Below are 57671 nucleotides of genomic sequence, written 5' to 3'. Positions count from 1 at the left end.
GATTGGTTTCAAACAAACCCGTGGCAGTGGCAACAACTTGTATATTGACGACATTAATATTGTCGGGTATGTGGTCGGGATTGATGAACCTCAAGTTCTGTCTGACTCTCAACCTGAAAATGCTTTTAACTTGTTTCCCAATCCGTCAAACGGCTTGATTCAATTTCAGTACAACCCTAAGTCTGAGGTTGGGACTCCTGCTCAAATTACCGTTACTGACAAAGCAGGACGTTTGATTTTGAAACAACAAATGATGTTGGATGGTAATCCTTCGCAGGAAATAGATCTGACGCATCTTCCTGCCGGGCTTTATTTTGTAACATTAACGGAAGGGACAATTTCTTATACCGAAAAGCTGCTTTTAGTTCGGTAATCATTTTATCAAATATTTAACGGGCAATCCGGTACGATTCGGGCTGCCCGTTTTTTTATTTTCAAACCAGGCTTATATTTTATACGGATTGCAAATTCATTTTAGTCTAATCCAATTGTTCTTTACACCCCAAAATCTGGCGTTTGGGATAAATGCAATGCCGTAGGTATATAATATAGGTAACGCTAATTCCTTATCAGCCCCAAGTTTCATTCCTGCAGAATGATGGCTGCAAGTTGCTTTTCGATACTACTATCTATATTTTATCGCAGGTTTCGCTGCTATCTGCAGATTGATTCTGCGTTAATTTGCGTCATCTGCGGGAGAAAATATATCGCCCGCAGATTTCGCAGATATCCGCAGATTATTTCTGCAATAATTTGCGCCATCCGTGTGAGGTCTATTTTATCCTTACAGTATATGGAGAACAAGGCCGTTTCTGTTCCATAAAATATCAACTGCCATTGTCTTGAATGGACTATTTTAATTTTACAATCCGTATTATGTGTGCTTTGGCAAGCGGTTTAGGTTTGAAAAGAAGCAAACTTAACCCGAAACAGCTCCTTTTGTTTTAAGCACTAAGTTTTGGCTTGAAATGGGTTAATTTGCATTAACCTCCGGAAAAATTATAGTGCCCTGAGATTAAAAAACGGGTTGGCCATTTTATTTCAGCCTGTATTTTTCTTGATTTTGTTTTTTTTCAACGAGTAGTGTGAAGTTTTCAGGATAGAATTTTTATCATAGTTAGTATCATCCAAAGGGCAGTTTGATTAAAATCAGATTGCCCTTATTTTGCTTACCCTGAAATTGAAGACGGATTGCTTGTTTTTTTTCAACAGCATAGGATATGCTGCTGAAATTTGCCTTCAACAACTCAATATCGGAGGTCAGCGGCTTGAGGTTTGCTTTCTAAAGTTCGGAACAGCGTAATTTTGGGTTCACCGCCGGCGGTTATTAAAACGGAGCATGGAATTTTTTCAGCATTATACAAGCCATAGAAAAAGACTGCCCTGTAATTGCGCGAAGAATTACCGGTTTTGTTATGAACCCACCAAATATTGCTTGCTTTTGCCTGTACCGGCAGTTGGGATGCCTCTATTTATTCCGTTTGTACCTGTGCGACTAAAATTTTTCCTTTAACATTGGTCAGATTTACGGCAATAAACAGGCGCAATGGGTTTCCGTCAGACAATTCGGAGCCGGTAAAGTTTTGTTTTTTACCGGATTGGACAATAGTGAGGTCGTCGGGCGTGGGGGCAGTTTCGGTTTCGGTAATAAAAAAGCCGATGGGAGTTTGACCTGTATTTTCGATTTCAAAAGTATCGGTTTCTAAATAAACGCTTTCTTCCAAAACTTGCAAACGGCTATTTGCAGGAATTTCAATAGGCTTAGGTGCATCTGCCGGCGGCTTGGGTGCTTTCAGATACTGCAATTCATAATAAGATTCGATGATGGCCGGCGTGTCGGAATATAAGAAAATAAGCATTCCGAAGATACGGTGCATCACCACTGCCAATCTTTCGCGTGATTCTTCCAAAGCAACGCGAAACTGCGTGTCTTTTAGCTCGCATACCTGCTGGGCGGTACGTGCAGTATTAAATTGTAGCGCAAAAGCCTGAACATCGGTCAAAATAGTTGCCAGCGATGGGAAGCCGCCGAGGGAAGATGCCAAAGTACTAAGCGCCGAGTATCTTTGTTCATACGTTCCCGACTGGAAAGGCTTGCGTCCGTTGGGCAAAAGTAAGGTATATTCAGCGGTATCGTCTGCATAGACATTCTGAATTTGAATGTCCCAGGTTTTGATTTTCTTGTTTAAATCAGATATGATACCTTCAAACGTTTTGGTAGCGCTTTTGTAAGCCCCGAAATTTGAGTTTACCGCAACAAATTTATTCGAGAAATCAATATAAGCCGGATTCATCAGCAAATAAAGGTTGTTGATGTCGGGATTAGTTGCCGAATTTGCAAACAATTTATCATTGTGATCACGGCTAAGAGACTGCATCCGCTTAAAATTACTATCGGTAACATTGTCAAAAACATTGCGCAGATAAGACCAGTCAGGAAGTGGTAATGCCATTATTCAGGAGTTTAAAATGATATAATCAGATACTGAATTACTAAACAATCTTTAAAGGTAATAAAAAGTTTAAGCGATCAACTTTTTTTTTGATTTTTTTGACCATTTTTTTTTAAGAAAGCGGTTTTTTTTAGTGGAATCTATAAGTTTTTCAAATCCTTAAAGGTTTGTCTTTATCAAGAGACAGGTCTGTAACGGTTACGGAGGCAAGTTTGTATAAAAAGACAGGTCTGTAACGGTTACGGAGACAGATATTTGTACAGACATTTGTCTGTAATGGTTACGGAGGCAAGTTTGTATAAACAGACAGGTCTATAACGGTTACGGAGATAAATTTTTGTACAGACATTTGTCTGTAACAGTTACGGAGGCAAGTTTGTATAAAGAGACAGGTCTGTAACGGTTACGATAACGGTTATACCAATTGGACATTCTGTTTAGTCCAAACCAATTGTGCTGTGCACCCCAAATTCTGTCGTTTTGTGATAAGCGCAATGCCGTAGGCATATAATATTGGTAGAATTGCCCAACCAAGGAATCTCAATGCCGTAGGCATATAATATTGGTAGAATTGCCCAACCAAGGAATCTCAATGCCGTAGGCATGTAATTTACATAGAACAACTTCTTTTACAACCTTTGTTACATTCCTACGGAATGATGATGACAGGTTTTTTTTCGCAGCTACCAATATATTATCCCTACGGGATAAGGATAACAAGATTGTTTAAGTTCCAAAAAATATCAACTGCCATTATCTTGATTGGACTATTTTAATATTACAATCCGTATTATTGGTCAAACCTGTAAGGTTTGGCAAATTATATGGGTTTTAAACCAAGAAATAAACCATTTTACCGCAAAACAGCAAACCGCACCACCAAAGATTGACCATCGTCAAACCACAGCCGGAGGAAATACAAACCATCCGGCAAATTTTCGACTGAAAAGCAGTTTGTGTTTACCGGTGCAGTTTCCAAAACACAGTTACCGGAGGCAACCGGGAAGACTTGAGCCTTAACAACAGAAGCAGTAGGGGGTAAATTCAGACACACAAGGTGACGGGCAGGATTGGGATAGGGGGTAAAAGTGTGGGAAGCAGGAAAATTGACCGAAGTGATATTGTCATTTACCAGGACCAAGCCGCCCGTATTTGTTCCCAACCAGAGATTGACACCGGCAGAGGCGGCTTCTGAAGCGGCGATGGCGGTGATGTGCAGGTCAGGCAGGCCGGTGGTTAAGTTGTTCCAGGTGTTGGCAGGGGGGTGGTAGATACTAAGTCCGGCGTTGGTTGTACCTATATATATAGCCTCGTTTTGAGGTACGGCAACAATATCGGTTACCAAATTTGAGGCTAAACCGGAGTTAGACGTGTTAAAGGTTTGCCAAAGGGTGCCGTCATAGCGCCCGATGCCGTCAGTGGGGGTGGTCATCCATTTCACGTTGTCTGTTCCGGAGGTAATAGCGAGCAGGGTATTGTCGGGCACGCCCGAATTGGCAAGGTTAAAGGCAATCAACATGTCGTTTTTACCCATCGAAACCAACCCGCCGTTTACGGTACAGACCCAAATGTTTTTGGACAGGTCAAAGATGACATCGTTCACGTTGTTGAGCAGCACTTCGGCACCGGTAGCGGTAAAGAGTTGCCATTGGGTGCCGTCAAAACTTGCCAGCCCGCCCGAAAGCCCGAGCCAAAGACGCTGATCGGGGTCAAAGGCGATGCTTTTCACGTAGTTGTCGGGCAAGCCTGAATTGGCGGTGGTGTAGGTGGTCCAGTCGCCGCTGTCATACAGGGCTAATCCGCCGTTGAATGTGCCCACCCAAATCCGGTTTTGGTCATCCACGCCCAGACTGCGGATGCGGTGGTCGGTCAGAGGGCTGTTTGCAGTGGTAAATACCTCCCAGTTGTTGCCGTTAAAGGAAGCCAGCCCGCTTTCGGTGCCTATCCATACAATTCCACTTTGGTCGAGGGCGATACAGTTAATCTCGTTGCCGGGAAGGGGCGAGTTTCCGGTATTCCAGATTTCTGTAACCGTCTGACCATTCAGTGTTTGAAACAACAACCCTCCAGACAGGAGAAAGCCATACATCAGACTGAAACATAGAACAACAAACCGGTGCATAGGATATGGGATAAGTAAAAGGAAGCTATTTTGCAGGTATAAAAATGGATTGTATTTACAAACAGACTGAGTTATTTCAAACCGGCGGCGGCGGTAATTTCATCCACCACCCCCGGATCGAGCAGGGTGGAGGTGTCGCCAAGATTGGAAACATCACCTTCGGCAATTTTTCGCAGAATGCGGCGCATGATTTTACCGCTTCGTGTTTTGGGCAACCCGCTCACGACCAATATTTTATCAGGTTTGGCAATGGGGCTGATGGCTTTGCTCACGGTTTGGCGAACTTCTTCTTTCAGGGCTTCTTCGTTTTGCACTAAAGCATTGCTGATGATATACGCATAAATGCCCTGCCCTTTGATGTCGTGTGGAAAGCCCACCACCGCAGATTCGACCACCAAAGGATGCAGGTTGATGGCGTTTTCTATTTCGGCCGTACCGAGCCGGTGTCCCGAAACATTGATAACATCATCCACCCGGCCGATGATTCGGTATTGCCCGTCAAAATCCCTCCGGCATCCGTCTCCGGTAAAATATTTTCCTTTAAACGCCGCAAAATAGGTCAAACGGCAGCGTTCATGATCGCCATAAGTTGTGCGTATCATTCCCGGCCATGGAAATTTGATGCAAAGCAAGCCTTCCTGACCGTTTTCATCAATTTCGTGGCCGTCAGGACTGACTAAACACGGCTGAACACCGGGCAAAGGAAACGAAGCGAAGGTAGGTTTTAGAGGGGTAATGCCCGCCAGTGCCGAAATCATCATGCCTCCGGTTTCGGTTTGCCACCATGTGTCCACCACCGGGCAGCGTTTTTTTCCGATAAACCGGTGATACCAGTGCCACGCTTCCTCGTTGATAGGCTCGCCCACAGTGCCCAGCACCCGAAGGCTGTCCAAACGGTGGGCAGCCACAAATTCCAGACCGGCAGCCATCAGCGAGCGGATGGCAGTAGGGGCGGTATAAAAAATACTGACGCGGTATTTGTCGCAGATTTCCCAGAACCTACCGGCATCCGGCCAGGTCGGTATGCCTTCATACATCAGCACCGTTGCCCCGTTCAGCAAAGGCCCGTAAACAATATACGAATGTCCGGTTATCCACCCGATATCAGCCGTACACCAGTAAATATCGGTTTCGCGGTATTGAAAAACATTGAGAAATGTGTAAGCCGCATAGACCATATATCCGCCGGTGGTATGCACCACGCCCTTCGGTTTTCCGGTACTTCCGGAGGTGTAGAGGATAAACAGCATATCTTCGGCATCTACCGGCACAGGGGGGCAGTGTTTATCAACGCCGGCGGTTGCTTCGTGCCACCACACATCGCGCTGCGGCTGAAAATGGGTAAACATTCCGGTGCGCTGCAAAACAATGACCCGTTCGATACATGGTGCTGCGGCGAGCGCTTCGTCTGCAATATCTTTGAGCGCAACCATTTTCGACCCCCGCATAAAACCATCCGCAGTAATCAGCAGCTTGCAGGACGAGTCATTAATCCGGTCTGAAAGCGACTGTGCCGAAAAACCGGCAAACACTACGGAATGTACCGCCCCGATGCGCGCGCAAGCCAGGACTGCTACGGTCAGCTCGGGAACCATAGGCAGGTAAATACAAATGCGATCGCCTTTTAAAACGCCATAGTTTTTGAGCACGTTGGCAAACTCGCAGACCTTTTCGTAGAGTTGCCGGTATGTCCAGCTAACCCCGACTTCGTTCGGGTCGTTAGGCTCCCATAACAGGGCTGTTTTTTCGGAACGGGTCGCCAGGTGCCGGTCAAGACAATTTTCGGTGATGTTCAGTTTTCCGCCCTGAAACCAGCGGACATCCGCTTTTTCAAAGCCGCCTTCCAGCACTTTGTCCCATGTTTTGTGCCACACAAAACTACCGGCAATTTCTGCCCAAAAGGCTTCGGGTTCTGCCACACTGCGGGCATATACTTCGAGATATTGCTCAAAACTGTGGATTTGAAAAGACATGCGATATGTTTATGAATAGGTAAAGCAATGTTTTTGACTGCGAATGTAGTAAAACCTAAGAATTTTGGAGATAAAGTTTGGAGGTATTGGGGTAAATATAGCTCAGTTTTAAACCAAAAGTAGCAATCAAAAAAAGGATAAAGCCCCGTTTTCAGGCAAAAAAGCCACAACACCGGTCAATAAAAAGCCAATGAGACCATTACCTGAAATACTAACCCGGAACCAATAAATTTTTGATAAAAAATCGGTTGACCTACATCACCGGCAAAAACAATCCCAACCGGTAAAACTCTGACGAGAAGCCTTCGTTGCGGGTAAAATTTGCCCCCGCCGAAAACCGGAAATAATAGCCCTTTGGCAGGGTAAATTTGATGTATGGTCCTAACCAGCGGTAAAGGTTTTTAGCCTCTGCATGGGTCATTCGGGTAATATCGAATTGTTCATAGTGCACACCAGCCGATACATACTGATGCAACACTGCACCGGCAAAAATCCATCCCAGAAAATAGTCGGTCGTTACGGGGCCTTCTTTACGCAGGGCTTTGTAATAGGCGGCATACAGCTCGCTTTCCAATCGCCCTTTGTTGTAAAAAAGAGCAAGGTTCGGAACCATCCCATCCGCAATAACCCCTTCCGCACCGCCCGAAAGCAGTTTGCCATGGGTAAACCCAATTGAGGGATTGACCAATAATCCCTCGGCAGGCAGGAAACTGACCCCGGCACCGGCTTCCAAAAACCAGTCCGTTCCGGCAGGAAAAGCATTGGCAAACCCCGGATTAGTCCAGAAGATGCCATAAAAGGTAAAACTGAGGTTTGGTTTTAACCCAAAGCTGCCCGTAACGATGGGGTAAAATCCGAAAGACGGGTCATGGGGAATGGTAAAGGCAAGGGTAGGGGCAGGCACGTCATTTTGGGCAAAGGCAGGTCGAACGGCAGGTAAAATCAAAATCTGAAGCAGCAACAGGTAAAGGAGTAATCTTTTCATAACCCGAAAATTAAGGAGTTTGGTAAAATAATTGCTCCCCAAAAGTAGCAAATTATTTCAACGTCAGAGATTTACCCCATTTCAGTTCAGCCGTTTCATAAATTAGTTGTTAATTTGCGCAAACATCATCAATCCGCAACCCGCATCAACTCAATATGCTCGTAGTAGGAATTGCCGGAGGTACCGGTTCGGGAAAAACAACCGTTGTCAGAAAAATAGTGGACTTGTTGCCCGAAAACCGCGTCATTGTCCTGCCGCAAGACAATTATTACCGCGACAACAGCCATTTGCCTTTGGCAGAAAGACACCTGCTCAACTTCGACCATCCCGCTTCCATCGAATTTGAACTATTGGTCGAGCATGTAACCCTCCTGAAAAGCGGGCAACCCATCCACATGCCCTTCTATTCCTACCTTACCTGCACGCGGCAGCACGAAACCCTCCTCATCCAGCCCAACGATGTGTTAATTGTAGAGGGAATTTTAATCATGACCGATGAAAACCTGCGAAATTGCATGGACATCAAGGTCTATGTAGATGCCGATGCAGACGACAGGCTCATCCGGTGTATCAGCCGCGATATTTTGGAACGGGGGCGAAGCATCAAACAGGTGTTAGACCGGTATGAGAAAACGGTAAAGCCCATGCACCAGCAGTTTATAGAGCCTACCAAACGTTTTGCAGACATTATCGTGCCGCAGGGCGGAAATAACGATGTAGCAATCAATGTTATCTCCTCAATGATACGCCTTCACCTGCACAACAGGGATTAGGTTTTTAAGTGTGAATGGATAATGGATAATGGATAATGGATAATGGATAATGGATAATGGATAATGGATAATGGATAATGGAGAATGGAGAATGGATAATGGTTTTTTTGGGCTTCTTTTCCTTTTTATAAAACCAACATTAAAAAAAGGCACAAATTGTCAATTGTCAATTGCCAATTGCCAATTGCCAATTGCCAATTGCTAATTGCCAATTAAAACGTGTTTTTCCACATCATACTTTCCACAGGTTTAAGCGTCCGTTTCGTATATTTGGCGTTCATCTTTTTGTGATAAAGGTTGTTGATTTCCCCTTCAATGGTAAAATAAATCAACTGCCCGACCGGCATCCCGGCATACACCTTTACCGGTTGAACACACGATATTTCCAGCGTCCACGTATTGCAGAAGCCCACATCCCCCTTGCCCGCAGTGGCATGAATATCAATTCCCAACCTCCCGATGCTCGATTTGCCTTCCAGAAACGGAACATGCTCATGCGTTTCGGTATATTCTTCGGTAACGCCCAGATACAACGTGCCCGGTTGCAAAATCAAACCTTCGGGAGGAATAATCATCTCCTCAATTTCATTGTGTTTCCTCGCATCCAGCACGCGGTTTTTATAGACCGCAAGATACCGGCTCAGATGCACATCATAAGAGTTCGTCCCTAAACATTCGTGTCTGAAAGGTTCAATAACTATAGAGCCTTTCCGGATATGCTCCATAATCATTTTGTCTGATAGTATCATGTCGCGTTGAGGTTAAAATTTGAGGGGGCAAAAATATAAGTAAAGATTAAAAAGTCGGGCATCACAAGTGCATCTGCTTCAATTTTTTAAGGTAAAAACAAAAGTAATCAACATTGCAGGTTAAAAACAAAAGTCAGGCTACATTTTTTATGGAATTTTTTCCTTCAAATCAGGTCGAAATCTGCCAGACCAACAAAGTCCGGTCGTCCCCGCCCGAAACCAAAGCCTGAACATCGGGCAACCACAGCAAACAGTTCACCGAGTTTTTATGAGTGTTCCGGTTGTCAGATTTCAAAGGGTCAATCACTTTAAGCAATTCAAAAGTTTCGGCATCCCAGAGCTTAATCGTTTTGTCGCGCGAGGCAGAAGCAAACAAAGAAAAGGGTGGGAGATAAGTCAGGCTGTTGATGGTAAACAAATGCGCAGGGATGGTGTGCAATAAAACGGAGGATTTCCCCGGGTTCATCTCCCAAACCGACAAATATGCATCCCGTGAACCGCAAAGCAAATAACGCCCATCGGGTGAAAACCTGACCGAGAAAACGGAGCTTTGGTGAAAAGATAGCACTTCGGAAATCTCAAACGTTTCCAGATTGACTAAATAAACCAAGTTATCACTGCAACCTAAAGCCAGAACAGGTAAAACGGGGTGAATATGAATACTGCGGATACTGCTTAGGCAAATCTGAAGTTGGCGGGAAATGGCAAGCGTAGCAATGTCTGTTTCAAAAAGCTGACCCGTTCCCGAACCAAAATACATCACGCTTTGGTTAGTCTCCACACAAAACACGGGTTTGCCGGTCTGTATAGACGAATCCAACAAAGTTTTCTGGTGATAATCAATAAAATAAAGCGTTCCCTGCATAGTTCCAACCGCCAAAAGCCGGGGAATGGGTAAAAGCTTCAACGAAAACACATTGGAAGGAGCCTGCGCAACGGCTGTTCCTAAATCTTTCTCCCTCAAATCCCATTTCACCACCCAGCCGTTGCCATCTGCGCTATAAAAACAGGAAGGTTCTTCTGCCGCTGAAAGGGCAAAAACAGCAGCAGTATGTCCGGTTAGTTGATGTGTTTGAACAATTGACAACATGTATTAAGCAATCAGATGAGCTCAGGGCTGCAAGGTACAGAATTTAACCAAAGTAAACAGAAAAGAAAAGAAACAGGGTTAAACAGTCCATCTATCGGCGCTGTTGTTAAAGGTGTCGGCTATGTCAAACCAAATCTAAACACCAACTTTCCGAACTTAACCCCTATCTTTGCAATTCTTCAAAAAAACAAATAAATTCATGTCAGTACCTTACCGAACCGAAAAAGATACCATGGGCATTGTATTAGTGCCCGCAAACAGATATTGGGGAGCACAAACCCAACGGTCATCTCAGAACTTCACCATTGGCGGTCAAAAGATGCCGGTAGAAATAATCCGGGCTTACGCCATCCTTAAAAAGGCGGCTGCATTTGCAAACGTCATCTGCGATGAGTTCAGCGCCGAAAAAGCAAACCTGATTGCCACGGTTTGCGACGAAATATCAGCCGGTAAATTAGACGATGAGTTCCCTTTGGTAGTATGGCAAACCGGTTCCGGCACACAAACCAACATGAATGTAAATGAGGTAATCGCCAACCGTGCCCACGTCTTGTCAGGAGGACTTTTGACCGATGAAAAAAAAATCCTCCACCCAAACGACGATGTCAATAAATCCCAGTCTTCAAACGATACCTTCCCGACTGCCATGCACATCGCTGCATACAGTTTAATCGTAGAACACACCATCCCTAACATCGAAGAACTCCGAAACGTGTTGAAACAAAAAAGCGAGGAGTTTATGAAAGTGGTTAAAATAGGTCGCACCCATTTTATGGATGCAACCCCGTTAACGCTTGGGCAGGAATTTTCCGGGTATGTATCCCAGTTAGACCATTCCCTTCGGACAATACGTCATACCCTCCATCATTTGTCTGAGCTCGCATTGGGAGGCTCGGCAGTAGGCACCGGAATCAACGTTCCCAAAGGGTATGCCGAAGAAGTAGCCGGTCAAATAGCACAATTGACCGGTCATCCCTTCATCACCGCCGAAAACAAGTTTGAAGCCCTCGCCGCCCACGATGCAGTAGTCGCAGCTTCAGGCGCATTAAAAACAATGGCAGTAAGCCTGATGAAAATTGCAAACGATATCCGCATCTTAGCATCAGGACCAAGAAGCGGAATCGGCGAAATCACCATCCCCGAAAACGAACCGGGTTCTTCCATCATGCCCGGAAAGGTAAATCCAACCCAATCGGAAGCCATGACCATGGTTTGCGCACAGGTAATGGGCAACGATGTTGCGATCAACGTGGGTGGCTGTTCCGGACATTTTGAACTCAATGTTTTTAAACCCATGATGATTTACAACCTGCTTCAATCAGCCAGACTTTTAGGCGATGCTGCCGGTTCTTTCTCCAAACACTGTGCCGTAGGAATTCAGCCAAACTATGCAGCAATAAAAAAACACCTTCAAAATTCATTGATGCTCGTAACAGCCCTGAACACTAAAATAGGCTACGACAATGCAGCAAAAATTGCAAAAACAGCACACGCTGAGGGAAAAACACTCAAAGAAGTAGCCATGCAACTCGGATTGCTCACCTCAGAACAATTCGACGAATGGGTAGTTCCGGAAAACATGGTAGGTCCGGTGTAATGTAATTATCCCAAGTCCATTTTTTGCCCGTTTTTTTATCGGAAGGCATCTGAATACAAGAACCTGAATTTTTGCCAATCATCTTATCGAACTGACCATGACTTTTACCGTAACCATTCTTGGTTCTAATTCGGCAATGCCGGTGTATGACCGGCACCCCTCCGCACAGTTGGTCAATGTAAACGAAAACCTGTTCTTGATAGATTGTGGTGAAGGCACGCAAATGCAGTTGCAGAAGTACGGGATCAGATACCATAAAATCAACCATATTTTTATCTCTCATTTACATGGCGATCATTTTCACGGCCTACTCCCGCTGCTCGACACTTTCATGTTAACCGACCGGAAATCACCCCTTTACTTGTTTGCCCCTCCCGATTTCTTGAAAGTATTGGAATTGCATCAGATGGTTTCATCCAAAGGCTACAAACCTGAGTATCCGATTATCTTTCAACCGGTTGATGCCGGTAAAACAGGGGTAATTTTTGAAAACAAACACCTTAGTATCAGCACGCTGCCTATGATTCACGGGTTACCCTGTACCGGTTTTTTGTTAAAACAAAAAATAGTTGACCGTAAAATGAAAGCCGGTAAAATTCAGGAATATCAAATCCCCTTTTCCCTGATTGACGGCATCAAAAAGGGGGATAATTTCATCACCCCATCAGGCAGAGTAATCTCAAATCAGGAGCTAACCGAGGACCCTCCGGTTCCCCGTTCTTACGCCTATTGTTCCGACACATCTTTTAATGAAAACTTAATTCCGTTGTTAAAGGGAGTAGATGTATTGTACCATGAAAGCACTTATCTTGAGGATATGCAGGAATTTGCTGCCGCGCGGGGACATTCAACAGCAACCGATGCCGCAAAAATAGCAAGTGCCGCCAAGGTACAGCGGTTATATTTAGGGCATTTCTCATCCCGATACGAAAAAACGGATCGTTTTCTGAAAGAAGCGCGCAAAGTATTTAAAGAAACCTGCCTTGCTTTGGAAGGTTCGGTCATCAATGTTTTGGAATAAAGGTTTTTAATCTTATTCAGATATCTGAAACAATTCCAGCACTTCCTCTAATTTATGCAGTAGCCTGACATTTTTTGGAGGCAGCTCTTTATACCCTTCTAACCTCATACCGGAAACAAAAACAGGTGAATTGTCAAAAGAAGAGGATAATTTTCCCAAATAAGCCCCAAGCTCATCATCAGTTGGCAATGAAGTGAAAATCGTGTAAATACCATCGGGTTGTTTCAGCTTGAACACCTCCACAACATCAGCCAAAGGCACACTCATGCCGAGGTAAGTGATTTTGTGGTTTTTGCATTTTAGGAGGTAGTATAAAAAAAGCAAACTGATTTCATGCAATTCTCCTTCCGGCAAAAACAACAGATAATGTTTTGAATCTTTGTCTGCTTTTGTAACTTGCCCGTCAATGGCCACAATGATTTTTTGACGAATCAGGTTGGTAATAAAATGTTCCTGTGCCGGAGTGATAATGCTTGTCAGCCACATCATACCGATTTTTTCTAAAAATGGATAAACAACCCTCAGCATTGTTTTGAACAAACCAAGTTGAGAAATAGAGGCAGAAATAATATTTTCAAATCTGTCCTCGTCCACATCAATCATCGCTTCTGTAAGTTCATTGATCAGCGTATCGTACTTTAACTCAGACTTACTCAGATGGGTTATGCTTTTCTTAATATCATCCGAACTCATCCTGGCAATCTTTCCTATCCGATACCCCATTTTGCTGAGCAGCACAACGTTTAAAATGAGTTTTAACTCGTTGTCGGTATAAAAACGAATATTAGTATCTGTCCTGTAAGGTTTAAAAAGATTGTAGCGCTGTTCCCAAATCCTAAGTGTATGCGCTTTGATACCCGATAAATTCTCAATGTCTTTAATTGAATATAGTGCCATTTACAGGACTCTTTGTTGAGGTTCAGTTAATTTTTCTTCAACAAACAAAGATGGAAAATGTTTACCCGCACATTGTATAAAAGACAGAAGCCGATCTTGGTCTTAGACAAGTTCCCCACCTAAAAAAATCTGATTGTCAGGCTTGTTCAATTAAAGCGCCAAATTGGGTGTCGTGCAATTTGCGGTATTGCCCGTTGAGTTCTAACAAAGATTCATGATTCCCCATTTCAACGATTTTACCTTTGTCCAAAACAATAATTTGGTGGGCATGTTGGATGGTTGACAGACGGTGGGCAATGATGATGGCAGTTCTGTTTTGCACCAATTTATCCATCGCATACTGCACCATCTGTTCGGTTTCGGTATCAATAGATGAAGTTGCTTCATCTAAAATGAGAATTCTCGGATTGAAAACCAAAGCCCTGATAAAGGAAATCATTTGACGTTGACCCATAGAAAGGGTTGCCCCCCGTTCCATAACCTGATAATCATAACCACCCGGAAGCTTTTCTATAAATTCATCGGCTCCCATCATTTTAGCAGCATGAATGACCTGTTCGCGGTTGATGTCGGGATTTCTCAAAGTAATATTTTCTAAAACAGAACCTGAAAACAGGAATACATCCTGTAAAACCAAACCAATATTACTTCGAAGAGAATCTAAAGTATAATCCTTAATATCTGTACCATCAATGGTAATTGTTCCTTGTTGTATATCATAAAAACGGTTCAGAATATTAATGATAGATGATTTACCGGCCCCTGTAGCTCCAACAATGGCGAGCGTTTGCCCTTTTTGAACTTCAAAATTTACATCTCTGAGTACCCAATCTTTGTCGTTGTATGAAAACCATACATGACTGAACCCGATGTTTCCTTCGAAACTTGCGGTAAGTTTACCGGTATCTGCAATCTTTTCATCGCGGTCAAGAACCGAAAAAACCCGTTCGGATGCAACCATCCCCATTTGCAGGGTATTAAACTTATCGGCCAACATCCGCATTGGGTAAAACAACATATTCAGGTATAAAATAAAAGCTATCAAAACCCCTAAAGTTGTATAATTACTGATGACAGAATGTGCGCCATACCAGACCAATAATCCCAATGCGGTGGCTATGATGATTTCAACTGCAGGAAAAAAAACAGAATAATACCAGATTGAATGGATGTTAGCATCTGTTTGCCGTTGATTTATTTCTTTGAACTTGTCCATTTCCTGTTGCTCGGCTGCAAAAATCTGAACAACACCCATACCTGAAATATGCTCCTGTAAAAAGGCATTCATTCTCGCTACTTGTGTTCTGACCTCCTGAAAAGTTTTTTTAATTCCTTCTTTAAACAGATAAGTGGCATAAACTAACAGCGGAAAGGTGGTCATACAAACAAAAGTCAACCTCCAATCAGTATAAAACATAATTGAAAGCACCATAATAATGGTAAACAAATCGGCAATGATGGTTATCATACCTTCAGAAAAAACATCATTTACCGCTTCTACATCGTTGATTGCCCTTGTCGTGGAAGTTCCGATAGGAGTCGTATCAAAATAACGCAGTCTGAAATTAAGGATATGGGTAAATACACTGACCCGAAGATTTTTAATGACCGACTGACCTAACCAGGACGTTAAATAACCAAACTGATACCGGCACACACTTTCGAGTGCTAACATAAATACCAGCAACATGGTCATCCGGCTTAAACCCTTTCCATCTCCAACCAGGATATAATTGTCAACAGTCAACTGAACCAGATAAGGACGTAAGGGGCTAAGTCCTGCCAACAACAAAGCCAAAAAAGTAGCAATTATAAATTGTACTTTAAAGGGTTTTGCCAAAGCAACAACGCGCTTAAATAATTGCCAGTCTAAAACATTTCCGCTTTTGTTTTGATTCTTTGTGCTTTCGGACTGACTCATAAGATAGCGTTTGTATGTGGTATCAGGCTTCTAAAATTAGACATAAATGGAAATTAAACTCAGTAATTCCTGCTTTTGTTCATAAGAAAATCAGGTTACTTTTTTTACTGCTTTCAATAAATCACCTCACAAGTTGGATGGAGCGATTGAAATCTTTCAATTTCTGAAGGAGTGATTGAGGTGTTTTTGCAATACAGTTTTTCCAGATTTTTCAAATTGGCGAGCGGTTCTAAAGAGGTTACTTTTGTGCCGCTGATGTTAAGAATGCGCAACAATCCTAATTTGGTTAAATACTGCAAATCACTGACCGGTGTGTTAATACACGAAAGGGTTTCCAATGCGCCTATATTTCGTATGGGTTCTAAGGAAGATACTTTAGTATGGGATATATCTAAGTGGATTAATAAATGTAATCCATAAATAGGCCCGATATCATTAATTTTAGTGGATGAGGCATCTAAATATCTTAACGATATCAACTCTTTAACCGGTTCTAAAGATGAAATTGGGGTAAATGAACAACGCAAATCCTGCAACTTGGTCATTTTTGCAACAGGTTCCAAAGATTCTACCGGAGTATTTTCAAATCTAAGCGAGAGCATTTTGGTATGTTCTGACAGGGGTTCAAGAGAAGAGACTTTTGTACCCGTAAGAATTAACACCTGCATTTTTTTCAAAGGACGAAGCGGTTCAATGTCGGCAATGTCTTTTTGTGGCATTGTAATCATCAACCTGTTTTCAAACAAATAAGTAACTTGCTTTTGATCGGCTTCTCCTGTGATATAATCTCCTTCACCTTCAATATAGTCCGAATCAGGGTTTAAAATGTCCTGCCATTCTTTATCGAGACCGTTCCACCATTCAACTGTCGGAGGCTCCGGTTTCGGCTCAGGTTCTATATTCGGAAGGGCTTTAATTTTTTCATCAATTTCTGCGAGTTTTTCATCTGCATATTGCTTCAGTACTTCTGAAGCAGCAATGCGTTTCACTTCTCTGAAATGCTCCTTTGCCTTTGTGTATTCCATTTGTATTAAATAGCTTTCGGCTGTTTTTAATACAAAATTGACAGTATCTGCTTCCTTTTGAATAGCAGCCTTTACTTCTTCCAAATTTACTTTCTCTTTTTCTTTGCCTGATTTTTTACATCCGTTTTGAAAAACAAGAAAACTCGCTAAAAACATCAATAACAAAAACAAGCAAAAGCTATAAAATCTCATGATAAAACGGAGTTTAGTGACTTAGTAAACCAAAACAGTTCCCGAAAATTGACCTAAAACCAAATCAAAAACTGAACACTGCATGTTTTTGGTTTATTTTGAGTGCATGAAAACGAACTAAATAAAAATTGGTGTAAATGTAGAGTTTTGATAGCTAATTTACCACATACAGAAGAAAACAAACTTAATCAGCAGCTTTGAAAGGGAGGTAAATTTATTTTTCCAATAAAACAAGCTGACGGTTTAAACAAATCAAAACATTAAGTAAGAAAAACCAATTGTTTGAGCAGGAAAATTTATGGTTCAAAAGTCCGCACTAATGTTAATCTGCCTATCTTGCTGCCTGTTATAAACCAAAGCTGTAAACAATTTATTAATTGAACTGCATGTTTCCGGAACGCGAATTATACAGATAAATGCCAAATACATTCCACTTTTTCAAAGATTTTTTTGGCGAAATTTCGGGAAAGGCAGCCCTGATTTTTTGTGTTGCTTTTTTACTGTTCTCCAACACAATAGGCCATAATTATGCATGGGATGACTATGCTGTCATTGTCAACAACCAACATACTCAAAAAGGTTGGAAGGCATTGCCTGAGATTTTTACACAGAAAGTTTATCTGCCCGAACGTCAAATTTATCGTCCGGTTGTACAATCGTCTTTTGCTTTAGAGGTTGCTGTATTTGGGAACAATCCGCATGTTGCCCATTTTTTCAATGTACTTATCTATGCTTGTGTTTGTGTTGCGCTGTTTTTTTTGTTGCATTTGCTTTTTGGAGCCAAATTCCCTTGGCTTTCTTTTTATACGGTCTTACTATATACTGTAATGCCTGTTCATTCTGAGTCCGTTGCCAATATTAAAAGCCGTGATGAACTGCTGATGCTGTTTTTTGGATTGTGTATGTTAATCTGTATTGTAAAAGCAGTTTCTACCTTTCATTGGCGATATATCGCAGGAGCATTATTTGCTTTTACCCTTTCTTTTCTATGTAAAGAAAATGGCATATTGTTATTGTTTATTGCCCCGTTATTGCCATTTATATACAACCAAAACCAATGGTTTGGGTAAGTTTTCAATGGAAAACAAACAGACTTGTTTTTACCACAGTATCCATTTTAATTCTGGCTATCCTGGCACTGTCCTTAAGTTTGCAGTTTAAAGTTTTAGCCTTATTCAATATATTATTACTGTTGACCGGTTATCTGATATGGTCAGTTAAAAAAGCCAAAACTACTTTTAAAAAATTACTTCCTTTAACGGTTGTTTTGTTTTTAGCAGTTGTACTGTACTCCATGTTAGTGCAAACCAATTCTGATAATCAAGAGGAAAAAGAATTATTGAAAGAGGAACAAGTGACAACACTTCCTCCGCCTCCACCACAACCAAACAGGTTGGTTGAACCTTTGAACAATGTATTGGTTGGTGCTACCGGAAATAGCCAAAAAGTGTCAACTATTGCTTTAATCATGGGTAAATACGTGCAATTGATGGTATTGCCTGTAACTCTAGTATATCATTACGGGTATAACCAACTTCCGTTGACAGATTTTACCGATTTTCGCGTTTGGGTTTCCATTCTTCTTCATCTTAGTTTGCTCTTTTATGCTTTTGCAGGTTTAAGGAAACGAAAAATTTTATCCTTTGCTATTCTTTTCTATTTTATTTCTATTTCCGTTTATACACATATCACTATTTTCCTGCCCGAAACGCTTCAGATTCCTTTGTTTGGCAATTATATACTGAAAATATACGCACAACTTTACAACATTCTCCCAGACACATTAGCCGAACGATTTTTATTGATGCCCTCCATTGGATTTTGTATTGCATTGGTCTATGTTTTGGGATTTGCTACTCAAAAGTATTTTAACCCCGAAGAATCCAATCGTGTGAACAATTACGCTTTTTGGTTAATTTTTGGAGGGTTGATGTTGTTTTACGGAGTAAAAACCTTTTCAAGAAACACAGTTTGGAAAGACAATGAAACCCTTTTTACTTCCGACATCCAAAACATGCCCGATAATGCAATGGCTCATGTTTACTATGGAAAGGTTTGGCTAAACAAACTCCATTCTGCCCGAAACAAAGAGCAAGCATTTAGTTTTTTTAAAAAATTTGAAGCGGCACAACTTCGTGCTATAGAAATTTACCCAAAATTTCTGTCTGCCCGGTTAGATTTGGCAGCCGCATATCAAGACTTAGGGGTGCCGGACAAAGCACAATCTGTTTTAGAAGAAACCATAGATTTATTGAAAGACGAGCCTGCGGCACATTTCGGGTTCGGACATTTTTTTTACCGGCAAGAGAAATATAAGGAAGCAATCCCGTATTTTGAAAATGCCCTTACGCTCGAAGAATATTACCCTGAAGCATATCGCTATCTTGCCTGGTGCTATTTTCATACAAAAGATGATTACAAAGCACACAGTATTCTAATCAAAGGGGCAGAATTATACCAGGACAAATCCCATTTCTATACACTTTCTGCCCATTTTTATTCGCTCCAATCCGATTATAAAAGGGCAATAACAGCGGCAGAAAAAGCAATTGCCATTAACCCCAATGATAAAACTGCTTTGCTCACGCTTGCCAAATCTTATGAACAAATGGGAGATTCATCTCAAATGAAATTTTACCAAGAAAGGGCAGAGGCAATTAAAAATTAACCGGAAATTAAAAATTTTATATTAATAAGGACAGACTCATCAAAACAAGGCATTGCCTTGAATATTAAAGGCGGTTGATTTAAAACAGAACAAGTCGTAATGGAAATTACACAGATTTTACAATAATCTTAGCACAATGTGTTTGCTTCCTCAAAGGGCAAATATAAGTGCCATTAGCAAAACCATAACTTTTTATAGGATAATAGGGTTTGATGTATGGGGTATAGATAACCCCAAAAGTTCCAACTTCTGTAAAGGGCCGAACCGTGGAGCTTTAGTCCATGGAAATTATTAGCATTTTTATAAGAAGCCGATTGCCAACTTATCCTGCAGATTCAAAAATGTTCGACCATCAACAATCAAACACCCCATTTCCCATCATCAGGTTTGTTTTGATCAATGTCTGAATTAGGGTTATTATTTTCAGGGGGTAAATTGGGGTCTATTTCAGTGTCTGCAAAAAAATCAGAAGACATTTCGAGTGAATTTAAATCGGGAACACTTAAATTTTCCTCAACAATATTATCCGGATGGAAAGGGGATGCTTTCTGATGAATAGCAATAGCACGTTTTGAAAAACGAATTGCAAAAACCAATACAATAATGGTAACGATACTGAGTGCGGGGTAATTCTTTTGCATAATAAAGAAATCATAAGCTCCGTGAGCCAAAACTGCCCATAACAAACCCGACAACACCAGTTTATTTCTGTTTTCGGGATTAAACTTTGCCAGTCCTATATAATATCCCATGATAACTCCAAAAGCAGCATGAGCAGGAACTGCGGTAAACATTCGGATTAATGCTACGCTCATTCCGCCGTCTGCCACATAGAGGATGTTTTCAAATGCAGCAAACCCCATTCCTATCATAACTCCATAAATGATGCCATCGAAAGGTTCGTTAAATTCCTTGCGGTTAAACAGGATATAGCGCAGGAAAATAAATTTGGCAAATTCTTCTGATAAAGCAACAGCAATAAAGGCATAAGCAAACGTATTGAAGATATTTTCAGAGACTTGAATGCCTACTGATGTTCCTATAAAACTGCCAATCAGAGCAGGAAAAATACTCATGATGCCCAGAAAAAAACTCCAAAGCAAAAGTTTGGTCGGTTCTTTTTCGTATTTATCCTTATTGTAAATATACCAAATAATGACAGCGGCAGGTAATAAAGCCAAAAATAGTAATATCATAAGACAAGAGATTTAGATAATTGGAGTTTCAAAAAGCTCTAACATTGCTGTTTTTTAAATTTGCGACAATATAAAGTTTTATACTAAATTTCAACTTCATTCATTAGAAAACAAGGTGATTTGGATGGATTATTACATTTTGTTCTGCAGGTCTTCATTAAAAAGGCTAATTTTACCCCCTTTTTGAAACAAAAAGACGATTTCTTTCTACATCAGGTCAGAATCAGATAATTATATGAAAGTTCTTACAGATACACATGCTCATCTATACCTTGAACATTTTGACCATGACAGGGATGAAGTGATGAAACGAGCACTTTCGAACGGGGTATCGAGGATTTTTCTGCCCAATGTTGATGGCGAGACTATAAAAGCACTTTACAGCCTTGTTGACAACTATCCAAAGAATTGCTTCCCGATGATGGGCTTGCACCCTTGTTCGGTGAAAGAAAACTTTGAGGAGGAATTGCAAACAGCAGAAAACGAGTTAAAAAATTCGGGTAGAAAATTTTATGCAGTTGGTGAAATTGGGCTTGACTTTTATTGGGATCTGACTTTTCGCGAACAACAGTTTGTAGCTTTAGAAAGACAAATCAACTGGGCAAAAGAATTAAACCTGCCGGTTGTTCTTCATTGCAGAAATTCGTTTACCGAGACACTCAAAGTTATTCAACAACATCATGCTACCGGGAATCTGTCCGGAGTATTTCATTGTTTTAGTGGTACGGTAGAAGAAGCATTACAAGTTTCACAATTAGATAACTTCTATATGGGTATTGGGGGAGTCGTTACCTACAAAAAAACAACTCTTATTGAGGTTATCGAAACTTTAGATTTGTCACATTTTGTGCTCGAAACAGATTCGCCGTATTTGGCTCCAGAACCATATCGTTCCTCAAAATACCGCAACGAAAAACGAAACGAAAGCGCATATATTCTTAATATTGCTCAAAAAATGGCCGAAATTAAAAAAGTCAGCCTTGAAGAAGTCGCTCATATTACCACTCAAAATGCAATCCGGTTGTTTCAACTTGACCGTTAATTGGTAAAAAATCAGGCCATCAACAAATTTTTATAGCGAAGCGGTGTTAATTTCTTTGATTATTTGAAAATCTTTTCAATTTTTGCCCCCAATATGTTTAAGGCATGTAAACATGCAATTCGACAGTTTTAACAGCTTTTTAGGGATAAAATAATTTTAACTGCATAATGTTTTTATTTTTATCAGCATTATTACCTAATTTAACCCCCGATTTCAGAAAGCCTTGAGTTTATGTTTCTTAAATCCTAAACAATCAGTTCTTTAAAAAATAATATAGGGGAGAGATGGCCGAGTGGTCGAAGGCGCACGCCTGGAAAGTGTGTGTACCCCAAAAGGGTACCGAGGGTTCGAATCCCTCTCTCTCCGCACAAACAATACTTGCTGACAACTTTTTTAGATTTAAATCAATTTGCTCTACTTTAAACAATTAGTAACAACAAAACTATAAACTATCATTATGAAAAACTTGTTTGCGCTACTCTTAATGTGTGGACTTTTTCTTTTTGCAGGTGTAGTCTATACACAAGCACAGGATAATACCAACACTACAGCTACTACGACAACTACTTCATCTTCTTCTTCAGATGAAGAACAACCCCAAGGGATGGCGTTGTTTAAGAAATACTTCATCGAAGGTGGATGGCAATGGATGGCTCCGATTTTGTTTTGTTTAATCATCGGTTTGGCAATTTGTATTGAGCGTGTTCTTGTACTCAATTTATCAACTACGAATACAAGTGCTTTGCTTAAGAAGTTGGAATCTGCTTTTAAAGAAGGCAATGTTGACAAAGCTAAAGAAATTTGCCGTTCAACCCGTGGCCCGGTTGCAAGCCTTTTCCTTCAAGGATTAGAGCGAACAGACGAAGGAATTGACATTGTTGAAAAATCAATTGTTTCTTCAGGGTCTGTTGAAATGGGTAAATTAGAAAGCGGACTTACCTGGATTTCTTTGTTCATCGCGCTTGCTCCGATGTTAGGGTTCTTAGGAACTGTTGTAGGTATGATTCAGGCATTTGACTCAATCGAAGCTGCAGGCGATATTTCTCCGGGATTGGTAGCGGGCGGTATCAAAGTGGCGTTGTTAACCACTGTATTTGGTTTGATAGTTGCAATCATCCTTCAAATTTTCTTCAATTACTTTACTTCAAAAGTTGATGGAATTGTAAATAAAATGGAAGAGGCTTCTATTAGTTTTATTGACTTGCTGAAAAGAAATAATATTGTTAACTAATTATTATCCAATTTAAAAGGCAGTTTTAACTGCCGGTGTTTTTCATCTACAAACTTCAAAATCAACACTATGGAAAATATTTTAGTTAACTTTTTCCTTCCATTAGGTATAGGACTTACTCTTCTCGGCTTTCTGTCTATTGTGGTGATGTCTTTGTATCAGGTTGTTAAAGGCTTGATGAGCGATCCGACCGGAACAATCAAAGGACTTGCCGGAGTTTTAATTCTCATAGTAGTACTCCTGATTATCTGGCAAATTTCCCCTTCGGAAAAAACCGGATTTTTGGCTAAATCAAAATATGATTATGTTACTCCCGGAGCTCTTAAATTTGTAGGAGCAGGAATTACCTCTATTGTGGTCATGTTAGTAGTCGGCTTTGTTTCGCTGATAGCTGCCGAAATTTATAACCTTTTCAAGTAGTCAAGAACAATGAGACATAATCGTTCCATCCCCCAAATAAATGCAGGCTCAATGGCCGATATTGCATTTCTGCTGCTCATCTTCTTTCTTGTAACAACGACAATGGATGTAGATAAAGGGCTGCTTACCCTGCTTCCCCCATGGACTGAAGAACCCCCACCACAAACCGACGTAAACCGTCGAAATGTGCTGGATATTTTGGTTAATTCAAGAGATCAGCTTTTGGTTAAAGGTCAACCTCTTGATATTTCAGAATTGAAAGACCTGACCAAAAAACATGTGAATAACAATGGAGTGGAGGATCAGTATTCAATTAGCCCTCAAAAAGCAGTCGTATCGCTCAAAAACGATAAAGGAACAAGCTACAATATGTATATTTCAGTTCAAAATGAATTGAAAGCAGCATATAACGAGCTTCGCGATGATTATGCAAGAACAAAATACGGTCTGAAACTTAACGATCTGAATGAAGAGCAGCAAAAGGAAGTGAAAGATGCGTACCCTTTAGGAATTTCGGAAGCAGAACCCGAAAATTTTGGGGCAGCAGAAGCTGCAGCACAAAACCAGAAGTAAACCCTAAAGTTTCATTTTTTTTACTCAACACAAAATTTGTAAAACATGCCAATACGTAAAAAGGGAACAAGGGAATTGCCGCCGCTTTCAACTGCATCTCTTCCGGATATTGTTTTTATGCTTCTTTTCTTTTTCATGGTGTCAACCACGATGAGAGATTCTGAAATTATGGTTCAGATTCGTCCGGTAAAAGCTACGGAATTGACCAAGTTAGAGAAAAAATCTTTGGTAAGTTATATTTACATAGGACCACCTAACCAACAATACCGTGAAAAATTTGGTACAGCACCCCGTATTCAGTTAAATGATGCATTTGCAACCGATAAAGACATCCGGCTTTTTATAGAGAATGAGCGTGCCAAATTAGATGAAAAATTAGCTTCTCAAATGACTGTTTCACTAAGGGTTGACAAAGATGTTAAAATGGGCATTATCACCGACCTGAAACAAGAATTGCGAAAATCTAATGCACTTAAATTAAATTACTCGGCAGTGCCTCGAACAGAAGCGCTCAAGTAAACCGTAAGACGTTCAAGTAATTATAGTTTAGGGTTTAAAAAGATTAAGAAAAGGATGCCAAGCCTCAATCTGTTCAGGTTGAGGCTTTTTATTTACCAATTTTATTTTTTTTCCCAAAGCCTTCATAGATTTGTATTTTAGTAGGTAAAAAGCAGTTCTCCATATAGATGAAGGATTTTACCCGTCTGTTTGATTTATTTTCCTATCAGTTGCTGAAATACCCGCAACCCAATGCAATTTGTAGTGTTGATAATGGGAAAATTGTTTCCTATTCGACCCTAAGGTGTATTGAATTATCCGATCAACTAAGTAGTGGCTTAATTAATCTTGGTTTGCAAAAAGGCGATACGGTTGCCATACTTTCTACCTTTAACTGCCCGGAATGGATTTTAACCGATTTTGCAATTCAACAGGCCGGCGGCATTGTTGTCCCGGTTCATGCCACTGCATCGGCAGACGAATGTCTGTATATTTTTAACCATGCTCAAATTAAATGGTGTTTTGTAAATAATCGCGAACTATACCGCAAAATACAAACCATCAAACCCTCTCTTCCAAACCTGAAAGAGGTTTATTGTTTTGCTGATTTAAATGAATCACCCAATTGGAAAGACTTGCTGACCGATAACGATTCTATCCAGTCAACCCTGGAAAACATTAAACTCAGTATCTTACCACAAGACATTGCTACAATCATTTACACTTCAGGAACTACCGGAGAACCTAAAGGGGTCATGTTATCTCACCATAATATTGTCAGCAATATCAAATCAATCCTTCCGATAATTCCGGTAAGTCATGCGGACAAGGTGTTGAGTTTCCTGCCCTTAAGTCATGTGTTTGAACGAACAGCAGTATATAATTATATTGCAGTTGGAGCAGTGATTCATTTTTCGATGATAACACAGGTGGAGAAAAATTTAAAAGTGGTTCGTCCTTATTATTTTTCTGCCGTTCCCAGGGTTTTAGAGCGTATGTATGAAGAAATCGAAAAACGTGCAGAAAGGGTAAAAGGCATCAAACGAAAGATTTTTGATTGGGCCCTGCTAATAGCCGAGCAATATCCTTTTAATGGCAAGATGGATTGGAAATACGCCATCCGTTTAAATATTGCCCGGTTATTTGTCTTTAACAATCTCAAGAAAGCAGTAGGTGGAAAAGTGAAGGGTGTAGTTTTGGGTGCAGCAGCACTTCAACCGAGTTTGGCACGGATTTTTACCGCAGCCGGCATACCGGTAAGAGAGGGTTATGGATTAACAGAAACTTCTCCGGTTTTGTCGTTTAACCGGTTTGAGCCCGGCGGAAGCCTTTTAGGAACTGTCGGAATTCCTATTCCTGGTGTCGAAATCAGAATTGCAGATTCCGATGGAGAAATATTAGCCAAAGGCCCAAATATCATGCAGGGGTATTTCAAACAACCCGAATTGAGTCAACAATGCTTTACCGCCGATGGATGGTTTCATACCGGCGATTTGGGAGCTTGGGTAAACGGCAAGTTTTTAAAAATTACCGGTCGGAAAAAAGAGCTATTCAAAGTTTCAAGCGGGAAATACGTTGCTCCTCAACCTATCGAAAACCGGTTGCGGGAGTCGGCTTTTATTGAACAGGTTGTAATAATTGGAGACGGTAAAAGATTCATCACTGCTTTAATCGTGCCGGCTTTAGGGGTTTTGGAGAGTTATTGCCAAGCGCATCATATTGAAACCGATTTGACCGATATAGCAAATTGGCTTTCACAACCGGAAGTGATCAAAAAATACAACGAGCTGATTGATAATTACAATCTGAATTTTGCAAATGAGCATCCTATTAAAAAGTATCTTTTATTGAGCCAACCGTTTACAACTGAAAACGGACTGCTAACCCCGACTTTAAAAGTAAAACGGGAATCTGTTATCCGGCAATATCACCGCGAAATTGAGGAAATCTATAGTTAGGACATTTGAAAAATAGATGAAGTCTGATTACAGCCCTCCAAACTGTCCTCAGTCCAACCAAATTTTTCTGGAGATCTTCCCATTGGCTGTGGCAAGTGTCAGCACATAAAGCCCGGATGAAATTTTGTAAACAGGCAATTTAAGTTCACGCTGCTCAACTGAATATGGAGGTAATTTTACCCCGGCAACCGTTTGTCCATTTGTTGCAGTCAATGTCAGGTTAGCGGTAACATCAACCGGCAACAAAACTGTAACTGATAAATGAGAATCATTTAAAGAAGAATTTACTTCCAAAATCTTAGGCAAATCTATTTGATTGCCTACAGTTTGTTCAATTCCTGTAGTTCCGGTATGGTTTTGAGGTGCAATAAAAACAGTCATCTCCGACCCGCTGCATTGGCCACAAAGATTGCAAATTTGCAGTGAAATGTTTTCGGTACCGTAGAACCCTTCATTAGGAATATATTCAATTAACAAACCGGGTAAAACGTTCAATATGCCATGTTGAGGCAAATCTACTATGTTGAGACTAAGTGGAGAAAGGCAGTTAAAATTGTCATTTTGTAACGGAGACAAAACAATGCCGTCATATCCGTTTTCGTCTGATGAAATCTGACCATTGATACTTACCCAATCCGGGCTGATATAAGCAATATCAGTAACTACCGAGGGAACCTGACAGCCTACAAACACAACAAACTGCTGATTTCTGCAATTTTCGGGATTATCAATCTGACAAATAGGAATGTTTATGGTATCGGCTCCGCTAAACCCGGGAAGTGGATAATAGGTAATACAAGATTGTGCAAAAGCAGTAATACTACATTCAAAGGTAGTGGTAATATCTGAAGCACTAAATATTTCTCCGGCTTCCATTTCAAAACACAGATCAATGGGGGTAAAGATTTCAGTACATATTTGTTCAGGCGAAGGGACAGGTGGTGCATTACAATCACCAAGGGTAACATAAATTTCGAGGGTATCGCAATTTCCCGAAAAATCACAACCAATTACCGTTAAAACATCCCAACTGACAGTTTCTGTGAATGGGCTGTATGAAAAACAAGGTCCATTGACCATGATTTCGGATGAATGAACAGAATTAACGGCCGTTATTTCATACGGAACTGTAAAGCAAAAATCAGGGCAGATTTCAGTGTTTTGATTCCAAACTGTACATAAGGAAGAAGGACTTGATTCACATTCAGGTAGGGGAGGAGGATCTATAAGACATAAATCAGGGGTTCCGACTACATGGATGACCAATAGGGCGGTATCACATACCGTTTCATTACAGGCGACTACTTCGACCGTATCTGTAGCAATAAAACCGGGCAACGCAATATACCGGATGCAGGTCTCCATAAGGGTTATGCTACAATCGAAAAGTGCATGGGCAGAAACGATGGTGTAATCGCCTTCCAAGCAAAAATCGGGGCAAATGATGTTTAATACAACCGGCTGAGTACATAAATAATTAACCGGAGTAGTGCAACTATCTGCAGGTGCAAAACTAAATGCAAATAAGCCAATAGACTGACTCAATAAAAGTATAAGCAGTAGTCGTTTCATATTGCCGGAGTTGGAATATTCAACAAAAACTGCAATAATTGTTCCAAGTTTACCGGCTCACAGATTGCTGCAGACTATTGCAACATAAAAGATTAGGTCTTGGGCAGGTAAAAGTCGCTAAGTAACGTTTAGGTTTGCAATACTCCCGTAACAAAGGGTTTTGTAATCGGGGCATGATTTGCCGCTTCAATTCCGGTTGCAATAACCTTTCTGGTTTCGAGCGGGTCAATGATTGCATCCACCCACAATCTCGCTGCTGCATAAAAAGGAGTTGTTTGGCGGTTATACCGTTGTGTAATTTCCTGAAGCAAGTTGTTTTCTTCCTCCTGACTGATTTTCAGCCCCTGTTTTTTCTTGCTTGCTACCTGAATTTGCAGCAAAGTTTTTGCAGCCTGTTCACCGCCCATTACGGCAATTTTAGCACTTGGCCATGCTACTATCAACCTTGGATCATAGGCTTTTCCACACATGGCATAATTACCTGCACCGTAAGAATTGCCAATGATAACGGTAAATTTAGGTACGATTGAGTTGGAAACCGCATTAACCATCTTCGCTCCGTCTTTGATAATCCCCCCATGTTCGGAGCGACTTCCTACCATAAAACCGGTTACATCTTGTAAAAACACCAAAGGAATTCTTTTTTGATTGCAATTCATGATAAATCGCGCAGCTTTATCTGCCGAATCTGAATAAATCACTCCTCCCAATTGCATTTCTCCTTTTTTGCTTCTGAAAATCGTTCGCTGATTGGCTACAATTCCTACCGCCCAACCTTCTATCCGCGCATATCCGCAAATAATAGACTTACCATAACCGGCTTTATATTCCTGAATTTCTGAATTATCAACTAACCTTTTGATAATTTCTAACATATCATACGGCTTCCTGCCTTCTTCTGGATAAATGCCATAAATTTCATGATCAGATAGGGTAGGGGGTTTGGGTTCAACGCGGTCAAATCCTGCTTTTTCGGTATGTCCATGTCTGCTTATGATATCGCGGATAGCTTTCAGGCAGGTTTTATCATCCGGCATTTTATAATCCGTAACTCCTGATATTTCGCTGTGGGTTGTCGCTCCTCCGAGGGTCTCGCTGTCCACATCTTCACCAATTGCGGCTTTTACCAAATAGGAACCGGCCAAATAAACTGAACCTGTGTTTTCAACAATCAAAGCTTCGTCTGACAAAATTGGCAAATAAGCTCCACCGGCAACACAACTCCCCATAATAGCAGCAATTTGAGGGATTCCCATAGCAGACATGACCGAATTGTTCCTAAACATGCGCCCAAAATGCTCTTTATCGGGAAAAACTTCGTCCTGAAGTGGTAAAAAAACGCCGGCACTGTCCACTAAATAGATGATTGGCAAACGGTTTTCTATGGAAATTTCCTGTGCCCTCAAATTCTTTTTAGCGGTAATAGGAAACCATGCGCCTGATTTAACCGTAGCATCGTTGGCAACAATCATACAAAGCCTTCTACAGACATACCCCAACCCTGTAACAACGCCTCCTGCCGGACATCCTCCATATTCTTCATACATGTCAAATCCTACAAATGCCCCAATTTCTAAAAAACTGCTGCCTTCGTCAATCAACAGGTCAATACGTTCACGCGCACTCAATTTTCCCGAAGCGTGCAGTTTATCAATAGCATTCTTACCACCTCCCAAATATATTTTTTGCAGATATTTCCGCATGGTTGAGGTTGATAGTTTTAACCAGTCTTCGTTGCGGTTAAATTCTAAGTTTTGTGTCATCTCTTTTTATATTACCGGTGTTTTTATTCAATGCCCGAAAATACAACCAAATCAGAGAAACTTAGTAGTCGTAATTATTTATTGTGTATTTTTTCTTTTCACCAAAATTTGATGTATCTTTGCACCGGCGAGTCCTGTACAATCAGCTCCCTCTGAATCCCCCAGGGCCGGAAGGCAGCAAGGGTAGGTAGGTCGTAGCGGTGTGATATAGGGTGCTCGCCACTTTTATTTTATATCCCCTCAATTCCATCTCCTTTTTTCGCAAATCATGTTTTGATTATTGCGGGTATTGTTTTTCTTAATTCAACGAATCTTTGTTCTGAATTTGACAGTTCCTGCAAACTGGAAGTAGTGTATTGCGATTTCGTTCTGATTAGTTGAGTTTAATCATCTGGTTAAATTAACCGCTGATGAGTAAATTTTTACATTATCATTGTTTGGAGTTCTTACTTTCGGTCGGTAAATCTTAATTTTATGCCCTTACTCATCAAGCAGATTCATGGTGAAAAACATCTTATCAAAAAGCTATGCAGTTCTTTATGATACCTTTAACGAGTTTTTCAAAGACCGGGTAACTGCTTTAGGTGCGGGATTGTCTTTTTATACTGTGTTATCGTTGCCTCCTATTTTAATGATGATCCTTTTGATGTTGGGAAATTTTTTGGGGGCAAGCAAATTAGAAGATCAAATTAACCAAAACCTAACCTTGTTTGTGGGCAAACAGGCTGCTGCAATCATTCATGGAATATCGGTCAGCGCTTTTCAATTTCAGTCAGGAATTGGAATCACTTTGATTGGGATCATAACCACCTATTTTAGTGCAACCGGAGTATGGGTTCACCTGCAATGGGTTTTTAATTTTATCTGGAGAGTGAAACCCAAACCGGGAACCAGAAACATCATTAAAAAATTTCTGAAAGATCAGGCTGTCGCCTTGTTAATCATCCTGATCATTGTCGTGTTTATTGTTTTAGGGCTTATCTACGGAATTTTACTAAATATTTTCAGTGAATATCTTCAACTCTATCTTACCGACTCTTCCATCTATATTTTGCAGCTAATCAACCTGACTGTTTCTTATGGTTCTGCTGTTTTGCTCTTTGCATTTTCATTTAAATATATCCCCGATGTTCAGCTCAAATGGAAAGATGTATGGGGCGGAGCAATTTTTACTGCCATTTTATTTGGTTTAGGGCGTTATCTGATAGGGTTGTATCTCAGCAAAGCCGTAATGATAACAAGCGCTTATGGAGTAGCAGGTTCGGTTGTGCTTTTGCTGTTATGGATATATTACATTTCAATTATTTTATTCCTCGGAGCTGAGTTTACCAAAGCCTTATATTTATATCACGGTAAAACAATCAATCCCACCAAATATGCCGTACTGAGCCAATCCTCAGACAGCATTACTGATTAAGCTTTATATAACCGGAACCGGCTTCGACAATTTTGGTAAACTGAAAAGCCTTTACAGATGAGGCTGCGTTCTAATTTCGAGACCTGTTTTGAAAACCTTAAAGGTCTAACTGCCAGACATCGGGTAGTAAAATCGAAACCATCTTCTACCTTTTACGGTAAACCAAATAGCCTGACAAAATAACTTTGCTGCTTTTGAATACTCTCTTTCTGAAGCTGTCAACATCATTCTTTATGACCTGACAACAGGAATTACCAACCCTTTAAAACATCTGCCATAAGGCAAAGTATAACCACAAAAACATTAGAATTCCTATTCCGGTTTCTGAATGCTTTTCTTCAAATTTAACTTAATTTTTTCTGTCAATAACTCAAGAATACTTAGTTTTGCCAAAACATTTTCAATATGAAGTACTTGCCCGTTTCTTCTGAACTTTTCGTTCAAAACCGCCGCCGGTTAGCTAAAATGTTAAAACCTAATTCTATTGCTATTTTTGTTTCTAATGATGAAATGCCACGCAGTGCCGACAGCCATCATACTTTCAGACAAAATGCAGATTTGTTTTACCTGACCGGAATAGATCAGGAAAAAACGATATTGGTTTTATTTCCGGACCATCCGTTAGAAAATAACCGTGAAATATTATTTATTCGTCGTACCAACGAAATCATTGCGGTTTGGGAAGGCCATAAATTTACGATGGAGGAAGCCCAGAACACCTCGGGTATTGAAAATATTTATTGGGAAGAATCTTTTGAAAATATGCTTGCACCTTTAATGTATCAGGCACAAAACTGTTATCTGAACCTGAACGAACATTCGAGGATGCACAACAGTGTTCCGGACAAGGAAATGAGGTTTGCAAGGAGTATGCGTGAATCTTTCCCTTTGCATAACTATGAACGTGCTGCTCCGGTGATGCACTATTTGCGGGCAGAAAAATCGAATATTGAAATTGATTTGATGCGCAAAGCTGTTGATATTACCGGCAGTGCTTTTCGCCGCGTACTTGGTTTTGTAAAACCCGGTGTCTATGAATATGAAATTGAAGCCGAAATACAACATGAATATCTGATAAACCGCGCTTCCGGTCCTGCCTATCCTTCTATCATAGCTTCAGGTAAAAACTCCTGCATTCTTCATTACAATGTCAACAATCAGGTTTGTCAGGACGGGGATGTTTTATTGATGGACTTTGGCGCAGATTTTGCAAATTATGCTGCCGATTTAACTCGGACTATTCCCGTCAATGGCAGATTCAGCCCTCGTCAGTTGGCGGTTTACAACGCAGTTTTGCGCACCCTTAAATTTGCAAAGGAGTTATTGCGTCCTTCCACATTAATCGAAGAATATCACAAAGAAGTGGGCAGATTTATGGAATCTGAATTGATTCAATTGGGCTTGCTCGATGCCAAAGCAGTTGCCGCTCAACATCCGGATCGCCCTTTGTATAAAAAATACTTTATGCACGGAACCTCTCATTTTTTGGGAATAGATGTTCATGATGTAGGTAATCGTTACCTTCCTTTGCGGGCCGGAATGGTTCTGACTTGTGAACCGGGAATATATATTCCGGAAGAAAATTTGGGAATCCGTCTTGAAAATGATATTTTGGTAACCAACGGCTCGCCGGTAGATTTGATGGAAAACATTCCGATTGACCCTATGGAAATCATGGAACTGATGAACAGGTAAATCAAAGAGTTGCCCCATTTTATGAATCAAGTTTGTTTAGCGCTGTTAAGAGGCATAAATGTTACCGGTTACAAGATAATTAAAATGGCAGATCTCACAGAGCTGTTTAAATCTTTAGGCCATACACAGGTATCTACTTATATTCAGAGCGGGAATGTGGTTTTTCTCCCTTCTCCAACATCCAACCCTGAAACAATTTCTGTACAAATAGAACAAGCAATCAAAGAACGGTATCAGTTTGAGGTATCAGTTCTTGTGTTTTCATCTTTGGAATGGCAGGATATTCTTTTGAACAATCCTTACAATCAACCTGAAATTATACCCCCTGAAAAGGTATATTTAACTTTATTGGCTGAGGTGCCGGATCAAGAAAAAAAAGTTAGATTGAAGGAAATTAATTTTCCACCCGAAGAGTTTCAGCACATCGGGAGAGCTGTTTATGTGTATTGTGCAAATGGATATGGAAATACAAAATTGACCAATCTGTTGTTTGAAAAGCAGTTAAAAACAGTCGCGACCACCCGTAACTGGAGAACGGCCAACAAGTTGATGGAAATGATGCAGCGATAAAACACAAAATTAAAGGAACATTTCATACCACATTGCCGCAACAGTCAGAAACAAAGTAACCAAAAACCATACTCTTGGCTGTAGTTTTGGGCTATATATTGATTCCAAAATATAGGGAGTCCGGAGAGGGAGATAGAACATCAGAAAAATAACAGAGGAAGCAAACAAATTAACCAGTAACAAAACAGAGTTTGTTTCAGATTTTCCTGCCATATTGTAAGCAATGTTTTGCCAGGTAACCGTATAAGCAAGACATGAAAACACAAACAATATTAAATCATATAGTAAATCGGCAAACCGGTTGATTTTAGGTAGTTTATCCTTTTGTTTTGGGTTGGTAAAATCAAAAAAATAAAACAACAACACTAATTCTTTGATGACGACACCAAAAATAAGTGGCAGATAGATGTACATGTATTTGTCGTTTTGCAAATCAAGACCACACATATTTAAAGCAAATAACACGATTACTAAAGAAACAAGTGTATGCAAAATCCAAAAAAGGAATGGCAATGTACTGTTATCCTGAGGTACGCCGTCAGGAATTAACTGATTGAGCTTTACATAAGTATTTCGCAGTTTCTTAGGCAAGGCTATTGTTTCTGCAACCATTGTTAGAAACAGGATTATGGCTAAACCATAGGCAGGCTGATTTTCTGAAACAGCAAGATGTGAAAGCTGTAAAACCTGCTCAGAAAATAACAGGATATAGAAAACCCATAACACATTTAAAACAGTACCATGTGCGGTTCCGGAGTAATTCGGGTTCGTATCTGAATTAGGCAACATTAGTAATTCTTTGGCAAATCCATCACCACAGAAAACGTTTAATCCAGGACCATTTCAGGGGCATCATCAGCAGCGATAAGTTTACCTGCAGTTTTTGAACGGATTTCTTCCACCGAAACTCCGGGTGCACGTTCAATAAGTTTTAACCCTCCGCCTTTTGGAAGCACATCAAATACTCCCAGATCGCTGACAATTCGTTTAACACAACCAATGCCTGTAATTGGCAGGGTACATTCAGGCAACAATTTGCTTTCTCCGTTTTTACTGGTATGCATCATGGCGACTATGATATTTTCAGCTCCTGCTACCAAATCCATTGCGCCTCCCATGCCTTTAACCATTTTGCCGGGAATTTTCCAGTTGGCAATATCTCCGTTTTCGGAAACTTCCATCGCACCTAAGACGGTTAAATCTACATGACCTCCCCGAATCATGGCAAAACTTGTGGCAGAATCAAAAAAACTGCTTCCGGGCAAGGTAGTAACGGTTTGTTTGCCGGCATTGATTAAGTCAGCATCTACCTCTTCTTCGGTTGGGAAAGGTCCCATTCCCAACATGCCATTTTCAGATTGCAAAATCACCGTAATTCCTTCGGGAATATAATTTGCCACTAATGTTGGAATGCCGATACCTAAATTGACATAGTATCCGTCTTTTAATTCACGGGCAATTCTCTTAGCTATACCAAATTTATCTAACGCCATAAGTCAGTTTCTTTTGCGCTAAGATAAGGGAAATCGGTAAAACAAGTTTGATAATCTTGTTTTTCCTAAGTATCAGTTTTTTCTGCAAACGCAAATTATTTGAAAAACTATAATAAAATTAAGGTCAATTTTTTAACAAGAAACCTTCAGTCCAAAAATAGCAGCACCTAAATTTAGGTTATATTTACAAGGAGTGATAAAGAAATCTTACTTTTACCGCAAGATCTGACAACCCCGCTTAAAAAGTTAAATGGAATATCCCCGACTGATTTTACATGCTAATAAAACGGCTTCACTCGAAAGGCAACACCCCTGGATTTTTTCAGGTGCGGTTCAAAAAAAAGAAGGCAGTCCAACAGATGGTGATATTGTAGAGCTATACAACTCTAAAGGGCAATATCTTGCTACTGCGCTTTATCAGATTTCGGGAAGTATCTCTGCAAGAGTGTTAAGTTTCCGCCAAACAACCATAGATCTTGAATTTTGGGTGAACAAAATCAGAGATGCTTTTCATCTTCGCCAATATTTTAGTATCTGCAATCGGGATAAAACAAATGCATATCGGTTAATAAACGCTGAAGGGGATGGGGTTCCGGGGTTGATTGCAGATTTTTACAATGGAACAGTAGTTATTCAGGCACATAATACCGGCATTTTCCGTTGTCTTGCAGATATTACAAAGGCATTACAACTGGTATTGGGAGACGAGTTAAAGTCGGTTTACAATAAAAGTGGAGAAACAATGCCGTCTGCGAATAACATAAAAGAGGCAAATGGTTTTATATGGGGTGAAAATCGAACAGGGGAGGTAATCTCTGAAAATGGATGCAATTTTTGGGTAGATTGGGTAAATGGGCAAAAAACAGGTTTCTTTTTGGATCAGCGCGAAAATCGTTTACAGTTAGCAGAATGGGCGAATAACAAAACAGTATTGAATGCTTTTTGCTATTCGGGGGGATTTTCGGTGTATGCTTTGCGTGCCGGCGCGAAATTAGTTCACTCTGTCGATTCTTCAGCAAAAGCCATTGATTGGACAGAAAAAAACATCGCCTTAAATACAGCTTTTAGAGGAACTCATCAATCTTACGTTGCCGATGTTATGCCCTTTTTACAACAAGCTGAACAATCTTACAACCTCATTATTTTAGACCCGCCTGCGTTTGCCAAATCTATTAAAACAAAACATCAGGCTGTGCAAGGGTATAAACGATTAAATGCCCGGGCATTAAATATCATAGAAAAAGGAGGATTGTTGATGACTTTTTCCTGTTCTGCTGTCATTGACCCTCCGCTGTTTTTCGATACTATCAGAGCAGCAGCCATTGAGTCAGGAAGAAAAGTAAGGGTCATTAAAAGGCTTTCATCTGCTCCCGATCATCCGGTAAATATATATCACCCCGAAGGAGAATATTTGAAAGGAGTTTGTATGATGGTGGATTGATTTAGAGAATTGACCAAAGACGTAAAATATCTAAGTAAATTCGGGAATTTTGGATTTTCTTACAACCCAAAGATTTTTACCGGTAAGAGATTTTCAGTTAAAGATTTGTTCTGATGAACAAAAAGACCAAAACCTCCTGTTAAGTCTGAAAATAGCGAACATCGTTTGGTTTCAATTTTACCGCAACCGTTGATACTCTCTTGGGTCAAAAGCTTGTCGAACTCCTTCTCCGATAAAGGTAACGGTAGTCAGGGTTAAGAAAATGATTACCAAAGGAGTTACTATCAACCAGGGTTTTTCTATATTTTGAGAGCCTTGTTGAATTAATTCTCCCCAACTTGGAGTAGGAACAGGAAGCCCAAACCCAAGAAAATCGAGAGAAACGAGGGCAGAAATATTGCCAATGATAGAAAAAGGAGCAAATGTAATTACTGCAGTAAAGGCATTTGGTAAAATATGCTTGAACATAATTTTAAAATCACTTTGTCCCATCGCAGTAGCGGCAGATACATAGTCCCTGTTTTTTTCACGCAAAAACTCTCCCCTTACATAATAGGTAATCCCAATCCACCCTCCAAAGATGACCAACATCACTACTAAAAGCATAAAGGAAGGCTCAAGAAATTTTACAAGAATAATCATCATAAACAAAAAAGGAATCAAACTGAATATCTCAATCAGCCTAAGTCCGAAAATGTCTATACTTCCACCATAAAAACCTAAAGTTCCACCTATCAGTACGCCAAGTATATAAGAAAGAAAAGTAACCATTAAGGCAAATGAAATTGAAATTTGAAATCCATAAGCCACACGGGCTAAAATATCTCTGCCTTGAGAATCTGTTCCCAAATAATGAATGTTATCAGGTGCAGTTGGCGGATTCGTAGTCAATTCGTCTAATGGAGTTTCTAACGGACCAAAAGGATAAAGCGGCATCATCACCCAATTGCCTTTGGCTTCGGTTTTAAATTTTTCTTTTAATTTTCTAAATGAAGGCGGACTATTGGTTTCTTCACCAAATTCAGTGCCCGAATAATATCGGGGTTTAGGGCTGATCGGTTCAATCCAGTTGCTGAAAGCAGGGAAATAGTAGGAACCATTATATTTGACCACTAAAGCCTGATTGTTGATTAACAAAGGATTGAAAAAGGAAATTACATAAAGCACTCCCAAAGCCATCAATGAATAATAGGCGCGCTTGATTTTTTTAAAATTTCGAACCCTTTTTTGCATGACCGATTCAGAACCGGATGCTTTGTCTGTCTTTTTTCTCCACCACATATTAACTAAAGATACTTTTTGGGTTGTTCAAAGGTACTAATCGAATTTAATTCGAGGGTCAATGAGCACATAAAGCAAATCGGATAATAAATTTCCAACCAACAGGATGACAATGCTGATTACTAAAAATCCAAGAAAAACAGGATAATCCACGTTGACTACGGATTTAAAGGAAAGAAGGCCAATGCCATCAATATTAAATACCAATTCAATCAGGTAAGAACCGGCAAGAAAAATTCCTATAACATGTCCCAGCCCGGTAGCAATCGGAATAAGCGAATTCCTTACGGCATGTTTAAAAATCACCTTTTTTTCATCTAATCCTTTTGCAAAAGCCGTTCGGACATAATCCTGGCTTAGGTTTTCCAGCAAAGAATTTTTCATTAAAAGGGTCAATGTAGCAAAAGCCCCAATCATGTAACAAATAACAGGCAAAGCGGTATGATGAAGTTGATCCAGTATTTTGCCGAAGGTACTGAGTTGATCCCAGTCAGGAGATCTGAATCCTCCTAATGGGAACCAGCTAAAATATCTCCCGCTTGCAAAAAATGAAAGCAATAAAACCCCCAAGGCATATCCCGGTGTTGCATAACCCGCAAAAATCAAAGCGCTGGTTCCAAAATCAAAAGGGGTATTATGTCTTACAGCTTTTAAAATTCCCAAAGGAATACAAACTAAATAGGCCAGTAAAAAACCGATAATTCCAAAATAAGCGGAAATGTAAAGTCGTTCGCTGATTAGTTCCAGTACAGGGCGGTTAAAAATATAAGAACGTCCGAAATCTCCGGTAAAAATGCCGCTGAAAGCGGTTTGAACTATCCTTACGGATCCATTTTCTTTGGTTTCTTTTATCTTCCATTCGGTTGCAGGCATCCAGGAAGTAATAGCGCTGCAGTTGGGTAATTCAGCATACTCATCAGAAAATTTAAAATCAGAACCCACCCCACTTTTAAACATGACCAGGTTTTCACCCTGTTTTTCAATTTTTATCCATCTTTGAATCGCATAAGTTTTTCCGTCTTTTTTAACATAGCGAATATCTTCCCGGAAACAATCACCGTCTGCTTTGATTTCACTTTTCGTTTCGCGCGGATAAAAACCAAGCCACAAAAAATACCTCATCAAAAAAGGTTTATCTAACCCATATTGTCTGCGAAGTTGCTCGATGACTTCAGGGGTAAGTTTGTTTTTTTGAACTATCTGACCACCTCCGCCACCTTCTGATGCTCGAGCTTCCATTTGCATAATTGCCCTTTCCAAAGGACCTCCCGGTACTAAATTCAAAATTGCAAAAACCAAAAACGTTGCCCCGAAAAAAGTGGGAAACATTAGCAGCAAACGCTTTAGTATGTATTTGAACATGGGTATTTTTTGTTTTAATCAAAAATTTGAAGCAATAAAAGGAAAAGAAATACCCTGTTTGAATAAATAATCAACAGGGTATTTTTTTAGGATGTGCTGAAAGGTTACTGTTGTTTTGTTTTCCAGAAATCTATTTCAGCCGGTGCTTTTTTCATGGTTATTTTCTTGTCTTTTTTAGCCTGTTCTATCTGTTTGGCCAATTCGGGTTCTTCCCACCATAGTGCGAAAACATCGCTGAAATCGTTTGCATAGGTCAAACCACTTTCAGGCATCCCGAATTTGTTCCAGTAAAGTATGCGTAATGTTGCAGGTGAAGTCCAACCCCACACCCAATGTTTTTTAGCGACGGCAATACCATCAATTTCCTGAACAAATTTGATGCGCTCTTTTGTGTCATAACTTTTATCATACATCACACAAAGCTCATCTATACGTGGGTCTGAAATTCCTGTAATATTGGTATTATCCGGAATTTTGGCATATCGTGAGTGCATACTGCTTTCAGGATTTGGGAAAAACAATCCGGTATAATTTTGAAAGGCTATGGTATAGTCTTTACCCTGTACTTTTTTAAATCGTTCGTTGGGGTCAACATTATTAAATTTTAAGTCAATTCCTGCGTTCATCAAAGATTGCTGATATGGCACAAAAATTCGCTCAGTTGATTTATCTGACATCAATTCCAAAGTAAATGGTTTTCCGTTTTTGGTAAGCCATTTTTCACCGGGTTTTTTAGTATAGCCTGCCTGTTTCAGCAAATCCATGGCTTTATTCACATTATACTCCGGCATTGGATTATTCGGATTTGAATAAGGAGTTCCGTAATAATAGGAATTAATTCGCACGTATTCCCCAAAGAATAATTTATCATTGAGTTCATCAAAATTAAATAACAAACTCATAGCTTCCCTTACTTTGATATCATCAAAAGGAGGTCTTGCCGTGTTAAGGGCAAAGCCGGAAGTGCCTTTTGGATTATGATTGTAAATTTTTTGACGGGCAATTACGCCTCTGGCAATGTCGGGTTGTTTGGCTTCGGTCAGTTCTTCGGCCCACCATTGAGCACGAGGAACTATATACCAATCTACCTCACCGGCTAAAAGTTTGTCTTTCATTAATTCGTCTGTTCTTACAACTACAAAAGTGATGGCATCAAAATTGTAAAGACCTTTGGCGGTTTCATAATTTTCTGCCCAATAGTTGTTTCTGCGTTTTAAGGTTAAACGCTCGCCTTGGCGGGTAGCAGTTTTATCTAACTCATAAGGGCCTGTGCCCGGCATGAAATCATATTGGTATTTGGTAAGATAGCCCGCTCCATTTGTTTTTGAAAGATGTGATGCGGGATAGATTTTAGTTGAAACTGCGAAATATAAGAAACTTCGCCAGTTTTCTTTTTTGCATTTTACACTGACAATATATTTGCTTTCTGCAACAGGTTCTTCATAAGTGTCCTTGTACAAATTATTGGTAAACGGGTCTTTTAAACCCTCATCAACCAGAAGTTTATAAGTAGCAATAACGTCTGCTGAAGTAACCGGTGTGCCGTCACTCCATCTTGCATTGGGGTCTATTCTGAAACGATAGGTGGTTTTGTCTTCAGATATGTTCCAGTGAGTTGCCAAACCCGGAGAATAATCTAAAGTTTCGGGGTCAAAACCTAACAAGGGTTCAAAAATCAGACCGTTAATAAAAGAGACAATCTGAAAATTGGCATTTTCACCGACATCACAGAAGGTTGCCGGATATTCTTGTGTGGACATTGAAAATGTCCCCCCTTTTTTGGCGTTAGGACTTCCGGGAGATTTGTATTCTTTATTGGTAACAAACCCTAAAGAATCGGCAATTTCAGAAAATCCTTTTCCTCCTTGTTCAGCAGGAACATTTGGATCCGCACCTTCACCGTCCTGAACTTTAGCTTCATCTGTAACGGTAAGCTTTTGCTCCCCACTTCCGTCAGATTTGCAGCTAACTACAAAAAAAAGAAAAGATAAAAACAGGGTCGCCAATACTGGCATGTGCTTTTTCATGTTGTATTTGCAGTTGTAAGATTGATAATAGTTAAATTGTAAAATAGTCGTACATGCGGGGTAAAGATAATTAGATTTGTTTGTTTCAAAACAATTTTTACAGAATCATAACTAAACTAAACCGGCCTTTTTTGATTTGCCAAAAACCGGACTAATCAATTTCTAAATAATTCCGAGTAGCAATGAATTCCCATTGTTAACTTACAAGACAGAAATTAGTTGCTTTTAAATATTTTCTTGAAAAACTAGGAGTGCTAACACTTAATAGCGGAGAATTTCGCAAAGCCTTTGCTACCAATAAATATAGCAGAAATACTAATGAATGTTAAAGTTTATCATTTTTTTGTTAAAAAAGCAGAAATTATGGTTAAAAGTTGGCTGAAAATATGGTAAAACGAATTTTTTTTATGATTTTTGCATTGCAAAGTCGAATGTCTGCATTGTAATCTATTCAATCACTACAACTCAAGCTCTTAAAGACGTATGGAGTATTTACTTCGAAAACTATTATTCACCGTAATTCTCTTCTTCTCTGCAACAACACTCATCCTTCTTACCCCTACCAATGCTAATCTTACCAACCGTTTTGCGAACGGAAGTCCTTCTGCAAGCGAAACGGCGTATAACATTTATGATAACTACATAAAAAACCTTTATCATGAATGTGCTCTTGCCTCCAAGGGGTTGAGTTACAATACTTTCAAACTTGCTGTTACCGGCTACTACAATCTGAAAAAAGAAGAACGGCTTCCTGCTGGAAAATCTCATTTAGCCATCGTAGATTTTACAAAGCCCTCCAATGAGAAACGATTATTTATTTTAGATATAGCTGCCCGAAAATTAGCTTACTATACTTACGTGGCACATGGTAAAAACAGTGGTCTTGTTTATGCCGAACGATTTTCCAATAATCATGAGTCGCTGCAAAGCAGCCTTGGATTTTACACAACAGACGAAACTTATATAGGTCAGCATGGCTATTCTCTCCGCTTGGATGGAATGGATAAAGGATTCAATGAAAACGCCCGTTCAAGAGCTATTGTCATGCACGGAGCATCTTATGTTGGAGAAGATTTTGTTAAAAGGCATGGCAGAACCGGATTGAGTTGGGGATGTCCTGCCGTGTCTGAGGCTGAGAGCAAAGAGATCATTGACTACCTAAAATCGGGTAATTGTATCTTTATCTATGGCAACAATATTGATTATCTAAACAGCTCAAAATATTTAAACTTCGGTTCTGCGGTTGATTTTTTTGCCAAAAACAACCTCTGATGAGGGAACTGTTGTAAAAATCTTTCATTCATCAAAGGGTTGATCATCTCGCTTGTTTAAGTGTCTGAATTTTAATCTTTCAGATACCTCAACGCTTTTTCCAAATCTTCCGGCGTATCTATCGCTATATTATCATAGTCAGTTACCTGTGTGTGAATGGAATATCCGTTTTCTAACCATCGCAACTGTTCTAATTTCTCAGCATTTTCTAATGAAGAAGTTGGAAGTTGAACCAATTCATTCAAAATGGAACTTCTGAATCCATACATTCCAACATGACTGTAAAAAGTATGTACACGAGGAAGATTTATTGAATTGGCGATATCTCGAACATAAGGAATCATTTGCCGGCTAAAATAAAGGGCTTTTTTATGTTTGTCAAGTATAACCTTGGGTAAATTAGGATTCAATAAGTCTGAATTATCTGTGATTATTTTTACTAAAGTGCCTATTTGAATTTGAGGATTCGAAAATAACAAAGCAAGTTCATCAATTTGATTGGGATGAATAAAAGGTTCATCTCCCTGAATATTGATGACAACATCAGCCTGCAATTTTAAAAGATTAAAAGCTTCAGCACATCTATCAGTTCCACTTTGGTGAAGATAGGAAGTCATTACCACTTGGCCTCCGAATTGAAGGACTTGATTGTAAATTCGCAAGTCATCGGTAGCTACCCAAACTGACGAAAGTTGAACAGATTTTTTGGAATTTTCATAAACCCTTTGTATCATTGTTTTACCGTTTATTAAACAAAGTGGTTTCCCTTCAAAACGGGTAGAGGCATATCGGGCAGGTATAATTCCTACAATTTGCATAATTGGGTTTTATAGTGTTTGGAACAATTGTTTTTAATCACTTTTCTTGAAAACTAAAACAAATTAGTATGAAAAATCATTTTTGCATATTCTTGTTTGTTATTTGTTTTTCGACCGGCTCCCTTATTGCACAAACTAACTTTCCCTGTAAAACTTTGGCTACGAAGGATGAAATAATTGCTTGTTCTGTCATGCAATTATTAGATGCAACTTTAAAGATGGACAGTATATACCAGGTTCAGGTCAATAAATCTAAAACGGACTCGCTATTGCGAATCCGGGAAAATCACAAACTTTGGAAGAAATTTTCGGAAAGTATCTGTCAATGTGAAGCTGATAATTATTCAGACTTATCTACGGCAACCATCAATGAATATCAGTGCCTGACACGAGTTACCAATGAATATATCAACCACTTAGAGATGATGAGCCTGGACAATCAGGAACAAAAACCATAGTGCTTAATTCAACATAGGGTTTTCAGGGTAATTAGACATTACTTTATATTCCCCACCCATGTCTGACAATACTTTTCGCCAGACAGTATCCGGTTGATCCATAAAAATATACTCCGGTAAACAATTTGCTACGATCCAGGAATTTGTACTCATTTCGTCTTCTAACTGCCCTGAATCCCATCCGGAATATCCAATAAAGAATTTTATTTTACTGCTGTCAATTTGTTTAGTATTGATTAAACTATAAAGCACATCAAAATCGCCCCCCCAATACAAATCTTCTCCCAATTTTACAGAATTTGGAAGCAAATCCCCATAACTGTGGACATAATGCAGCGTGTTAGGTTCAACAGGGCCGCCATAATACAATTTTGCATCTAAAGCTTCGAGTTCCGGTATTGCATCTTTAAGCTTGTGGCTAATTTCTTTGTTGATAACAAAACCAAATGAACCTTCTTTCTTATTATGGGCACATAACAGTATTACGGTACGTTTAAAATTTTCGTCAGGCATAAAAGGCTCTGCGATTAACAATTTTCCTTTTTCCGGTTTATTGCTCACATGAAATCAGTTTAAAAATTTGGATGATTGATTTAGTTCACATTTAAATGAATGAAAGTAGTCTTATAACTGGTGTTTGTTCAAATAATTCCAAAACCTCGAATATACCCTTTAATATAAAACCCGGTCAAATTTATGTCTATACTTCACAGATAAAGGATGCTCAATGCCAAGATTTCGAAAAAAAGCAATGGTAATTTTTCGGTTTAATCCTTGCATATAATTTTTATCAATGGACACCGCTTCTATCAATTCGGTGATTGCTTTTTCTGTATCATTTGCTAAAACTGCTTGTTTGGCCGCGGATAAATGCTCTTCAACTTTGGAAGGTGGAGATGAGATGGCGGTAAATTGAGCTAAAGCAGCAAAACTTCGGATATCTTCTGCTTTTTCGTTCCATTTATCAAACTCGCCTATATTTTTTACTAATTCAAGAGCACGCACAGGATTTTTCCAAACTATCTTTTCTGCCAATACAAGTTGAGCAGGAATAAAAGCCGGATGTTCAGCAGAAAAGGTTTCCAATGCTTCTATTGCAAGATTTTCATTTTGAGGGTTGTCAAACATTTTGAGAATTTCCTCTAACGATTCTTGTCTTTTGTCCGGCAAATTAGTGGTCAACCATTTTTCGATCTGATTTTTGGGTAAAGCACCGACAAATTCTGATTTCACCAATCCTTTAAAAATCATTTTTATTGCCGGAATACCGCGAACATCATACTGATCAGCGATTTCGGGAAATTCATCCGTATTGATTTTAACTAAATTCCAGACACCTTCAGCTTGTTTTGCCAAATCTTCTAATATGGGACCTATAAATTTGCATGGCCCGCACCAAGGTGCCCAAAAATCTACAACGACAGGAATTTTATAACTCAAATCCAGCACTTCTTCTCTAAAATCAAATGCTTTCATAGATGGCTTATCACGTTTTTAGTGGTTTTATTGTCGGCTTGAATTGACAAATATACAAGAAATTGAGTTGATACGGAAAAATTTAACAACCTTTTTTAATCGCAATTTAAACCTGAACAAACAATTATCATCTATGTATGCAAAACCGATAAACATGAAAAACATACTTCTTCTCTCGTTCTTTATTCTTATTTCGGGATTAGTAACAGACATTCAGGCACAACGTACGCCTGTTCCCGCAACAAATGGCAACAACAAAACCACTACAAATAAAAATACAACGGTTAACAAAACACCGGCCACAAAAACTACCACCAATACCGGAGTAAAAACTACCAACGGCACGACTTCACGAAACATGCCCAAAATCCCTACCAAAACTTCTTCAACTGCTATTGGTATTCGCTTAGGAGGAGGTACAATGGGAGGTGAATTGGGATTAAGTTTGCAACAAAGACTCAATACAAATAATTATCTGGAAGCAATTGTAGGACTTAATAAGTACGACTACAGGCTGACCGGATTTTATCAGTATCATTATCCTCTTGCTGTAAAAGGGTTGAATTTGTATGGCGGTGTCGGAGCCCATGTAGGGAAAACCAGAAGCGGCGGAATTGCAGATATAATTGACATCATCAACGGAGATGTTCCTGATGTTAGTGGCCCCGGTATATTTACAGGAGTTGATGCTATCGGTGGCTTAATGTATAAAGTTCCGGGAATGCCTATCAACTTATCTTTGGATGTTAAACCGGCCTATTCTTTTAATAACCACCCAAAACCTTTTGAAATTGGTGCAGGACTTACTGTTCGCTGGACTTTTGGTTCCGGAGGAGGAGGTGGAAACGGTTCCGGCAACGGTAATGGAAACGGAAACGGAACAAATGGTGGAAACGGCGGTGGAAGTGGAAACGGAAATGGAAACAATACCGGTACTCAAACCAAAGACGGCAAAGTAAAACCTTATCCCAACGGAAACACAAATAACGGTACAAACACTAATACCAATCCTACTAACAATACAAACAACGGTGGCGGCGGTCGAGGAAATACAACCAATCCTACCAACAATACTAACAACAATAATGGCGGTAGCGGCGGAGGAAACGGAAATGGTGGAGGTGGTGGAAACAGCAACGGTGAAACCTATGACGACGGTGGACAACCTTAATCCAAACTATCCGAATACTACTAAACTAGCACTTGATTTTTAGAAAGACCCTATAAGTTAAACCATGAAAAGCCCCCTAATATAAACATTAATCCTATGAAAACCATGATTTAGATATTTGTCTTATTATGGTTTACGTCGCCTTACTTAATTGTGGGGCGACGTTTTTTTTTGCTTCAGAACTAATCTACCTTTGTCCGGAAAATAGTTTTGGTTTACAATGCTTTTCTATGAGCAGAAAGAATATCGCTATTATTGGTTCCGGAATTGCAGGAATTGCCTGTGCCATCAGATTGGCTAATTCAGGACATCAGGTAACAATATTTGAGGCAAATTCTTGCCCGGGAGGGAAACTGACTTCTTTTACTCAAGATGGTTACAGGTTCGATGCCGGACCTTCTTTGTTTACTCAACCATTTTATATTGACGAACTGCTGAATCTTACCGGAAAAAATTCACCGGATATTTTTGCTTATACCCGATTGCCAATAGTGTGCAAATACCTTTATGAAGACGGAACAGTGATTAACGGGTATGCTGATGTGTACGAATTTGCACAGGAAATTTATAATAAAACAGGAGTAGCCCCGGAAATGGTTATACAGCATCTTGGCAAAAGCGCTCAATTATATAAGATAACCTCTAAGGTCTTTTTGGAAAATTCACTGCACCGGTTTCAAACTTATCTATTGCCTGACACCTTATCGGCTATCCCCCAATTGTATAAACTTAATATGTTTACAACCATGCACGGGGCAAATGTATCAAGATTCAAGGACCCTAAAGTGGTACAGCTTTTTGACCGGTTTGCCACCTACAATGGTTCAAATCCATACATTGCACCCGCTACCCTAAACATCATACCACATTTGGAGCATAATATCGGAGCCTATTTTCCCGGAGGCGGGATGCAAAGTATCACCAACGTCTTATACCAGTTAGCAAAGGAAGAAGGGGTAGATTTTAGATTTAATGCGAATGTTCAGCAAATAACAGTTGAAAATAAAAAGGCAAAAGGTGTGGTTGTTGACTACGATTTTTTGCCATACGATACAGTTATTAGTAATTCAGATGTCTGGAGAACCTATCGCAACCTTATGCCGGATCAAACACCACCCGAAAAAATTTTAAATCGCCCGAAATCAAGTTCGGCTATAATTTTTTACTGGGGAATAAACCGGTTATTTCCGCAACTTGATTTACACAATATCTTTTTCAGCCGCGACTATCAGGCTGAATTTCGACATATTTTTAAACTCGGGGAGTTATATCATGACCCAACCGTATATTTGAATATTAGTTCAAAATACTGTCCGGAAGATGCACCGCCGGGTTGTGAGAACTGGTTTGTCATGATCAATGTTTCACCGGATACAGGACAAAACTGGGCAAAAATAGTGGCTATTGCAAGAGCTCATATAATTGACAAACTAAACAGAATTTTACAAATCAACTTACACGAACTGATAGTTACCGAATCCGTACTTGACCCAACAGGCATTGAAAACAAAACCGGTTCGCATCAAGGGGCTTTATATGGCAGCAACTCAAACAGTATTTGGTCTGCCTTTTTCAGGCATCCTAATTTTAGCTCAAAAATCAGCAACCTCTACTTTTGTGGAGGAAGTGTTCATCCTGGTGGGGGAATTCCTTTGTGTTTACAATCAGCCAAGATAGTTGCCCGATTGATTGGCAGCTAAATGCTCTTGCGATTAATATCTGATTGAATTGACCCCGATTTTAGTGCTGTTACCTCTATACAAATCAAAGTCAGTAGCATTGACTGAGGCATCGAAGTTTAAATCACCATCGAGATATTGTCCTGACATTCCGTTTTGAGGGTAATAGTAGTTAAAGTCGTGAACAGTAACCACTCCATCACCGTCAAAATCGCCTGCACAAAGGGCATATTTACCTAACCCAACCTGAATAAGCTGGCGTTGGTTGGATACTGCTGCTTCTGAAGCACTGAAATCATAGACGACTGTATTTGGCAACTGAACTGGGACAGAACTCAAAATTGAAACATGGTTTCTGTGGTGAAGGGAAACATAATAATTACTTCCCGGAGCAATGCCGTTAAAAGAAACACCGGTTGAACTGCCTACGGCATCTCTGATTGTTCCATCCTGAAGAATTACCGCAGCTTTTTCTGCCAATAAAATAGCTGGATTGGTTCCATTTCTAACCTGAACCAACACCCAATCAACAGTATTGGGGGGCAACTGTCCAATATTGGTAGCAAATTCGTTGCCGCTATAATTCCATGGATTGCGGTTAAAGGTTTGAGTCAGTGGAAGGAGGGAAGAGGTAAGCAAATTATTGGTCATGTTATTGATCAGTGCATTATAAGGACCTTGTAACAAAGCTTTAATTTTGACTTCCACGGTAGGCACGAAATTGCCTTGTACTGAAATATTGTCTAAATAAAGATAGTTGCCATGCCCGTTCACATTCACGAAATTGATACGAACGACCTGACCATCAAAGGCAGACAGATCTACCGTTTCATTACGCCATTGGCTGCAACCGGATGGAGTAAATGCAGAGGTGGTGGAAGGAGCTGTTGCCAACACAGATCCGGCTTTATTGTAAACTTCTATGCCGTTTGTACCACATTCGTCCACCAGAACTTTCAACCGGTCGAAATAAGAACTGTTGTAGGGGGCATAAGCCACACTAAAAGTGAGTGAAGAGACGGTATATTGAGTGAGATCAACGGATACGCTGACAATATCGGTAGTTCCTGTATTGGAATTGTTGAAATTGTTGATTCGCAAGGCGTTGCCATTACAGGAAGTTCCAGTTTGCAGGGTCCATGTATAGGAATCGCCGGTTGTATTGGTGATGGTAAAAGATGCAGGAATGCCTCCGCTGAAGTTTTCGGTAAACGGCGCAATGCCGGTTAAAGGTTGAACGACTACGGCGTTTGGCAAGGTATAACTATTGCTGCCAATCGGATTTGTAGCCATCAGTGTGGCACTGTAAGTTCCGGGAGAATTGTAAAATACAGTTGGATTTTGTTCCGTAGAGGTGGCCGGTGTACCTCCGGGAAAAGACCATGACCATGCTGTTACTGCAGGTGAAGAATAGTCCATATATTGAATTGATTGTCCCGGACATACTGTTGAGTTCCCCTGTACATTAAAGGTTGTTGCAGGAGCTTCAGTCAATTCGAGAACTTTATACTGGTACATTCCTTCAGGAGCAGTGATTGGCCTTACCTGTGTTTTTCCGGAAACTGCGGTTGCTTCGATATAGTAAGTAACTGTTGCGCCCTCAGGTTGTGCCGGTATAGTTCCTGTCCAGATATGATTGGCCGGATCGGTCAGAGTCATTTCAACCGGATAGGGTGATGGAGGATCGGTAATGCTGGTACTCCAGTATAAAGTGGCTGAACTGATTCCGGAAGCATGTTGAATTCGTGCTAAAACGGTGCGACTGTCGGTAAAGTAAGTGTCGCGCAGTTTTGGGTGTGCAATCAGAAGCGGGTCGTCAGAATAAACCAACTTCGTAATACAGTGCAATGCGCCACTTGCAGTAATGATGGAATTGCAGTTGATTCCAATGACATTGTATCCGGGAAGGTTTTCGCGGTAAATGCGCAAAGCTGTTGTATCGTATTGCTCCGAATAAGTAGGAACAAGAATTGTTTTATTGATAAAAATAGAATTGGCATAAGTTCGGTAATCACCACCTGAACTTGGCCATCCTCCGTTTCCACTTGGGGGCATGGGTATGTTGACTACTTTGTATTGATTGCCAAATGCAGTAGTAAAATTATTTACTACATAATTGATGTTGGCAGCTATCTGAGGTCCATCAGAAACTCCGGCAGGGTATTGTCCAACCAAAAGCGTTTCTTCATCAATCAGTTTCATGTGCATGTCAATATGGTGGATGCCGTCATAAGGCAAAACAGGCATTTTGATATATCGGTTGATACCCATAAACTGTTGCATCACATCATCTATTTCAGCTTCTGATTTTGTCGGATTTTCATCCAAAACCAGATTTGAAGAAAATCCTGTTCCCAAACCATCACACATAAAATTACCACCTGTATGAATGATATCATAAGGCGATTGGGTCATTTCATAAATCGGTACTCCGGCTTGGGTGGCAATAACTTCCGGAAGCACATCATCGAGCGGACGCGGGCGATTATAAATCCAATCATTGATAATAAGCGTTTCCACGTCGTTTAAATAACCCGCCTCAGGTCCGTAATCTCTCATCCAAACACTATTATAAGGGGCAGTAATCATCACAATACTTTCGTCAACGGTAACTCCTCCGGCAGTCAGATAATTGGTAACAGTTGTTGGGTTGCTGCAAATAATATAGACCGTACATTCTTCTTTAGCATAGCGCACAATTTCACGAAGGATTGATGTATAAGATGTCCAGGTGATGCAAATTGCTTGCGCTTCTTCCCATTCGGCAGCTGTTCTTACCGGTGAAGTAGGAGGAGTGGTAATTCCGGAACGGGAACTGTTTTTGATTTGCTCGAGATATTCCGGCATCATTTCCCTTTCCTCAGGGGTCAGTCCTTTGGGCAAATTACCATGTTGCTGGGCAGAAATATTAAGGGAAATCAAGCATATACTTAGAAGGAAAAATGTAATCTGTTTCATGGAGAAATGATTTATGTACTGCCAAAGTTACGACCTGAATTTTATTTTCTCTATTGCAAATAACTTTTTTGAAGGATTTTTATAGGATTTCCAAATTTGTTTACTAAAACAACATCATTTTTAAAACTAAATTCTACCTTAGATTTTCTTAAAAAGTTTAGCTATTTTACTTAACTCCAAAATTTTATACCAAATGAAAACATTGTTAAAGGCTGTATTATTTTTAGTTTTAGCGATTTGCGTTTTGTTAGCAGTTGGTGCTACCGTAATTTTTGTGCGGGGAATACCTAAATATGATCCGGTTAAGTACGAAGCAAAAGTTGAAGTAACCCCGGAACGGGTGGAGCGGGGAATGAAACTCGCTTCGATGCTTTGCAACCATTGCCATTTGAATGAAAAAACCAATAAGCTGACCGGACGAAGTATGACTGAAGTAGAAGGTTTTGGTGAAATAAACAGTTTGAACATTACTCAACATCCTGAAGCAGGGATAGGCAAATGGACAGATGGAGAATTGATTGCCTTTATCCGCACAGGAATCAGACCGGATGGGCAATATGTTCCGCCATATATGGTCAAACTACCTAAACTTTCTGACGAAGACATGAACTCTATCATCGCTTTTCTGCGTTCTGATAATCCTTATGTTCAGCCTGACCCCACCGAGCTATCTCCTACTAAACCCAATTTCTTCGCCAAATTCTTATCCAATATTGCTTTTAAACCTTTTGAAATGCCATCAGGTCCTGTACCGGAGCCGGATACCACCAATATAGTAGCTTGGGGGGAATATCTTACTTTATATCAATTGGAATGTTATTCCTGTCATTCAAAAGATTTTAGCACCAACAACTTTGCGGAACCCGAAAAATCGGAAGGTTATTTTGGAGGGGGAATTAAATTGATAGATATGGATGGCAAACCTATTCTTACCAGAAATCTTACTCCCGACAAGGAAACCGGAATTGGAAACTGGACAGAAGAACAGTTTGTTAAAACGCTTAAATACGGAATCAGGGAAGGAAAACCGGCAGTCAGATATCCGATGCTTCCTTATTCACAATTAACTGATAGTGAAGCAAAGGCTATTTTTGCTTTTTTAAGAACAGTTCCACCCCTCAAAAATGAAATCGAACAATTATAGGTAGAAGTACCTGATAAAATGTAAATTCCGATTTAATTAAAAGGGTGAAATAGCGAGAAAACTTGTTTCACCCTTTTTCAATTTAAGCTTGCAACTTTGGGTTGACTGTATTATCACCAAACTTAGCATTGATAGCTTCTATAAAATCGAGCATTTCTTCTTTGCCTTTTTTCTTCTCTGCCGATGTCATCAACATTTGAGGCAAAGTCTCCCAGGTTTGAAGCATCGCTGTTTTAAAAACTTCGATGTTTTTTGGAGTAAACTTTTTGTCGTCAATTTTGGTAAACACAATCACAAAAGGGATTAACCGCTCTCCTAACCAGTTTGCAAACTCCAAATCGCTTTGTTGTGGAGGAATACGACTGTCTATCAACAAGAAAACACATTGCAAATTGTCACGCTTAACTAAATAGTTTTGAATAAACTGTTCCCAAGCTTTTCGTTGTGTTTTAGAAACTTTGGCATAACCATAACCGGGTAAATCAACTAAATACCATTGATTGTTAATCAGAAAATGGTTAATTGTTTGTGTTTTACCGGGAGTAACCGATACTTTAGCCAAAGCTTTCCGACCGGTAAGCATATTAATCAATGAAGACTTCCCCACATTTGAGCGTCCTATAAAAGCATACTCCGGCAGAGTAGGAGCAGGGCATTGGCTTAGCTTGACGAAACTGCCGATAAAATTTGCAGAAATAATATTCATAATTGCAGGCGTTCATAATGTTGAACCGGCAAAGATAGTACAGAATAGCCTGTTTTTTGCTGTATTGACCCATCCTCATCCCGCATCTGATAAATTCAACTTGAGTTGGAGACCATTCTTTTCAATAAAGTTCAGTATTTGGTTTGTAATTTCTAACTGAACTAAACTATGTATTAAATGCAACATCCCAAAATCAAAATTAACGTACCTGAAAAAAAGCAGGATCGCTCCAATTGCTGCATCCTGAACTGTTGATGGATCTTACCTGAATCCAAATTTTTGTTCCGGAAACCATTCCCTTGATGGTAATTTTTCTTTTTGTGCTTAATATATGAGTTTGCCAAACCGAATCTTCGCCAAAGGAGTTAAAGGAATACCTACATTCATACATGTCAATATGAGGGATAAATTTGCAGGTTAATGTCGCTTCACCGGATAAATAGCCATCCTGAACTTTCAAAATTTCCGGTGTTTGTGGGGCATGTTTAACCCTCACTGAACTGTCATACAGTTTAAATCCGGTGGTGAGCAAGATGGTTTTTTGGTTATTGCTCTGTATCGTCAAATTTTTAGAAAGCCTGCGCAATCCGTTTATTAATTGACGTTTTTTTTGAAGTTTAACGGTCTTTTCTAAAATTCCCCTGTTTCGGGCTTTTATAAGAGCCTCGGTATATTCATCAATCATGATAGTAAGTTCTGAAAGGGTGGGCTTTGTGGTAGGGAAATAGATATTGCCGTCTAATTTTGACCGGACAGTAAAAGCAAATGTCTGAAGATCGCTTTCTTTATATTTCTGAAATTCGGTGGTTAATTTGTAAATTGGCATGTGCAAAAATGGTTTAAAGGAGTTAAAGTTAAGTTTAAAACAACTCAATCACTATTTACTTTAATAGGGATATAAATCTTGTTGTTGATAATTTATTTAGCAATCAAAATAAAGAGCAGAAAGCAGATTGTACAATTGAGAACTACTATAATACAATATCTAAAACAAATTTAGTCCAATTAAGTTTCAATTTCTCTCAAATAAAATGCAAAAAAAATTGGCAAACTGTATAATTAGTGTACTTTAATTCATACTGAATAATTTTGGGTCTGAAGAAGTAGGGTGATTATTAGTTTAAGGATGAATAATGGAATAAGAAATGATTGAATTCTTGTTTTCAAAAAAGAAATTGAAACAAGAAACGGGGCATTTCCATCTTCATTTTTTTTGAATGAAATAAGTAACCGTACATTTCTTACCTTAGAAGTTTTCATTGAAACCGGAAATAGTTCAAATCTTACTTGATTAAAAGTAACTGAAATAAGAAACGGGTTATTTCCTGCTTCATAAACAATTAATAAGAAAAGAAACGGATTAAAACCTGTTTCAAAAAGTTTTAAAAAGTCAATATTATTTGATTTTAAGGCAATTAAAATTAGATTGTTTACCTCAAATCCTGGGAACGTTCGTCTTTTAAATTACCAAATTGTAATCAATTTGATCTTAAATGCTTTAATACAAAGATTCACCACTACTTTGCAGTGGATTTTTAAACATACCTCTCCTGTTTGATGATTTAAACGATTGGAGATGTTGACTTTTCCAAAACTAAGCCATTTTCAACACAATTTGGATTTACTGAATTCTGATTGAGATTCTTCAATACTGCCATATATGTTGCAAATCTGCTTCTTGAGTCGTTTAACATTTGTCAAACTTGGGTTAGTTTACACATTTTTGTTTTTCTCACCTATTAATAAGGTCTGTACTCAAACAGTTTTCCCCCCCAATATTTATGGGGACACTTTACATGCACCTTTTTACTACGGGGTAGCTTCCGGAGATCCCCTTTCTGACCGCATAATTATTTGGACCAAAATTACTCCTGAAAATTCCGGAGTTTCAGAATTGACGGTTGAATGGGAAATGGCAACCGACACCTCCTTTTTATTAATTTCACAAACCGGCTCTTCAACGGTAAATGCAGAAACTGACTGGACTGTAAAAATAGATGTCGAAGGGCTAATGCCCAATACCGTTTATTATTACCGGTTTAAATTACCTGATGGCTCTGTATCAACAACAGGAAGAACCAAAACTTCCGGAATTGAAAATGTAACCCATTTAAGACTTGGTGTTGCATCTTGCAGCAGTGTTTTTTCGGGCTTCTTCAATGCCTATCGTCAGATAGCAGAAGAACCGGTTTTGGATGCTTTTATACATTTGGGAGATTATATCTACGATTTTGTTGACCCCGAAGAGCAAATCAGAGTGCCACAGCCGTACCCTCAAAACCCGATAAATCTGGCTCAATGGCGAGAACGTCATGCCTATTATTTGTTAGATCCCGATTTAAGAGCAGCACGTTGCCAACATCCCTGGATTGCTATTTGGGACAATCACGATATAGAACAAAGTGATTGGGAAGATATCACCGGTTCAAAGCGGGCTTTTTGGGAATATTTGCCCATTCGCTCACCTGATACCGCCAACGTAAACCTCATATACCGCAGTTTTAAGTTTGGAGACTTGCTCCATTTATTGATGTTGGATGTCTTGCTGCATCGCAACGAGAGTGAGATTAGTCCGGGTGTTCCGAGCATGTTGGGCAACACACAATACAACTGGCTGGAAGAAGAATTGACCGGTTCCGAACAGGTTTGGAGAGTAATAAGCTCTTCTAAAATGGTTGGAACCTGGAGTTTAGTGGGTTTGCCTCCATTGGGCTTTGGTGATGGGGATGTAGCTGACCTGAACACCTGGGACGGTTTTCCTGAAGAACGTTTAAGGGTTTTACAGTTGTTAAACGACCTCAATCTGTCAGATAATTTGTTCCTGAGTGGGGATTCTCATATCTCAATGATGATGGATTTGCCGTACAACCCATTGGACTCACTTACCTATGACAAAAGTACAGGTCAGGGGTCGGTTGCTATCGAAATGTTGCCAACCAGCATCAGCAGAGGTAATTTTGACGAAAGTGGAATTCCACCTACACTGATTAATATCATTTCCAATTTGTTTAGAAACCTTAACCCACACGAGCTTTACAATGAACTCACTCAACATGGATATGGTTTTGTTGACATAACTGCCGACAGTTTGGTCGCCGAAATCCGGCATTTTCCGATTTTAAGTCAAAGCAACACTTATACGGTTGGAACCAGAATGGTTGCACTAAATGGTCAAAATCATTGGGATCGGGAAAGCGCATTGTCCACTACATTTCCAACTGTTTATTCTTCCAACGAATTTACCATATTTCCCAATCCGGCACAGAACAAGGTGATTGTAAAATTTCAAACCAAACCTCTTTCCAACGAACATTTAACCCTAACTAATTTAGAGGGTAAAACAATAAAAATCATAACCACTAATGATACAGGAAATAATAATCAGTTGACAATTGACCTGAACGGCTTGGAAAAGGGTTATTATATTATCTCCTACCGCAAAAAAGGCTTGATCCTGAGTAAATTATAAAGCTGCTATTTGAGTTATAGTTGTAATACAGAAAGAATTGAATGATACAGAATCCGCCGGTTATGACATGATCAAAAAGCCCATTCACCTCAACCCTGAATTTCTCTGCAAATGGGGCAGTTTTCAGGGTTATGTGCGCGTGCAGTACAATACTGCCGTCCGAAATAGATGATTTGCAGATGAAGTTTGTTCCAGGAAGATTCGGGGAAAATTGCCTTTAAATCTTTTTCGGTTTGCGTTACACTTTTTCCGGAAGTTAGTCCCCATCTTGTTGCAAGACGATGAATATGCGTATCTACCGGAAAAGCAGGCACATTGAAAGCCTGACTCATCACAACAGATGCTGTTTTATGTCCAACTCCGGGTAGTGCTTCCAGTTCTGGAAAAGTGTTCGGAACTTTCCCCTCATGTTTTTCTAAAATAATTTCAGAAAGGCGATGAATTGCTTTAGATTTTTGTGGAGATAAACCACAGGGGCGAATGATGATTTCTATTTCAGAAACTGTAAGCCGGGCCATTTTTTCGGGTGTATCAGCAAGGGCAAACAACGCCGGCGTAATTTTATTGACCCGCTCATCGGTACACTGCGCAGAAAGTAAAACCGCTATCAGTAAAGTGTAGGCATCCTTATGTTTAAGCGGTATGGGCGTTTCCGGATATAACTCATCCAACTTGTCCATGATAAACTTTACTTTTTGGTCGTACATCATTTCTTAAAATTGGATTGAATTAGCGAAATACTATGGATGAATTTTAACCGGATTCGGTAAAATTATGATGATGGCAAGTTTCCTCCTTCTTCCCAAACCATACATAAATGGACAATCGTTTCTACTGCAGATTGCATATCCTGTATAGAAATCCACTCATGTTTGGAATGTGAGGCATATTCACCCACAAAAAGGTTAGGGCAAGGTAATCCCATAAAAGACAATCTTGCACCATCGGTGCCGCCTCTGATGGGGTTGCGAACCGGTTTTAATCCTGCTCTGCGAATAGCTTCCATAGCGTTATCAATTATAGCGGGATGTTGGTCAACTACTGTTTTCATATTTCTGTATTGCTCAATCACTTCAAATGTATAAGTGCTGTTAGGAAAATCTGTCAAAACCTGTTCTACAGTATTTTTGAGTATGTTTTCCAAATAAATCAGCCCTTTCTCCGAAAAATCGCGAATCAGAAAGCTCAATGAGGAAGATTCTAACAATCCATTGATGTTTTTAGGATGGATAAAGCCACCGTATAATTCGGTTGTTTCGGGGGTATGCAGGTTTTTTGGCAAACGGTCTATGATAGCGGCAGCTATTTTAATGGCATTTTCCATATTGCCTTTGGCAGTACCGGTATGTGCACTTACCCCATTTATCTGAATATTGACGGCATCGGCGCAAAAGTTTTCATATTCTATCGAACCCGGTGTTTGTCCGTCAACGGTATAACCATATTTTGCACCTAATTTTTCAATATCCACTTTATCGGCTCCTTTACCGATTTCTTCATCCGGGGTGAACAACA

General features: G+C 39.8%; 47 protein-coding genes, 1 tRNA gene and 1 other RNA gene (2 of these 49 running past the window's edge). 24 read left to right on the top strand and 25 right to left on the bottom strand.

Features of this window, described 5'->3' with window-relative positions; translation table 11 throughout:
- Positions 1 to 373 carry the 3' end of a choice-of-anchor J domain-containing protein gene (locus IPM47_17215; protein ID QQS28569.1) on the top strand. The gene continues 1781 nt to the left of window position 1, outside the view, so only the last 373 of its 2154 coding nucleotides appear in the window; its start codon lies off the left edge, out of view; its stop codon occupies positions 371 to 373.
- A 1099-nt stretch (positions 374 to 1472) separates the two neighbouring features.
- Here IPM47_17215 and IPM47_17210 read toward each other — a convergent pair.
- The 4 genes from IPM47_17210 to IPM47_17195 form a co-directional block, all read right to left on the bottom strand.
- Complete coding sequence (locus tag IPM47_17210) at positions 1473 to 2453, bottom strand: hypothetical protein (GenBank protein ID QQS28568.1); 981 nt, start codon at positions 2451 to 2453, stop codon at positions 1473 to 1475.
- An 853-nt stretch (positions 2454 to 3306) separates the two neighbouring features.
- Complete coding sequence (locus IPM47_17205; GenBank protein ID QQS28567.1) at positions 3307 to 4575, bottom strand: hypothetical protein; 1269 nt, start codon at positions 4573 to 4575, stop codon at positions 3307 to 3309.
- Between the two features lie 71 nt (positions 4576 to 4646).
- Complete coding sequence (gene acs / locus IPM47_17200) at positions 4647 to 6548, bottom strand: acetate--CoA ligase (protein ID QQS28566.1); 1902 nt, start codon at positions 6546 to 6548, stop codon at positions 4647 to 4649.
- A 253-nt stretch (positions 6549 to 6801) separates the two neighbouring features.
- Positions 6802 to 7533, bottom strand: coding sequence for a hypothetical protein (locus IPM47_17195; GenBank protein QQS28565.1), 732 nt, complete (start codon positions 7531 to 7533; stop codon positions 6802 to 6804).
- A 155-nt stretch (positions 7534 to 7688) separates the two neighbouring features.
- Here IPM47_17195 and udk point away from each other — a divergent pair, with 155 nt between their 5' ends.
- Positions 7689 to 8306: a uridine kinase gene (gene udk, locus IPM47_17190; GenBank protein ID QQS28564.1), complete on the top strand. Its 618-nt coding sequence runs from the start codon at positions 7689 to 7691 to the stop codon at positions 8304 to 8306.
- A gap of 212 nt (positions 8307 to 8518) precedes the next feature.
- Here the strand turns inward: udk and IPM47_17185 are convergent, their stop codons facing one another.
- Both IPM47_17185 and IPM47_17180 read right to left on the bottom strand, forming a co-directional pair.
- The gene (locus IPM47_17185; GenBank protein QQS28563.1) at positions 8519 to 9055 is read right to left on the bottom strand and encodes a dCTP deaminase; all 537 of its coding nucleotides are present in this window, start codon (positions 9053 to 9055) and stop codon (positions 8519 to 8521) included.
- Positions 9056 to 9224: 169 nt separating this feature from the next.
- Positions 9225 to 10145, bottom strand: coding sequence for a hypothetical protein (locus tag IPM47_17180; GenBank protein ID QQS28562.1), 921 nt, complete (start codon positions 10143 to 10145; stop codon positions 9225 to 9227).
- Positions 10146 to 10344: 199 nt separating this feature from the next.
- Here IPM47_17180 and fumC point away from each other — a divergent pair, with 199 nt between their 5' ends.
- Both fumC and IPM47_17170 read left to right on the top strand, forming a co-directional pair.
- On the top strand, positions 10345 to 11742 hold the full coding sequence (fumC, locus tag IPM47_17175) for a class II fumarate hydratase (GenBank protein QQS28561.1): 1398 nt from the start codon (positions 10345 to 10347) through the stop codon (positions 11740 to 11742).
- Between the two features lie 97 nt (positions 11743 to 11839).
- Positions 11840 to 12763, top strand: a complete 924-nt coding sequence (locus IPM47_17170) for a ribonuclease Z (protein QQS28560.1) — start codon at positions 11840 to 11842, stop codon at positions 12761 to 12763.
- Between the two features lie 12 nt (positions 12764 to 12775).
- Here IPM47_17170 and IPM47_17165 read toward each other — a convergent pair whose 3' ends face one another.
- From IPM47_17165 to IPM47_17155, 3 genes are all read right to left on the bottom strand, one after another.
- Positions 12776 to 13660, bottom strand: a complete 885-nt coding sequence (locus IPM47_17165) for a MerR family transcriptional regulator (protein QQS28559.1) — start codon at positions 13658 to 13660, stop codon at positions 12776 to 12778.
- Between the two features lie 136 nt (positions 13661 to 13796).
- Entirely contained in the window at positions 13797 to 15581 is a 1785-nt protein-coding gene (locus IPM47_17160) for an ABC transporter ATP-binding protein (protein QQS28558.1), read from the bottom strand.
- Positions 15582 to 15694: 113 nt separating this feature from the next.
- Positions 15695 to 16798 (bottom strand): leucine-rich repeat domain-containing protein, encoded by a 1104-nt coding sequence (locus tag IPM47_17155; GenBank protein ID QQS28557.1) that lies wholly within the window; start codon positions 16796 to 16798, stop codon positions 15695 to 15697.
- Positions 16799 to 17214: 416 nt separating this feature from the next.
- On the opposite strand from IPM47_17155, the gene IPM47_17150 reads away from it, so the two are divergent.
- Together IPM47_17150 and IPM47_17145 are read left to right on the top strand one after the other, a co-directional pair.
- On the top strand, positions 17215 to 17868 hold the full coding sequence (locus IPM47_17150) for a glycosyltransferase family 39 protein (GenBank protein QQS28556.1): 654 nt from the start codon (positions 17215 to 17217) through the stop codon (positions 17866 to 17868).
- A complete protein-coding gene (locus tag IPM47_17145) occupies positions 17856 to 19466 on the top strand; it encodes a tetratricopeptide repeat protein (protein ID QQS28555.1) in 1611 nt (536 codons plus the stop codon). The genes IPM47_17150 and IPM47_17145 overlap by 13 nt, the downstream gene beginning before the upstream one ends.
- A gap of 359 nt (positions 19467 to 19825) precedes the next feature.
- Here IPM47_17145 and IPM47_17140 read toward each other — a convergent pair whose 3' ends face one another.
- A complete protein-coding gene (locus tag IPM47_17140; GenBank protein ID QQS28554.1) occupies positions 19826 to 20662 on the bottom strand; it encodes a PrsW family intramembrane metalloprotease in 837 nt (278 codons plus the stop codon).
- Between the two features lie 235 nt (positions 20663 to 20897).
- Between IPM47_17140 and IPM47_17135 the strand changes: the two genes are divergently transcribed.
- The 7 genes from IPM47_17135 to IPM47_17105 all read left to right on the top strand — a co-directional run bounded on the left by IPM47_17135 (position 20898) and on the right by IPM47_17105 (position 26384).
- Complete coding sequence (locus IPM47_17135; GenBank protein QQS28553.1) at positions 20898 to 21704, top strand: TatD family hydrolase; 807 nt, start codon at positions 20898 to 20900, stop codon at positions 21702 to 21704.
- Between the two features lie 278 nt (positions 21705 to 21982).
- Positions 21983 to 22070 (top strand) — tRNA-Ser (locus IPM47_17130).
- Between the two features lie 91 nt (positions 22071 to 22161).
- A complete protein-coding gene (locus IPM47_17125) occupies positions 22162 to 22935 on the top strand; it encodes a MotA/TolQ/ExbB proton channel family protein (protein QQS28552.1) in 774 nt (257 codons plus the stop codon).
- Positions 22936 to 23004: 69 nt separating this feature from the next.
- On the top strand, positions 23005 to 23355 hold the full coding sequence (locus tag IPM47_17120; protein ID QQS28551.1) for a hypothetical protein: 351 nt from the start codon (positions 23005 to 23007) through the stop codon (positions 23353 to 23355).
- Between the two features lie 9 nt (positions 23356 to 23364).
- On the top strand, positions 23365 to 23928 hold the full coding sequence (locus IPM47_17115) for a biopolymer transporter ExbD (GenBank protein QQS28550.1): 564 nt from the start codon (positions 23365 to 23367) through the stop codon (positions 23926 to 23928).
- A gap of 45 nt (positions 23929 to 23973) precedes the next feature.
- Entirely contained in the window at positions 23974 to 24447 is a 474-nt protein-coding gene (locus IPM47_17110) for a biopolymer transporter ExbD (GenBank protein ID QQS28549.1), read from the top strand.
- A gap of 167 nt (positions 24448 to 24614) precedes the next feature.
- Positions 24615 to 26384, top strand: a complete 1770-nt coding sequence (locus IPM47_17105; GenBank protein QQS28548.1) for a long-chain fatty acid--CoA ligase — start codon at positions 24615 to 24617, stop codon at positions 26382 to 26384.
- Between the two features lie 48 nt (positions 26385 to 26432).
- On the opposite strand, the gene IPM47_17100 is transcribed toward IPM47_17105, so the two are convergent.
- Both IPM47_17100 and IPM47_17095 read right to left on the bottom strand, forming a co-directional pair.
- Complete coding sequence (locus IPM47_17100) at positions 26433 to 27956, bottom strand: hypothetical protein (protein ID QQS28547.1); 1524 nt, start codon at positions 27954 to 27956, stop codon at positions 26433 to 26435.
- A 128-nt stretch (positions 27957 to 28084) separates the two neighbouring features.
- Entirely contained in the window at positions 28085 to 29719 is a 1635-nt protein-coding gene (locus tag IPM47_17095) for an acyl-CoA carboxylase subunit beta (GenBank protein QQS28546.1), read from the bottom strand.
- A gap of 125 nt (positions 29720 to 29844) precedes the next feature.
- On the opposite strand from IPM47_17095, the gene ffs reads away from it, so the two are divergent.
- From ffs to IPM47_17075, 4 genes are all read left to right on the top strand, one after another.
- Positions 29845 to 29944, top strand: an RNA gene (gene ffs / locus IPM47_17090) — signal recognition particle sRNA small type.
- Positions 29945 to 30218: 274 nt separating this feature from the next.
- A complete protein-coding gene (locus IPM47_17085; GenBank protein ID QQS28545.1) occupies positions 30219 to 31136 on the top strand; it encodes a YihY/virulence factor BrkB family protein in 918 nt (305 codons plus the stop codon).
- Positions 31137 to 31541: 405 nt separating this feature from the next.
- Entirely contained in the window at positions 31542 to 32831 is a 1290-nt protein-coding gene (locus tag IPM47_17080; protein ID QQS28544.1) for an aminopeptidase P N-terminal domain-containing protein, read from the top strand.
- A 21-nt stretch (positions 32832 to 32852) separates the two neighbouring features.
- Complete coding sequence (locus IPM47_17075) at positions 32853 to 33401, top strand: DUF1697 domain-containing protein (protein QQS28543.1); 549 nt, start codon at positions 32853 to 32855, stop codon at positions 33399 to 33401.
- 9 nt (positions 33402 to 33410) lie between these two features.
- Here IPM47_17075 and IPM47_17070 read toward each other — a convergent pair whose 3' ends face one another.
- Together IPM47_17070 and IPM47_17065 are read right to left on the bottom strand one after the other, a co-directional pair.
- On the bottom strand, positions 33411 to 34190 hold the full coding sequence (locus IPM47_17070) for a hypothetical protein (protein QQS28542.1): 780 nt from the start codon (positions 34188 to 34190) through the stop codon (positions 33411 to 33413).
- Positions 34191 to 34228: 38 nt separating this feature from the next.
- Positions 34229 to 34894: a CoA transferase subunit B gene (locus IPM47_17065; protein QQS28541.1), complete on the bottom strand. Its 666-nt coding sequence runs from the start codon at positions 34892 to 34894 to the stop codon at positions 34229 to 34231.
- Positions 34895 to 35144: 250 nt separating this feature from the next.
- Between IPM47_17065 and IPM47_17060 the strand changes: the two genes are divergently transcribed.
- Positions 35145 to 36335, top strand: coding sequence for a class I SAM-dependent rRNA methyltransferase (locus tag IPM47_17060; GenBank protein QQS28540.1), 1191 nt, complete (start codon positions 35145 to 35147; stop codon positions 36333 to 36335).
- 177 nt (positions 36336 to 36512) lie between these two features.
- Here IPM47_17060 and IPM47_17055 read toward each other — a convergent pair whose 3' ends face one another.
- From IPM47_17055 to IPM47_17045, 3 genes are all read right to left on the bottom strand, one after another.
- Entirely contained in the window at positions 36513 to 37616 is a 1104-nt protein-coding gene (locus tag IPM47_17055; GenBank protein QQS28539.1) for an ABC transporter permease subunit, read from the bottom strand.
- 36 nt (positions 37617 to 37652) lie between these two features.
- On the bottom strand, positions 37653 to 38978 hold the full coding sequence (locus IPM47_17050; GenBank protein QQS28538.1) for an ABC transporter permease subunit: 1326 nt from the start codon (positions 38976 to 38978) through the stop codon (positions 37653 to 37655).
- 104 nt (positions 38979 to 39082) lie between these two features.
- Positions 39083 to 41005 (bottom strand): ABC transporter substrate-binding protein, encoded by a 1923-nt coding sequence (locus IPM47_17045; protein QQS28537.1) that lies wholly within the window; start codon positions 41003 to 41005, stop codon positions 39083 to 39085.
- A gap of 483 nt (positions 41006 to 41488) precedes the next feature.
- On the opposite strand from IPM47_17045, the gene IPM47_17040 reads away from it, so the two are divergent.
- Entirely contained in the window at positions 41489 to 42277 is a 789-nt protein-coding gene (locus IPM47_17040) for a murein L,D-transpeptidase catalytic domain family protein (protein QQS28536.1), read from the top strand.
- Positions 42278 to 42348: 71 nt separating this feature from the next.
- On the opposite strand, the gene kdsB is transcribed toward IPM47_17040, so the two are convergent.
- Positions 42349 to 43095 (bottom strand): 3-deoxy-manno-octulosonate cytidylyltransferase, encoded by a 747-nt coding sequence (gene kdsB / locus IPM47_17035; protein ID QQS28535.1) that lies wholly within the window; start codon positions 43093 to 43095, stop codon positions 42349 to 42351.
- Positions 43096 to 43163: 68 nt separating this feature from the next.
- Here kdsB and IPM47_17030 point away from each other — a divergent pair, with 68 nt between their 5' ends.
- Positions 43164 to 43553: a hypothetical protein gene (locus tag IPM47_17030; protein QQS28534.1), complete on the top strand. Its 390-nt coding sequence runs from the start codon at positions 43164 to 43166 to the stop codon at positions 43551 to 43553.
- Positions 43554 to 43556: 3 nt separating this feature from the next.
- On the opposite strand, the gene IPM47_17025 is transcribed toward IPM47_17030, so the two are convergent.
- Positions 43557 to 44066, bottom strand: a complete 510-nt coding sequence (locus IPM47_17025; protein ID QQS31514.1) for a YqgE/AlgH family protein — start codon at positions 44064 to 44066, stop codon at positions 43557 to 43559.
- A gap of 159 nt (positions 44067 to 44225) precedes the next feature.
- Complete coding sequence (locus IPM47_17020; protein ID QQS28533.1) at positions 44226 to 45029, bottom strand: tetratricopeptide repeat protein; 804 nt, start codon at positions 45027 to 45029, stop codon at positions 44226 to 44228.
- A 154-nt stretch (positions 45030 to 45183) separates the two neighbouring features.
- Here IPM47_17020 and IPM47_17015 point away from each other — a divergent pair, with 154 nt between their 5' ends.
- Together IPM47_17015 and crtI are read left to right on the top strand one after the other, a co-directional pair.
- The gene (locus tag IPM47_17015) at positions 45184 to 46200 is read left to right on the top strand and encodes a hypothetical protein (protein ID QQS28532.1); all 1017 of its coding nucleotides are present in this window, start codon (positions 45184 to 45186) and stop codon (positions 46198 to 46200) included.
- A 230-nt stretch (positions 46201 to 46430) separates the two neighbouring features.
- Positions 46431 to 47900 (top strand): phytoene desaturase, encoded by a 1470-nt coding sequence (crtI, locus tag IPM47_17010; GenBank protein ID QQS28531.1) that lies wholly within the window; start codon positions 46431 to 46433, stop codon positions 47898 to 47900.
- Positions 47901 to 47912: 12 nt separating this feature from the next.
- On the opposite strand, the gene IPM47_17005 is transcribed toward crtI, so the two are convergent.
- A complete protein-coding gene (locus IPM47_17005; GenBank protein ID QQS28530.1) occupies positions 47913 to 50837 on the bottom strand; it encodes an agmatine deiminase family protein in 2925 nt (974 codons plus the stop codon).
- 193 nt (positions 50838 to 51030) lie between these two features.
- On the opposite strand from IPM47_17005, the gene IPM47_17000 reads away from it, so the two are divergent.
- Positions 51031 to 51981 carry a c-type cytochrome gene (locus tag IPM47_17000; protein QQS28529.1) on the top strand — a complete coding sequence of 317 codons (951 nt, stop codon included), beginning with the start codon at positions 51031 to 51033 and terminating at the stop codon, positions 51979 to 51981.
- An 82-nt stretch (positions 51982 to 52063) separates the two neighbouring features.
- Here IPM47_17000 and IPM47_16995 read toward each other — a convergent pair whose 3' ends face one another.
- Both IPM47_16995 and IPM47_16990 read right to left on the bottom strand, forming a co-directional pair.
- Positions 52064 to 52687: a YihA family ribosome biogenesis GTP-binding protein gene (locus tag IPM47_16995; GenBank protein ID QQS28528.1), complete on the bottom strand. Its 624-nt coding sequence runs from the start codon at positions 52685 to 52687 to the stop codon at positions 52064 to 52066.
- Between the two features lie 199 nt (positions 52688 to 52886).
- Positions 52887 to 53513 (bottom strand): fibronectin type III domain-containing protein, encoded by a 627-nt coding sequence (locus tag IPM47_16990; GenBank protein ID QQS28527.1) that lies wholly within the window; start codon positions 53511 to 53513, stop codon positions 52887 to 52889.
- 852 nt (positions 53514 to 54365) lie between these two features.
- Between IPM47_16990 and IPM47_16985 the strand changes: the two genes are divergently transcribed.
- Positions 54366 to 56156, top strand: a complete 1791-nt coding sequence (locus tag IPM47_16985; GenBank protein QQS28526.1) for an alkaline phosphatase D family protein — start codon at positions 54366 to 54368, stop codon at positions 56154 to 56156.
- 89 nt (positions 56157 to 56245) lie between these two features.
- Here IPM47_16985 and nth read toward each other — a convergent pair whose 3' ends face one another.
- Positions 56246 to 56866, bottom strand: a complete 621-nt coding sequence (nth, locus tag IPM47_16980; protein QQS28525.1) for an endonuclease III — start codon at positions 56864 to 56866, stop codon at positions 56246 to 56248.
- 62 nt (positions 56867 to 56928) lie between these two features.
- Positions 56929 to 57671, bottom strand: the 3' portion of a protein-coding gene (gene pepT / locus IPM47_16975; GenBank protein ID QQS28524.1) for a peptidase T. Its footprint extends 526 nt past the window's final position; the window shows 743 of its 1269 coding nt (coding positions 527-1269); its start codon lies off the right edge, out of view — the gene reads right to left on this strand; it ends in the stop codon at positions 56929 to 56931.

Source organism: Sphingobacteriales bacterium (assembly GCA_016700115.1).
In the GTDB taxonomy this organism is placed as follows: domain Bacteria; phylum Bacteroidota; class Bacteroidia; order Chitinophagales; family UBA2359; genus UBA2359.
This window is presented reverse-complemented; position numbering and strand designations above follow the sequence as displayed.

Coding starts and splice junctions, on each gene's coding strand:
- IPM47_17210 (QQS28568.1), bottom strand. CDS start 2,453: ATGGCATTACCACTTCCTGACTGGTCTTATCTGCGCAATGTTTTTGAC.
- IPM47_17205 (QQS28567.1), bottom strand. CDS start 4,575: ATGCACCGGTTTGTTGTTCTATGTTTCAGTCTGATGTATGGCTTTCTC.
- acs (QQS28566.1), bottom strand. CDS start 6,548: ATGTCTTTTCAAATCCACAGTTTTGAGCAATATCTCGAAGTATATGCC.
- IPM47_17195 (QQS28565.1), bottom strand. CDS start 7,533: ATGAAAAGATTACTCCTTTACCTGTTGCTGCTTCAGATTTTGATTTTA.
- udk (QQS28564.1), top strand. CDS start 7,689: ATGCTCGTAGTAGGAATTGCCGGAGGTACCGGTTCGGGAAAAACAACC.
- IPM47_17185 (QQS28563.1), bottom strand. CDS start 9,055: ATGATACTATCAGACAAAATGATTATGGAGCATATCCGGAAAGGCTCT.
- IPM47_17180 (QQS28562.1), bottom strand. CDS start 10,145: ATGTTGTCAATTGTTCAAACACATCAACTAACCGGACATACTGCTGCT.
- fumC (QQS28561.1), top strand. CDS start 10,345: ATGTCAGTACCTTACCGAACCGAAAAAGATACCATGGGCATTGTATTA.
- IPM47_17170 (QQS28560.1), top strand. CDS start 11,840: ATGACTTTTACCGTAACCATTCTTGGTTCTAATTCGGCAATGCCGGTG.
- IPM47_17165 (QQS28559.1), bottom strand. CDS start 13,660: ATGGCACTATATTCAATTAAAGACATTGAGAATTTATCGGGTATCAAA.
- IPM47_17160 (QQS28558.1), bottom strand. CDS start 15,581: ATGAGTCAGTCCGAAAGCACAAAGAATCAAAACAAAAGCGGAAATGTT.
- IPM47_17155 (QQS28557.1), bottom strand. CDS start 16,798: ATGAGATTTTATAGCTTTTGCTTGTTTTTGTTATTGATGTTTTTAGCG.
- IPM47_17150 (QQS28556.1), top strand. CDS start 17,215: ATGCCAAATACATTCCACTTTTTCAAAGATTTTTTTGGCGAAATTTCG.
- IPM47_17145 (QQS28555.1), top strand. CDS start 17,856: ATGGTTTGGGTAAGTTTTCAATGGAAAACAAACAGACTTGTTTTTACC.
- IPM47_17140 (QQS28554.1), bottom strand. CDS start 20,662: ATGATATTACTATTTTTGGCTTTATTACCTGCCGCTGTCATTATTTGG.
- IPM47_17135 (QQS28553.1), top strand. CDS start 20,898: ATGAAAGTTCTTACAGATACACATGCTCATCTATACCTTGAACATTTT.
- IPM47_17125 (QQS28552.1), top strand. CDS start 22,162: ATGAAAAACTTGTTTGCGCTACTCTTAATGTGTGGACTTTTTCTTTTT.
- IPM47_17120 (QQS28551.1), top strand. CDS start 23,005: ATGGAAAATATTTTAGTTAACTTTTTCCTTCCATTAGGTATAGGACTT.
- IPM47_17115 (QQS28550.1), top strand. CDS start 23,365: ATGAGACATAATCGTTCCATCCCCCAAATAAATGCAGGCTCAATGGCC.
- IPM47_17110 (QQS28549.1), top strand. CDS start 23,974: ATGCCAATACGTAAAAAGGGAACAAGGGAATTGCCGCCGCTTTCAACT.
- IPM47_17105 (QQS28548.1), top strand. CDS start 24,615: ATGAAGGATTTTACCCGTCTGTTTGATTTATTTTCCTATCAGTTGCTG.
- IPM47_17100 (QQS28547.1), bottom strand. CDS start 27,956: ATGAAACGACTACTGCTTATACTTTTATTGAGTCAGTCTATTGGCTTA.
- IPM47_17095 (QQS28546.1), bottom strand. CDS start 29,719: ATGACACAAAACTTAGAATTTAACCGCAACGAAGACTGGTTAAAACTA.
- IPM47_17085 (QQS28545.1), top strand. CDS start 30,219: ATGGTGAAAAACATCTTATCAAAAAGCTATGCAGTTCTTTATGATACC.
- IPM47_17080 (QQS28544.1), top strand. CDS start 31,542: ATGAAGTACTTGCCCGTTTCTTCTGAACTTTTCGTTCAAAACCGCCGC.
- IPM47_17075 (QQS28543.1), top strand. CDS start 32,853: ATGAATCAAGTTTGTTTAGCGCTGTTAAGAGGCATAAATGTTACCGGT.
- IPM47_17070 (QQS28542.1), bottom strand. CDS start 34,190: ATGTTGCCTAATTCAGATACGAACCCGAATTACTCCGGAACCGCACAT.
- IPM47_17065 (QQS28541.1), bottom strand. CDS start 34,894: ATGGCGTTAGATAAATTTGGTATAGCTAAGAGAATTGCCCGTGAATTA.
- IPM47_17060 (QQS28540.1), top strand. CDS start 35,145: ATGGAATATCCCCGACTGATTTTACATGCTAATAAAACGGCTTCACTC.
- IPM47_17055 (QQS28539.1), bottom strand. CDS start 37,616: ATGTGGTGGAGAAAAAAGACAGACAAAGCATCCGGTTCTGAATCGGTC.
- IPM47_17050 (QQS28538.1), bottom strand. CDS start 38,978: ATGTTCAAATACATACTAAAGCGTTTGCTGCTAATGTTTCCCACTTTT.
- IPM47_17045 (QQS28537.1), bottom strand. CDS start 41,005: ATGAAAAAGCACATGCCAGTATTGGCGACCCTGTTTTTATCTTTTCTT.
- IPM47_17040 (QQS28536.1), top strand. CDS start 41,489: ATGGAGTATTTACTTCGAAAACTATTATTCACCGTAATTCTCTTCTTC.
- kdsB (QQS28535.1), bottom strand. CDS start 43,095: ATGCAAATTGTAGGAATTATACCTGCCCGATATGCCTCTACCCGTTTT.
- IPM47_17030 (QQS28534.1), top strand. CDS start 43,164: ATGAAAAATCATTTTTGCATATTCTTGTTTGTTATTTGTTTTTCGACC.
- IPM47_17025 (QQS31514.1), bottom strand. CDS start 44,066: ATGCCTGACGAAAATTTTAAACGTACCGTAATACTGTTATGTGCCCAT.
- IPM47_17020 (QQS28533.1), bottom strand. CDS start 45,029: ATGAAAGCATTTGATTTTAGAGAAGAAGTGCTGGATTTGAGTTATAAA.
- IPM47_17015 (QQS28532.1), top strand. CDS start 45,184: ATGAAAAACATACTTCTTCTCTCGTTCTTTATTCTTATTTCGGGATTA.
- crtI (QQS28531.1), top strand. CDS start 46,431: ATGAGCAGAAAGAATATCGCTATTATTGGTTCCGGAATTGCAGGAATT.
- IPM47_17005 (QQS28530.1), bottom strand. CDS start 50,837: ATGAAACAGATTACATTTTTCCTTCTAAGTATATGCTTGATTTCCCTT.
- IPM47_17000 (QQS28529.1), top strand. CDS start 51,031: ATGAAAACATTGTTAAAGGCTGTATTATTTTTAGTTTTAGCGATTTGC.
- IPM47_16995 (QQS28528.1), bottom strand. CDS start 52,687: ATGAATATTATTTCTGCAAATTTTATCGGCAGTTTCGTCAAGCTAAGC.
- IPM47_16990 (QQS28527.1), bottom strand. CDS start 53,513: ATGCCAATTTACAAATTAACCACCGAATTTCAGAAATATAAAGAAAGC.
- nth (QQS28525.1), bottom strand. CDS start 56,866: ATGATGTACGACCAAAAAGTAAAGTTTATCATGGACAAGTTGGATGAG.